Origin of the sequence: Pseudoxanthomonas sp. LH2527 (genome assembly GCF_022539275.1) — a bacterium.
GTDB lineage: Bacteria > Pseudomonadota > Gammaproteobacteria > Xanthomonadales > Xanthomonadaceae > Pseudoxanthomonas_A.
Map to the genome: position 1 here is coordinate 114,815 of NZ_JAKZBW010000002.1, position 55,386 is coordinate 170,200.

The 55,386-nt window shown below is 65.6% G+C and carries 55 protein-coding genes, 1 tRNA gene and 2 pseudogenes (2 of these 58 only partly in view); 25 read left to right on the top strand and 33 right to left on the bottom strand.

All coding sequences use genetic code 11. The features are described from left to right. Together MMG85_RS01980 and xerD are read right to left on the bottom strand one after the other, a co-directional pair. Positions 1–433 carry the 5' portion of a DsbC family protein gene (locus tag MMG85_RS01980; protein WP_241044442.1) on the bottom strand. 398 nt of this gene lie to the left of the window's left edge, so the window shows 433 of its 831 coding nt (coding positions 1–433); the start codon lies at positions 431–433; the stop codon falls past the left edge of the window. A gap of 107 nt (positions 434–540) precedes the next feature. Further along, a complete protein-coding gene (gene xerD, locus MMG85_RS01985; RefSeq protein ID WP_241044444.1) occupies positions 541–1,494 on the bottom strand; it encodes a site-specific tyrosine recombinase XerD in 954 nt (317 codons plus the stop codon). Positions 1,495–1,884: 390 nt separating this feature from the next. Here xerD and MMG85_RS01990 point away from each other — a divergent pair, with 390 nt between their 5' ends. Continuing rightward, complete coding sequence (locus tag MMG85_RS01990) at positions 1,885–2,355, top strand: RDD family protein (RefSeq protein WP_241044446.1); 471 nt, start codon at positions 1,885–1,887, stop codon at positions 2,353–2,355. 7 nt (positions 2,356–2,362) lie between these two features. On the opposite strand, the gene lptG is transcribed toward MMG85_RS01990, so the two are convergent. Both lptG and lptF read right to left on the bottom strand, forming a co-directional pair. Continuing rightward, positions 2,363–3,466: an LPS export ABC transporter permease LptG gene (lptG, locus tag MMG85_RS01995; protein ID WP_241044448.1), complete on the bottom strand. Its 1,104-nt coding sequence runs from the start codon at positions 3,464–3,466 to the stop codon at positions 2,363–2,365. Next, complete coding sequence (gene lptF / locus MMG85_RS02000) at positions 3,463–4,542, bottom strand: LPS export ABC transporter permease LptF (protein WP_241044450.1); 1,080 nt, start codon at positions 4,540–4,542, stop codon at positions 3,463–3,465. Before lptF ends, lptG begins: the two co-directional genes overlap by 4 nt. A 129-nt stretch (positions 4,543–4,671) precedes the next feature. Here lptF and MMG85_RS02005 point away from each other — a divergent pair, with 129 nt between their 5' ends. From MMG85_RS02005 to MMG85_RS02020, 4 genes are all read left to right on the top strand, one after another. Next, positions 4,672–6,147, top strand: coding sequence for a leucyl aminopeptidase (locus MMG85_RS02005; RefSeq protein WP_241044451.1), 1,476 nt, complete (start codon positions 4,672–4,674; stop codon positions 6,145–6,147). Between the two features lie 115 nt (positions 6,148–6,262). Beyond that, positions 6,263–6,682 carry a DNA polymerase III subunit chi gene (locus tag MMG85_RS02010; protein WP_241044452.1) on the top strand — a complete coding sequence of 140 codons (420 nt, stop codon included), beginning with the start codon at positions 6,263–6,265 and terminating at the stop codon, positions 6,680–6,682. 139 nt (positions 6,683–6,821) lie between these two features. Then, positions 6,822–9,659, top strand: a complete 2,838-nt coding sequence (locus MMG85_RS02015; RefSeq protein WP_241044453.1) for a valine--tRNA ligase — start codon at positions 6,822–6,824, stop codon at positions 9,657–9,659. Between the two features lie 35 nt (positions 9,660–9,694). Beyond that, complete coding sequence (locus MMG85_RS02020; RefSeq protein ID WP_241044614.1) at positions 9,695–10,123, top strand: isoprenylcysteine carboxylmethyltransferase family protein; 429 nt, start codon at positions 9,695–9,697, stop codon at positions 10,121–10,123. 317 nt (positions 10,124–10,440) lie between these two features. Here the strand turns inward: MMG85_RS02020 and rimI are convergent, their stop codons facing one another. From rimI to pssA, 3 genes are read right to left on the bottom strand one after another with little or no spacing between them, the layout of a single operon-like run. Further along, entirely contained in the window at positions 10,441–10,950 is a 510-nt protein-coding gene (gene rimI, locus MMG85_RS02025) for a ribosomal protein S18-alanine N-acetyltransferase (RefSeq protein WP_241044454.1), read from the bottom strand. Continuing rightward, positions 10,947–11,384, bottom strand: a complete 438-nt coding sequence (locus MMG85_RS02030) for an alanine acetyltransferase (RefSeq protein WP_241044455.1) — start codon at positions 11,382–11,384, stop codon at positions 10,947–10,949. Before MMG85_RS02030 ends, rimI begins: the two co-directional genes overlap by 4 nt. Then, positions 11,381–12,160: a CDP-diacylglycerol--serine O-phosphatidyltransferase gene (gene pssA, locus MMG85_RS02035; protein WP_055936795.1), complete on the bottom strand. Its 780-nt coding sequence runs from the start codon at positions 12,158–12,160 to the stop codon at positions 11,381–11,383. Before pssA ends, MMG85_RS02030 begins: the two co-directional genes overlap by 4 nt. Positions 12,161–12,251: 91 nt before the next feature. On the opposite strand from pssA, the gene MMG85_RS02040 reads away from it, so the two are divergent. From MMG85_RS02040 to MMG85_RS02055, 4 genes and pseudogenes are all read left to right on the top strand, one after another. Continuing rightward, positions 12,252–12,647, top strand: coding sequence for a DUF4124 domain-containing protein (locus tag MMG85_RS02040; RefSeq protein WP_241044456.1), 396 nt, complete (start codon positions 12,252–12,254; stop codon positions 12,645–12,647). A gap of 9 nt (positions 12,648–12,656) precedes the next feature. After that, entirely contained in the window at positions 12,657–12,944 is a 288-nt protein-coding gene (locus tag MMG85_RS02045; RefSeq protein WP_055936801.1) for a DUF4124 domain-containing protein, read from the top strand. A 70-nt stretch (positions 12,945–13,014) separates the two neighbouring features. Continuing rightward, positions 13,015–14,709, top strand: a complete 1,695-nt coding sequence (locus MMG85_RS02050; RefSeq protein WP_241044457.1) for a proline--tRNA ligase — start codon at positions 13,015–13,017, stop codon at positions 14,707–14,709. 128 nt (positions 14,710–14,837) lie between these two features. Beyond that, a pseudogene (locus tag MMG85_RS02055) lies at positions 14,838–15,200 on the top strand (H-NS histone family protein); the annotation flags it as partial. A gap of 79 nt (positions 15,201–15,279) precedes the next feature. On the opposite strand, the gene MMG85_RS02060 reads toward MMG85_RS02055, so the two are convergent. Further along, positions 15,280–16,527, bottom strand: coding sequence for a threonine/serine exporter family protein (locus MMG85_RS02060; protein WP_241044458.1), 1,248 nt, complete (start codon positions 16,525–16,527; stop codon positions 15,280–15,282). 103 nt (positions 16,528–16,630) lie between these two features. On the opposite strand from MMG85_RS02060, the gene MMG85_RS02065 reads away from it, so the two are divergent. From MMG85_RS02065 to MMG85_RS02085, 5 genes are read left to right on the top strand one after another with little or no spacing between them, the layout of a single operon-like run. Next, positions 16,631–17,503, top strand: coding sequence for a DMT family transporter (locus tag MMG85_RS02065; protein WP_241044459.1), 873 nt, complete (start codon positions 16,631–16,633; stop codon positions 17,501–17,503). Next, a complete protein-coding gene (locus tag MMG85_RS02070; protein WP_241044460.1) occupies positions 17,500–18,615 on the top strand; it encodes an MlaE family lipid ABC transporter permease subunit in 1,116 nt (371 codons plus the stop codon). Before MMG85_RS02065 ends, MMG85_RS02070 begins: the two co-directional genes overlap by 4 nt. Positions 18,616–18,621: 6 nt before the next feature. Then, the gene (locus MMG85_RS02075) at positions 18,622–19,431 is read left to right on the top strand and encodes an ABC transporter ATP-binding protein (protein ID WP_055936818.1); all 810 of its coding nucleotides are present in this window, start codon (positions 18,622–18,624) and stop codon (positions 19,429–19,431) included. A 3-nt stretch (positions 19,432–19,434) separates the two neighbouring features. After that, positions 19,435–20,361, top strand: a complete 927-nt coding sequence (locus tag MMG85_RS02080) for an MlaD family protein (RefSeq protein ID WP_055936820.1) — start codon at positions 19,435–19,437, stop codon at positions 20,359–20,361. Next, positions 20,358–20,987 carry an ABC-type transport auxiliary lipoprotein family protein gene (locus MMG85_RS02085; protein ID WP_241044461.1) on the top strand — a complete coding sequence of 210 codons (630 nt, stop codon included), beginning with the start codon at positions 20,358–20,360 and terminating at the stop codon, positions 20,985–20,987. Before MMG85_RS02080 ends, MMG85_RS02085 begins: the two co-directional genes overlap by 4 nt. Before the next feature lie 20 nt (positions 20,988–21,007). Here MMG85_RS02085 and MMG85_RS02090 read toward each other — a convergent pair whose 3' ends face one another. Then, on the bottom strand, positions 21,008–21,631 hold the full coding sequence (locus tag MMG85_RS02090; protein ID WP_241044462.1) for an alpha-ketoglutarate-dependent dioxygenase AlkB: 624 nt from the start codon (positions 21,629–21,631) through the stop codon (positions 21,008–21,010). A gap of 65 nt (positions 21,632–21,696) precedes the next feature. Between MMG85_RS02090 and MMG85_RS02095 the strand changes: the two genes are divergently transcribed. From MMG85_RS02095 to MMG85_RS02105, 3 genes and pseudogenes are all read left to right on the top strand, one after another. Further along, positions 21,697–23,325, top strand: coding sequence for an electron transfer flavoprotein-ubiquinone oxidoreductase (locus tag MMG85_RS02095; RefSeq protein WP_241044464.1), 1,629 nt, complete (start codon positions 21,697–21,699; stop codon positions 23,323–23,325). 7 nt (positions 23,326–23,332) lie between these two features. After that, positions 23,333–25,402 carry a glycoside hydrolase family 99-like domain-containing protein gene (locus MMG85_RS02100; RefSeq protein WP_241044465.1) on the top strand — a complete coding sequence of 690 codons (2,070 nt, stop codon included), beginning with the start codon at positions 23,333–23,335 and terminating at the stop codon, positions 25,400–25,402. 3 nt (positions 25,403–25,405) lie between these two features. Then, positions 25,406–25,772, top strand: a pseudogene (locus MMG85_RS02105) (integrase core domain-containing protein); the annotation flags it as partial. A gap of 115 nt (positions 25,773–25,887) precedes the next feature. Here the strand turns inward: MMG85_RS02105 and MMG85_RS02110 are convergent. From MMG85_RS02110 to MMG85_RS02120, 3 genes are all read right to left on the bottom strand, one after another. Continuing rightward, positions 25,888–28,245 (bottom strand): reprolysin-like metallopeptidase, encoded by a 2,358-nt coding sequence (locus MMG85_RS02110; RefSeq protein WP_241044466.1) that lies wholly within the window; start codon positions 28,243–28,245, stop codon positions 25,888–25,890. Positions 28,246–28,422: 177 nt separating this feature from the next. After that, a complete protein-coding gene (locus tag MMG85_RS02115; RefSeq protein ID WP_241044467.1) occupies positions 28,423–29,055 on the bottom strand; it encodes a CoA transferase subunit B in 633 nt (210 codons plus the stop codon). After that, positions 29,055–29,786: a CoA transferase subunit A gene (locus MMG85_RS02120; protein ID WP_055936841.1), complete on the bottom strand. Its 732-nt coding sequence runs from the start codon at positions 29,784–29,786 to the stop codon at positions 29,055–29,057. Before MMG85_RS02120 ends, MMG85_RS02115 begins: the two co-directional genes overlap by 1 nt. A gap of 115 nt (positions 29,787–29,901) precedes the next feature. Between MMG85_RS02120 and MMG85_RS02125 the strand changes: the two genes are divergently transcribed. The 5 genes from MMG85_RS02125 (at position 29,902) to MMG85_RS02145 (ending at position 35,342) form a co-directional block, all read left to right on the top strand. Continuing rightward, positions 29,902–30,834 (top strand): hypothetical protein, encoded by a 933-nt coding sequence (locus MMG85_RS02125; RefSeq protein WP_241044468.1) that lies wholly within the window; start codon positions 29,902–29,904, stop codon positions 30,832–30,834. A gap of 75 nt (positions 30,835–30,909) precedes the next feature. Beyond that, positions 30,910–31,656: an electron transfer flavoprotein subunit beta/FixA family protein gene (locus MMG85_RS02130; protein ID WP_055936847.1), complete on the top strand. Its 747-nt coding sequence runs from the start codon at positions 30,910–30,912 to the stop codon at positions 31,654–31,656. Further along, the gene (locus MMG85_RS02135; protein ID WP_241044469.1) at positions 31,656–32,600 is read left to right on the top strand and encodes an electron transfer flavoprotein subunit alpha/FixB family protein; all 945 of its coding nucleotides are present in this window, start codon (positions 31,656–31,658) and stop codon (positions 32,598–32,600) included. Before MMG85_RS02130 ends, MMG85_RS02135 begins: the two co-directional genes overlap by 1 nt. 210 nt (positions 32,601–32,810) lie before the next feature. After that, positions 32,811–34,190: a glycosyltransferase family 2 protein gene (locus tag MMG85_RS02140; RefSeq protein WP_241044470.1), complete on the top strand. Its 1,380-nt coding sequence runs from the start codon at positions 32,811–32,813 to the stop codon at positions 34,188–34,190. Positions 34,191–34,193: 3 nt separating this feature from the next. Continuing rightward, positions 34,194–35,342 carry a glycosyltransferase gene (locus MMG85_RS02145; RefSeq protein ID WP_241044472.1) on the top strand — a complete coding sequence of 383 codons (1,149 nt, stop codon included), beginning with the start codon at positions 34,194–34,196 and terminating at the stop codon, positions 35,340–35,342. A 21-nt stretch (positions 35,343–35,363) separates the two neighbouring features. Here MMG85_RS02145 and MMG85_RS02150 read toward each other — a convergent pair whose 3' ends face one another. The 12 genes from MMG85_RS02150 to MMG85_RS02200 form a co-directional block, all read right to left on the bottom strand. Next, on the bottom strand, positions 35,364–38,090 hold the full coding sequence (locus MMG85_RS02150; RefSeq protein WP_241044473.1) for a glycosyltransferase: 2,727 nt from the start codon (positions 38,088–38,090) through the stop codon (positions 35,364–35,366). 66 nt (positions 38,091–38,156) lie between these two features. Beyond that, the gene (locus tag MMG85_RS02155) at positions 38,157–38,756 is read right to left on the bottom strand and encodes a hypothetical protein (protein ID WP_241044474.1); all 600 of its coding nucleotides are present in this window, start codon (positions 38,754–38,756) and stop codon (positions 38,157–38,159) included. A 3-nt stretch (positions 38,757–38,759) separates the two neighbouring features. Next, the gene (locus MMG85_RS02160) at positions 38,760–39,479 is read right to left on the bottom strand and encodes an ABC transporter ATP-binding protein (protein WP_241044476.1); all 720 of its coding nucleotides are present in this window, start codon (positions 39,477–39,479) and stop codon (positions 38,760–38,762) included. After that, positions 39,476–40,273, bottom strand: a complete 798-nt coding sequence (locus tag MMG85_RS02165) for an ABC transporter permease (protein WP_241044478.1) — start codon at positions 40,271–40,273, stop codon at positions 39,476–39,478. Before MMG85_RS02165 ends, MMG85_RS02160 begins: the two co-directional genes overlap by 4 nt. Continuing rightward, positions 40,270–40,824, bottom strand: a complete 555-nt coding sequence (locus MMG85_RS02170) for a GNAT family N-acetyltransferase (protein ID WP_241044480.1) — start codon at positions 40,822–40,824, stop codon at positions 40,270–40,272. The genes MMG85_RS02165 and MMG85_RS02170 overlap by 4 nt, the downstream gene beginning before the upstream one ends. Beyond that, complete coding sequence (locus MMG85_RS02175; protein WP_241044482.1) at positions 40,821–41,948, bottom strand: DegT/DnrJ/EryC1/StrS family aminotransferase; 1,128 nt, start codon at positions 41,946–41,948, stop codon at positions 40,821–40,823. Before MMG85_RS02175 ends, MMG85_RS02170 begins: the two co-directional genes overlap by 4 nt. Before the next feature lie 119 nt (positions 41,949–42,067). After that, positions 42,068–43,261 (bottom strand): cystathionine gamma-synthase, encoded by a 1,194-nt coding sequence (locus MMG85_RS02180; protein WP_241044483.1) that lies wholly within the window; start codon positions 43,259–43,261, stop codon positions 42,068–42,070. A gap of 104 nt (positions 43,262–43,365) precedes the next feature. Continuing rightward, positions 43,366–44,736 carry a pyridoxal-phosphate dependent enzyme gene (locus MMG85_RS02185; protein WP_241044484.1) on the bottom strand — a complete coding sequence of 457 codons (1,371 nt, stop codon included), beginning with the start codon at positions 44,734–44,736 and terminating at the stop codon, positions 43,366–43,368. Between the two features lie 111 nt (positions 44,737–44,847). Beyond that, complete coding sequence (locus MMG85_RS02190; protein ID WP_055940917.1) at positions 44,848–45,066, bottom strand: YdcH family protein; 219 nt, start codon at positions 45,064–45,066, stop codon at positions 44,848–44,850. A gap of 41 nt (positions 45,067–45,107) precedes the next feature. Beyond that, positions 45,108–45,233 (bottom strand): hypothetical protein, encoded by a 126-nt coding sequence (locus tag MMG85_RS18400; RefSeq protein ID WP_277399694.1) that lies wholly within the window; start codon positions 45,231–45,233, stop codon positions 45,108–45,110. A gap of 189 nt (positions 45,234–45,422) precedes the next feature. Then, positions 45,423–46,265 (bottom strand): OmpA family protein, encoded by an 843-nt coding sequence (locus MMG85_RS02195; RefSeq protein WP_241044485.1) that lies wholly within the window; start codon positions 46,263–46,265, stop codon positions 45,423–45,425. Between the two features lie 50 nt (positions 46,266–46,315). Continuing rightward, positions 46,316–46,711 (bottom strand): DUF4398 domain-containing protein, encoded by a 396-nt coding sequence (locus tag MMG85_RS02200; RefSeq protein ID WP_241044486.1) that lies wholly within the window; start codon positions 46,709–46,711, stop codon positions 46,316–46,318. 95 nt (positions 46,712–46,806) lie between these two features. On the opposite strand from MMG85_RS02200, the gene MMG85_RS02205 reads away from it, so the two are divergent. Next, positions 46,807–47,943 (top strand): PilT/PilU family type 4a pilus ATPase, encoded by a 1,137-nt coding sequence (locus MMG85_RS02205; protein ID WP_055936900.1) that lies wholly within the window; start codon positions 46,807–46,809, stop codon positions 47,941–47,943. 69 nt (positions 47,944–48,012) lie between these two features. Here the strand turns inward: MMG85_RS02205 and maiA are convergent, their stop codons facing one another. The 6 genes from maiA to rplM form a co-directional block, all read right to left on the bottom strand. Next, on the bottom strand, positions 48,013–48,672 hold the full coding sequence (gene maiA, locus MMG85_RS02210; protein ID WP_241044487.1) for a maleylacetoacetate isomerase: 660 nt from the start codon (positions 48,670–48,672) through the stop codon (positions 48,013–48,015). Between the two features lie 97 nt (positions 48,673–48,769). Next, entirely contained in the window at positions 48,770–49,759 is a 990-nt protein-coding gene (locus MMG85_RS02215) for a fumarylacetoacetate hydrolase family protein (protein WP_241044488.1), read from the bottom strand. Between the two features lie 63 nt (positions 49,760–49,822). After that, positions 49,823–50,569: a 2OG-Fe dioxygenase family protein gene (locus MMG85_RS02220; RefSeq protein ID WP_241044490.1), complete on the bottom strand. Its 747-nt coding sequence runs from the start codon at positions 50,567–50,569 to the stop codon at positions 49,823–49,825. A 65-nt stretch (positions 50,570–50,634) separates the two neighbouring features. Further along, positions 50,635–50,709: transfer RNA gene (locus tag MMG85_RS02225), tRNA-Gln, on the bottom strand. Between the two features lie 33 nt (positions 50,710–50,742). Next, positions 50,743–51,135 carry a 30S ribosomal protein S9 gene (gene rpsI, locus MMG85_RS02230; protein WP_055936912.1) on the bottom strand — a complete coding sequence of 131 codons (393 nt, stop codon included), beginning with the start codon at positions 51,133–51,135 and terminating at the stop codon, positions 50,743–50,745. Between the two features lie 2 nt (positions 51,136–51,137). Next, positions 51,138–51,566, bottom strand: a complete 429-nt coding sequence (rplM, locus tag MMG85_RS02235; RefSeq protein WP_055936916.1) for a 50S ribosomal protein L13 — start codon at positions 51,564–51,566, stop codon at positions 51,138–51,140. Positions 51,567–51,753: 187 nt separating this feature from the next. Here rplM and coq7 point away from each other — a divergent pair, with 187 nt between their 5' ends. Then, the gene (gene coq7, locus MMG85_RS02240) at positions 51,754–52,395 is read left to right on the top strand and encodes a 2-polyprenyl-3-methyl-6-methoxy-1,4-benzoquinone monooxygenase (RefSeq protein WP_241044492.1); all 642 of its coding nucleotides are present in this window, start codon (positions 51,754–51,756) and stop codon (positions 52,393–52,395) included. Positions 52,396–52,593: 198 nt separating this feature from the next. Here the strand turns inward: coq7 and sugE are convergent, their stop codons facing one another. Both sugE and speD read right to left on the bottom strand, forming a co-directional pair. Then, a complete protein-coding gene (gene sugE, locus MMG85_RS02245; RefSeq protein ID WP_055936921.1) occupies positions 52,594–52,908 on the bottom strand; it encodes a quaternary ammonium compound efflux SMR transporter SugE in 315 nt (104 codons plus the stop codon). A 180-nt stretch (positions 52,909–53,088) separates the two neighbouring features. Further along, positions 53,089–53,883 (bottom strand): adenosylmethionine decarboxylase, encoded by a 795-nt coding sequence (gene speD, locus MMG85_RS02250; protein ID WP_055936923.1) that lies wholly within the window; start codon positions 53,881–53,883, stop codon positions 53,089–53,091. Positions 53,884–54,068: 185 nt separating this feature from the next. On the opposite strand from speD, the gene crp reads away from it, so the two are divergent. Beyond that, complete coding sequence (gene crp, locus MMG85_RS02255; protein WP_055936925.1) at positions 54,069–54,755, top strand: cAMP-activated global transcriptional regulator CRP; 687 nt, start codon at positions 54,069–54,071, stop codon at positions 54,753–54,755. A gap of 243 nt (positions 54,756–54,998) precedes the next feature. Here the strand turns inward: crp and MMG85_RS02260 are convergent, their stop codons facing one another. Next, positions 54,999–55,386: the 3' end of a lipase gene (locus tag MMG85_RS02260; RefSeq protein ID WP_241044493.1), read on the bottom strand. 836 nt of this gene lie beyond the right edge of the window; 388 of the gene's 1,224 nt are visible here — the last part of the coding sequence; its start codon lies beyond the right edge, outside the window — the gene reads right to left on this strand; it ends in the stop codon at positions 54,999–55,001.

Consider the following 55,386-nt stretch of genomic DNA (forward strand, 5'->3'; position numbering starts at 1 on the left):
CGGTGACCGTGTACTTGGCGTTCGGCGGCGCGAAGACGATCTTTTCGCTGTGCGGGATGGTGGCGATCAGCTGGGTGCGGTACTTCGCCAGCGCGGCGCTGTTCTGCATCACGTCTTCCTGCTGCTGCAGGTCGATCACCGCGCCCTGCATCAGGTAGCGGCCGTCATCGCTGATGTACAGCAGCTGCCCGCCGGCGATGACCTCGCGGAACCCCGGCAGCGGCGCGGCGCCCACGTAGTCGACCTTGGCCCGCGGGTTGAGCTGGGCCACGGCAGAGCGGGCGCGCTCGTCGGCGGTGGCCCCCTGCCCGGGCTTGAACTGGGGCGCCGGCGTGGCCGCGGCGGCCTCGCCCTTGGCCGGCGGTTGCGGGGCCTGGGCGCAGGCGGACAGGCTGAGGGCACCCAGCAGGGCGGCGGTGATCAGGCGGGGCATCAAGGGCATCCGGATAGGCCGCAGGGCGGCAGGCTGGCAGGAACAGGCGGGGATTCTGGCACAGGCCGGCGGGCAGGCGGCTTAACCGGCCTGCTGCGCGCGCCGGCTCATGCCCGCGGATGGTGGCGGCCGTGCAGCTGTTTCAGGTGCTCGCGCGCCACCAGCGTGTAGATCTGCGTCGTCGACAGCGAACTGTGGCCCAGCAGCAGTTGCAGCGCGCGCAGGTCGGCGCCGCGGTTGAGCAGGTGGGTGGCGAAGCTGTGCCGCAGCCCGTGCGGACTGATGCGGACCGGGTCGATGCCGGCCGCCGCGGCGTAGCGCTTCACCAGACCCCAGAACTGTTGTCGGGATGGGGGTTCGGCGGTGGTACCCAGGAACAGGAACGGCACGCTGCGCTTGCCGGCCAGCGCCGGCCGCGACTGCGCCAGGTAGGTTTCCAGCCAGTGCTGCGATTCCTCGCCCAGCGGCACCAGCCGGTCCTTGCTGCCCTTGCCGGTGACCCGCAGCACGCCCTGCCGCAGGTTGACCGCGGTGGCGGGCAACGTGACCAGTTCGCTGACCCGCAGGCCGGCGGCGTACATCAGTTCCAGCATGGCGCGGTCGCGCAGGCCCAGCGGCGTGGCGGTGTCGGGCGCGGCGAGCAGCGCATCGATCTCGGTTTCCGCCAGCGCCTTGGGCAACGATCGTGGCAGGCGCGGCGGATCGAGCAGCGCGGTGGGATCGTCGCGGCGCTGGCCACGGCGCAGGCGATGAGCGAAGAAGGCGCGCAGGGCCGACAGCAGGCGCGCATTGCTGCGCGGCGAGTAACCCTCGCGCGTGCGCCAGGCCAGGTAGTCGAACAGGGCCGGGCGATCCGCAGCGGCCAGGCCACCCTCGCGTCCGTTGCGCCAGCGGGCGAAGCCCTCCAGGTCGCGCCGGTAGCTGTCCAGCGATGGCCGCGCCAGCCCGCTTTCGGCCCAGATCGCATCCAGGAAGGCGGCGATGTCGGCGGCGTCCGCGTCCGGGACGGGCGGTAGGGCGCTCGCCTGCTGGCGGCGTTCGGCGGGCGTACGGGCAGTCATGCCGCAAGCTTAGGCGATGCACCCGCTGCTTGTGGGAACTAGGGCATGGCCCCGCTGCGTGTGGGAGCGACGTCACTGGCGAAGGGGTACAAGGGCGACCACACGATCCCGGGAATGAAAACAGGCAGCTTTTCCCGGCGTAGGCCGCGAGGGACGGCATCATGCCGTCAAGCAGGCGCCCCCTGATGTCGTTCGTGGTGAGCCTGTCGAACCACGCACTTTGCGCAGGATCGACAGGTCCCGACAGCTCTGCCGTGAAAAGCGTGGTTCGACAGGCTCACCACGAACGGGATCCTTGACCTGCGGCTGGGCCGAGGACTTTGGCCTTCGCGACTCACGTCGCTCCCACAGGTGTCCGGGGGTCCGGGGGTTAGCCGGTATCCTGTCGCGATGACGGATCCCGCTCCCACGCCCGAAAAACCCCGCGCCCTGATCGGCTGGCGCCTGCTGGCGCTGCTCTACGACGTCTGGCCCGTGATCGCACTGTGGATCGCGACGGCAGTCCCGTTCGTGATCATCGACGCCGTCGCCACCGACAACGTCCGCCACAACATCGAACCCTTCAGCCTGATGTGGTGGCTGCTGTGGTCCTGCTGCTGGGGCGTCGCAGGCCTGTACGCCACCTTCAGCTGGCTGCGTGGCGGGCAGACCCTGGGCATGCGGCCGTGGCGGCTGAAGGTGATCGCGCCCGACGGCAGCGCACCGACGCTGGCCGCGCTGTGGCGCCGCTACGCGCTGGCGACCGTGTCAACGCTCGCGGGTGGGCTCGGCTTCTGGTGGGCGTGGCTGGACCGCGAGCGGCTGACCTTCCACGACCGCTACAGCGGCACGCGGATGGTGCGGTTGCCGAAGCGCGCCTGACGGCGCGTCAGCGGCTCCGTCGCCGGAACATCAGCCAGGAAATACCCAGCAGGGCGAACGGCGGGATGGCGTAGGCGAGCCGGTAGTCGAGCCGGAACGCACCGGCCAACCGCACGAACATGGTCTGCAGCACGTAGAAGCCCACGGCGAACACGATGCCGAGGAACAGCCGCTTGCCCATGCCGCCGCTGCGCAGGCTGCCGAAGGCGAACGGGATGGCGGCGAGGCACAGCGCCAGCACGTTGAGCGGGTAGAACCAGCGCGCCCAGTACTGGTCTTCGTAATCGCGCGCGTCCAGGCCGTTGCGCTTGCGGTAGTCGATGTTCTGGCTGAGCTCGTGGGTGGGCATGTTGCGCGCACGCACCAGGCTGGACGACAGCACGGCCGCGTCCAGTTCCGACTCCCAGCGCTCGCCCAGCACCGTGGTCTGCACGGCCGAACGCTCCTTGAAGGTGGTCCGGCGGACGTTCTTCAGCAGCCAGTAGCCGTCCAGGTGTTCGGCGATGGCGGCGTGCGCGATGGACGCCAGGCGCCCGTCGTCGGCCAGTTCGTACATGCGCACGTCGCGCAGCTGCAGCGACACCTTGCCACCGCCCTGGTCCTTCTCTTCGCCACTCTGCGCGTACAGGAAGGTGTTGCCTTCGCGCGCCCACACGCCGGAATAGCGGTCCATTGCGACGTTGCCGGTGCGCGCGGCCATCTTCAGCACGTCGGCCTGGCGCTGGCCCCAGGGGCCCAGCGTCTCGCCGCTGAACATCATCAGCACGGTCAGGATGCCCAGCGCCGCGGCGACCGACACGCTCAGGCGCAGGCGCGACAGGCCCAGCGCACGCAGCGCGGTCAGCTCGGAGCTCGCCGCCAGTTGGCCCAGGCCCATCAGCGAACCGATCACCGCCGCCGTGGGGAACATGGTGTAGGCGCGGCGCGGCACGGTGTACAGCACCCACGCGACCGCGTGGCCGAAGGTGTAGTTGCCGGTGCCCAGGTCGCCGATCTCGCCGGACAGCGCCATCACCACGTCCAGGCCCACCAGCACGGCCCAGGTCAGCAGCACGGTGACCAGGACCACCTGGCCCACGTAGGTGTCATGCAGGCGCGGCAACAGCCTCATGCGTGCCTCCGCGGCCGCGACAGCCGTCCATCACGCAGGTAGAACCATAGGGCTCCCGCCAGCAGCGGCAGGGTCAGCCACCACAGACCGACCAGACCCGGCAGCTTGCCGTCGGCCAGCAGCTGGGTGCCGTTGAACATCAGGCTGATGCCCACCAGGTAGGCCAGGAACCCCAGCATCACCCGTCCATAGCGGGTCTGGCGCGGCGAACTGCGCGACAGCGGCAGGGTCAGCAGGGCGAAGGCCAGCGCCAGCAGTGGCGGAGTCAGGCGGGCGTGGATCTGGGCATTGGCCTGCGGACGGGCGTCGCCCAGCAGTTGGGGCGTCGGCAACAGCGCGGGATCGTCCTTGTCCAGGGTGTCGGCCCGGTCCGGCAGCGCCACTTCGTTGGACTTGTAGCGGATCAGCCGGTAATCCAGGCCCGCGCCATCCGGCCCTTCGACCCGGAATCCATCGTCCAGCCGCAGGTAACGGTTGCGCTCGCCTTCGAAGAACATCTGCCCGGACTTCGCCGTCACCACGTCGATGCGGCCCTCGTCCGCGCGGTGCATGAACACCTTGCTCAGCCCGGTGCCATCCGGCGACAGCGCGCTCACATAGACCACCGCACCGCTGGACAGCACGGTGAACTTGCCGGCATCCAAGCCGGAGACCACCAGGCTGCGGTTGGCGTGTTCCAGCATGTTCTGCGCCGTGCGCAGCGCCCACGGGCCCAGCCACAGCGAGCACAGGCCGACGATGACCACCACCGGCACCACCAGCATCAGCAGTGGCCGCAGCAGGCGGCGCGGACCGATGCCGGCCGCCGTCAGCACCGCCATCTCCGAATCCCGGTACAGCCGCGAAAACGCCAGCAGCAGGCCCAGCATCAGCGCCAGCGGGATGATGTAGGGCATGTAGTTGAGGAACTGCAGGCCCAGCTGGGACAGCAACAGCCGCGCCGGTACCTTGCCGTCGGCCACGTCGCCCAGCAGGTCCGCCATCACGCCGCCCACGCTGACCATCAGCAGGATGATCAGGGTGGCCAGGAAGCTCTGGGTGAATTCCCGGAAGAGGTAGCGGTCCAGCTTCGGCATCAGGAGGGCTTGATTTACAATCTCGGGCTTGTGCGCCGCGCCTGCGGCGGCGGTCTCTGCGGTCCGGGATGGCATCCGCCACCTTCATCCGGCCCGCGATTGTACGTAAATGAACCGGGAATCTGATCAATGACGCTGGAATTCACCCTGAACCACGAAGCCCCCGCCCAGGCCGGCGTCGATTGCATCGTGGTAGGCGCCTACGCCGACAAGAGCCTGACCGCCGCCGGCCAGGCCGTGGACGCGGCCAGTGGCGGCAAGCTGTCGGCGCTGGTGCAGCGGGGCGACATCGGCGGCAAGACCGGCAAGACCACCCTGCTGCACGACCTGCCCGGCGTGACCGCGCCGCGCGTGCTGGTGGTGGGCCTGGGCGAGACGGCCAAGTTCGGCGTGGCGCAGTATCTGAAGGCCGTGGGCGACGCCGCCCGCGCGCTCAAGCTCGGCCCGGTCCGCAGCGCGCTGTTCACCCTGTCCGACGTGCCGGTCAAGGACCGCGACGCGGCATGGAAGATCCGCCAGGCGGTGATCGCTGCCGACCACGCCTGCTACCGTTACACCGCCACGCTGGGCAAGAAGAAGAACGACGATCCGGGCCTGACGCAGTTCGCCATCACCGGCGACGATGCGGACGCACTGGCGCAGGGCATCGCCATCGCCGCCGGCGTGCAGGTCACCCGCGAACTGGGCAACCTGCCGCCGAACATCTGCACGCCGGCCTACCTGGCCGAACAGGCGCAACAGTACGCTGCGGAGAACGGCGCGGAAGCCGAGATCCTCGACGAAGCGCAGATGGAAGCGCTGGGCATGGGCTCGCTGCTGGCGGTCGCCCGCGGCTCGGTCAACCGCCCGCACCTGATCGTGCTGAAGTGGAACGGCGCAAGCGATGCCGACGCCAAGCCCTACGTGCTGGTCGGCAAGGGCATCACCTTCGACACCGGCGGCGTCAACCTGAAGACCCAGGGCGGCATCGAGGAAATGAAGTACGACATGCTGGGCGCCGGCAGCGTCCTCGGCACCTTCGTGGCCGCCGTGAAGATGAAGCTGCCGCTGAACCTGGTGGTGATCGTGCCGGCGGTGGAAAACGCCATCGACGGCAACGCCTATCGCCCGTCCGACGTCATCACCAGCATGTCCGGCAAGACCATCGAAGTCGGCAACACCGATGCCGAAGGCCGCCTGATCCTCTGCGACGCGCTGACCTACGCCGAGCGCTTCAAGCCGGCCGCCCTGGTCGACGTGGCCACGCTGACCGGCGCCTGCATCGTGGCGCTGGGCCGCTACGCCAGCGGCCTGATGAGCAAGCACGACGACCTGAGCAACGAACTGCTGGGCGCCGGCGAGACCGTCTTCGACCGCGCCTGGCGCCTGCCGCTGTGGGACGAGTACCAGACCCAGCTCGAATCCAGCTTCGCCGACGTCTACAACATCGGCGGCCGCTGGGCCGGCGCAATCACCGCCGGCTGCTTCCTGGCCCGCTTCACCGAAGGCCAGCGCTGGGCGCACCTGGACATCGCCGGCGTGGCCAACGACGAAGGCAAGCGCGGCATGGCCACCGGTCGCCCGGTCGGCCTGCTGAGCCAGTGGTTGCTGGACCGCGCGGGATGAGGCGGAACGCGGGAACGGGGAGCCGGGAAAGGGGAATGAGGGTTTCCCGTGACCCGATCGTCTCCGCCACGATCCATCGTCATTCCCTGTTCCCCGTTCCCGGTTCCCTGCACCCATGCGCGCCGACTTCTACCTGATCGCCAAGCCGCGCTTCCTCGAGGAGCCGCTCAAGCTGGTCTGCGAGCTGACCCGCAAGGCCTACGACAGCAACCAGTGGACGCTGATCCTGGCGCGTGATGCCGCGCAGGCGGAGGAACTGGACGAGTTGCTGTGGGAGTTCGATCCGGACGCCTACATCCCGCACCAGATCGCCGGTGACGAAGAGGACGAGCTGACGCCCGTGCTGATCGCCACGCCCGAGGTCGACGTCCCGGCGCGCGCGCTGGTGATCAACCTGCGCGACGACGCCTTCGCCGGCGCCTGCGAGCGCGTACTGGAAGTCGTACCCGCCGACCCGTCCGCGCGCGAGCCGCTGCGCGAACGCTGGAAGCAGTACAAGGCGCGTGGCTTTGACGTGAACAAGCACGACATGTAACACCCGTCATTCCAGCGCAAGCTGGAATCCATGTTGCCTTTGCCGTTGCCCTGGCGCTTCGCCAAATGGCGGGAAAGCACAAGATCAAGATGGATCCCGGCGTTCGCCGGGATGACGACCTCAGGAATCCCGGAATCCCATGACCGACCTCGCCTCCAGCTACGACCCCAAATCCTTCGAGTCCCGCCTGTACGCGCAGTGGGAAGCCGCCGGCTACTTCAAGCCCCGTGGCGAAGGCCAGCCGTACACCGTGCTGCTGCCGCCGCCCAACGTCACCGGCACGCTGCACATGGGTCATGCGTTCCAGCACACGCTGATGGATGCGCTGGTGCGCTACCACCGCATGCGCGGCTACGACACGCTGTGGCAGATGGGCACCGACCACGCGGGCATCGCGACGGAAATGGTGGTCAGCCGCAACCTGGCGCAGGAAGGCAAGGGCGAGACGCGCGATTCGCTGGGCCGCGACGGATTCATCGCCAAGGTGTGGGAGTGGAAGGCGCAGTCCGGCGACACCATCGAGCGGCAGATGCGCCGCATGGGCACCTCGGGCGACTGGTCGCGCAGCACGTTCACCATGGACGAGCAGGCATCGGCCGCGGTCATCGAAGCCTTCGTGCGCTGGCACGAGCAGGGCCTGATCTATCGCGGCCAGCGCCTGGTCAACTGGGACCCGGTGCTGAAGACCGCGATTTCCGACCTGGAAGTGGAGAACGTCGAGGAAGACGGCTTCCTGTGGTCGATCGAATACCCGCTTGCCGACGGCAGCGGTTCGCTGGTGGTCGCCACGACGCGTCCGGAAACCATGCTCGGCGACACTGCGGTGATGGTGCATCCGGAAGACGAGCGCTACGCGCACCTGATCGGCAAGACGGTGAAGCTGCCGCTGACCGAGCGCGAGATCCCGGTCATCGCCGACGAGTACGTCGACCGCGAGTTCGGCACGGGCGTGGTGAAGGTCACGCCGGCGCACGACTTCAACGACTACCAGGTGGGCCTGCGCCACGACCTGCCACTGATCAACCTGCTGACACCGACCGCGTCGATCAACGAAAACGCGCCGGAAAAGTATCGCGGCCTCGACCGCTACGAAGCACGCAAGGTCGTGCTTGCAGACCTGGAAGACCTCGGCCTGCTGGTCGAGACCAAGCCGCACAAGCTGCAGGTGCCGCGTGGCGACCGCACCGGCCAGGTCATCGAGCCCTATCTGACCGACCAGTGGTTCGTGAAGATGGACGGACTTGCGAAGCGCGGCCTCGAACTCGTCGAGTCCGGCGAGGTGAAGTTCGTCCCGCCGAACTGGATCAATACCTACCGCCACTGGATGGAAAACATCCAGGACTGGTGCATCAGCCGCCAGCTCTGGTGGGGCCACCGCATCCCGGCATGGTTCGACGAGGCGGGCACCTGCTACGTCGGTCGCGACGAGGCCGAGGCACGCGCGAAAGCCGGCCTGTCCGCCGATGTCGTGCTGACCCAGGACAGCGATGTGCTGGAAACCTGGTTCTCCTCGCAGCTGTGGCCGTTCAGCACGATGGGCTGGCCGGATGCGGACGCGATGAAGGCGCGCGGCTTCGACCGCTACCTGCCGTCGTCGGTGCTGGTCACCGGCTTCGACATCATCTTCTTCTGGGTGGCGCGCATGGTCATGGCCACCGACAGCTTCGTCGGCAAGGTGCCGTTCCGCGACGTCTACATGACCGGCCTGATCCGCGACAAGGACGGCCAGAAGATGTCCAAGTCGAAGGGCAACGTGCTGGACCCGCTCGACATCATCGACGGCATCTCGCTGGAAGACCTGGTGGCCAAGCGCACCGGCGGTCTGATGCAGCCGAAGATGGCCGAGAAGATCGAGAAGGCCACGCGCAAGGAATTCCCCGACGGCATCGTGCCGCACGGCGCCGACGCCCTGCGCTTCACCATCGCCGCGCTGGCGACGCACGGCCGCGACATCAAGTTCGACATGGGCCGCGCCGAGGGCTACAAGAATTTCTGCAACAAGCTGTGGAACGCCACCCGCTTCGTGCTGATGAATACCGACGGATTCTCCCTTCCCCCGCTTGCGGGGGAAGGTGCCCGAAGGGCGGATGGGGGCAACGCGATACCGACTCCGGTCACGGACGCCGAAAAGTGGATCCTGTCCCGCCTGGCCAAGGTCACCGCCGAGGTCGAGACGCAGTTCGCCGCCTACCGCTTCGACCTGCTGGCGCAGGCGCTGTACGAGTTCGCCTGGAACGAGTTCTGCGACTGGTTCGTCGAACTCGCCAAGCCTGCCCTGAGCAAGGTCGAAGGGCCGGCACTCAATGGCAGCGACACCGCGGCCGCCGACAGCACGCGCCACACCCTGCTGTACGTGCTGGAAGCGCTGCTGCGCCTGCTGCATCCGCTCACCCCGTTCGTCACCGAGGAACTGTGGCAGCAGGTCGCACCGAAACTCGGCATCGACGGCGGCACGGTCTCGCTGCGCCCCTACCCGACCGCCACCGAGTTCGCCGGCCAGGACTACGCGCAGGCCGATGCCGACGTGGAGTGGCTGAAGACGATGGTCTCCACGCTGCGCCGCGTGCGCAGCGAGCTCAACGTCTCGCCGGGCAAGACCATCCGCCTGCTGCTGCAGGATGGCCACGACAACGACCGCGCCCGCATCGCGCGCTTCGCGCCGTCGCTGTCGTTCCTGCTGAAGCTGGACGACATCGCGTGGCTCGACACCGCTGCCGATGCGCCCGCCTCCGCCGCGGCCATGGTGGGCGAACTGAAACTGCTGGTACCGCTGGAAGGCCTGGTCGACCTGGACGCCGAACGCGCCCGCCTGGACAAGGAAATCGCCCGCGTCGCCGGCGAGAAGGACAAGAGCGAAGCCAAGCTGGCCAAGTTCACCGACAAAGTCCCGCCGGCCGTGGTCGAGCAGGAGCGCCAGCGCCTGGTCGACTGGAGCCACCAGCTCACAGCCCTGCACGGGCAGCGCGCGAAGCTCTGAGCAGGCTGGACACCCGCGTTCCGCCTCCGCTGGTGATGGTGCTGTGTGGCGCCGTCGCCTGGGTGGTCGCGTACGCATTGCCTGCGGGGATCATCGCCCTGCCGCCATCGCTGCGCGTGATGCTGGTCGCGTCGCTCGCAGCACTCGGCCTGCTGTTCAACCTGTCGCCGAAGCTTGCTTTCGGCCGGGCCGGCACGACGGTGAACCCGCTTAGCCCGGCATCGTCTCGAGTACTGGTAATCACCGGACTGCATCGCCTCTCGCGCAATCCGATGTACCTGGGGCACGCGCTGTTGCTGGTCGCGTGGGCCTGCTGGCTGCAACATCCCGCCGCGCTGATTGGTGCGCCGTTGTACATGGCTTACGTCACCCGATACCAGATCCTGCCGGAAGAGCGCGCGCTTTCGGCGACGTTCGGAGCCGCTTACGAGGCATATCAGGCCCGCGTCCGACGCTGGCTTTGATGCACGGAGACCCGCGCTGCGTCACCGACCATTACCGTCATCCCAGCGCACGCTGGGATCCACGTTGACGTTGCCGTTGTCTCTTCAGCGCAGCCGGAATCAGAATGGATTCCCGCGTTCGCGGGAATGACGGAGAAGACGCCGGGCTGATGGCTCTTCCCCGTCATCCCGGCGAAAGCCGGGACCCAGCGACGTTGCTGCTGCAAAGCCAAGATGTTGGGCTGCTTCAAAGCGAAGACACTGGGTCCCGGCGTTCGCCGGGATGACGGCGGGAAGTTCACCGTCGGCGGCAACGCGACGGCGGGCCGGGGCCCGCCCTACAGCGGCGGCATCGTGGTGATGTCGTCGGCGACCAGTTCGATCGCCATCACCAGTGCGTCCTCGCGCCCGTCGCGGGCGGGGTAGTAGCGCGGGCGGCGGCCGATCTCGTTGAAGCCTTCGCTGTGGTACAGCGTGATGGCACCGGGATTGGACGGGCGCACTTCCAGGAAGACGCGCTGCACGCGCAGGTCGCGGGCGATCTTCACCAACGCCCGCAGAAGATACCGACCCAACCCGCGGCCTTGCCGCTCCGGCGCGATGCAGATGTTCAGTACATGCGCCTCGTCGGCGGCGATGCTCAGCAGGCCGTAGCCGATCACCAGCCCGTGCTCGGTCAGCACCCACGACGGGTAGCCGGCCTTCAGGCAGTCCTTGAAGATGCCGCGCGTCCACGGGAACGGGTAGGCGCGCTGTTCGATGGCCATCACCGCGTCGAGATCGCCCTCGCGCATCGGCCGCAGGCTGGACGTGGACACCGGTGAGGCCTCGACGCCCAGCGCGCTCATTCCGAAGCGCTCCGACGCAGCCGCCGCAGACTGGGCCACAGCGCGCGCTTGGCGGCCGGGTTGCCGCGCAATTCGGCCGACGAGGGCCACTGCGCGAACAACTCGGCCGCACCGGGCGCGTTCGGGTTGCAGCCGGACGCACGGATCAGCGCGAAGTGCAGGCGGTCAGGAAGGCGCGCGCCGGACGCACGGGGAGCGGGAGTCGGACGCGCAGCCGGTATGGCCTCGCCGGCCTCCCGTGCGGGCGGACGTGCGCGGGTGGGGACAGCGGGCACCGGAGACGGCGGCGCCTCGCGGTGGACGGCCGGCGCCTCCGCCACCACCGGCGCGCCGGCCTCGGTCGGCCAGTCCGCCGGCAGGTAGACGGCGTGGCCGAGCGCGCGCAACCAGCCCTGCTGCTCGGCCGACCACAGGCGGTCCGCCGCCAGCGTCACGCGGCGGCGTCCTTCTGCCGGCGCATGCGCTGCCACAGCCACAGGCCCGGCCCCGACACCGCGTACACCACGCCCACCGCCAGCAGGGTGCGCGGCAGGTCGATGAAGAGGATCGCCAGCACCAGCGGTACCAGCGCCAGCACCACGAACGGAATGCGGTCGGCCTTCGCCCCGCCCTCGCCCGTGCCCTTGAAACTCCAGAAGCGGATGCGGCTGACCATCAGCAGCGCGGCGACCAGGGTGACCGCCAGCGCCACATAGCGCAGTTCCTCGCCACTCCAGCCCAGTTCGCCGTCGGCGAACGCCCAGACGAAGGACATCATCAGGCCTGCCGCCGCCGGACTGGCCAGGCCGACGAACCAGCGCTTGTCCACCGTGCCCACCTGGGTGTTGAAGCGGGCCAGACGCAATGCCGCGCAGGCGGCGTACAGGAACGCCACCACCCAGCCCACGCGTCCCATCACGGTGCCATCGAACTTCAACGCCGACAGCGACCAGTGGTACATCACCAGCGACGGCGCCAGGCCGAAGCTGACCAGGTCGGCCAGCGAGTCGTACTGCACGCCGAATTCGCTGCTGGTGCCGGTCAGGCGCGCCACCCGCCCGTCGATGCCGTCCATCAGGCCCGCCACGAACACCGCGATGGCCGCATTGACGAACTGGCCGTTGGCCGCGGCGATGATCGCGAAGAACCCCGCGAACAGGCCAGCCGTGGTGAACAGGTTGGGCAACAGGTAGATCCCGCGGGAGCGCGGGGGCGGCTTGATTTCGTTCATGGGTCGCAGTTTAGCCCAGCGCTCCCCCGCCCGGCTTGCCTGCGCGGCCCGGGGGTGCTGCAATCAGGCCTCCCGCGATCCGGAGCTTCCCATGCGCCTCCTGTCCTGCCTGTCCGTGCTGGCGCTCTGCCTGGCGACCGCCACCACCGTGCAGGCCCAGCAGGTCTACCAGTGGAAGGACAAGAACGGGGTCACCCACTACTCCGACAGCCCACCGCCCAACCAGACCGTGCAGAACCGGCGCATCAACCAGTACGGCGCCCCGGCTGCCGAGATGGCGCAGCCGGCCGGCAAGCCGGTCGAGAATGCGCAATGCGCCGGTGCCCGCGCCAACCTGCAGATCCTCGCGTCCAGCAAGGGCCCGGTCCAGCAGGACACGGATGGCGACGGCAAGCCCGATACGGTCCTGGATGACAGCGGCCGCGAGAACCAGCGCAACCTGGCCGAAGCCGCGGTGAAGGCCTACTGCTCCCCCGCGGGCACCTGATTCCATCGGATGCGCGCGTGGGCGGCGATCGTCGCGGGCATTGCGCTGGGCGTCGGCGTCGCCTGGTGGCTGGCGCGCGAATCGCCTGAGACCACCTCACGCAAGCAGGCCCGCGCCGAACAGGCCGCGGCCGCCCAGGCCGACGATGCGCGGCCCTCGCTGTACCGCTGGCGCGACGATGCCGGCGTGCTGCAGATCACCGAGCAGCCACCGAAGGACCGCCGCTACGAACGCATCGATCGCGATACGCCGGCCGGCATCCGCGTGAGCGGCGACGCGGCGACCGACGCGGATTGACCCGCCGCCGCCCCGCCCGCGGCCAAGGCTGGCAAAATAGGCGATTCGCCCTTCCCGGATCCCCCTGCCGATGCGCCTGTCGCAGTTCCACCTCCGCACCACCAAGGAAACACCCGCCGACGCCGAACTGGTCAGCCACCAGCTGATGCTGCGCGCCGGCATGATCCGCAAGCTGGCCGCCGGCCTGTACACCTGGTCGCCGCTCGGTCTGCGCGTGCTGCGCAAGGTGGAAACCGTGGTGCGCGAGGAAATGGACCGCGCCGGCGCGATCGAGATGATCATGCCGACCATCCAGCCGCGCGAGCTGTGGGAAGAGACGGGACGCTGGGAGAAATTCGGCGGGCAGCTGCTGAAGATCACCGACCGCAAGGAACAGCAGTTCTGCTACAGCCCCACCGCCGAGGAGGCCGTCACCGATTTCGCGCGCCAGGAGCTGTCCAGCTACAAGCAGCTGCCGGTCAACTTCTACCAGATCCAGACCAAGTTCCGCGACGAGATCCGCCCGCGCTTCGGCGTGATGCGCGCGCGCGAGTTCGTGATGAAGGACGCCTACTCCTTCCACATCACCGACGAGGACCTGGTGCGCGAGTACCGCAACATGCATGCGGCCTACACGCGCATCTTCACCCGCCTGGGGCTGGACTTCCGCGCGGTGCAGGCCGACAGCGGCGCCATCGGCGGTGACGCCTCGCAGGAATTCCACGTGCTGGCCGACTCGGGCGAGGACGCCATCGCGTTCTCCACCGGTTCCGACTACGCGGCGAATGTCGAAGCCGCGCATGCGGCGGCACCGGGGCCGCGCGCCGCCGCCTCGGAAACGATGAACAAGGTCCCCACGCCCACGCAGAAGACCTGCGAGGACGTGGCCGCGCTGCTCGGCATCCCGCTGCAGCGGACGGTGAAGTCGGTCGCCGTGATGACCGACGCCGGCTTCGTGCTGGCGCTGGTGCGCGGCGACCATGCCGTCAACGAGATCAAGCTGGGCAAGGTCGCCGGCATGGCCGACTACCGGCTGGCGACCGAAGCGGAAATCCTAGCCCACCTGGGCAGCGAGCCCGGCTTCCTGGGCCCGGTCGGTGCGAAGCAGGCGATCCGCGTGGTCGCCGACCGCGACGTGGCGGCGATGGCCGACTTCGTGGTGGGCGCCAACGAGGCCGGCTTCCACCTGGCCGGCGTCAACTGGGGTCGCGACCTTCCCGAACCCGAGACCGTCGCCGACATCCGCAACGTGGTGGCCGGCGACAAGGCGGCCGACGGCGGCGAGATCCGCATCGTGCGCGGCATCGAGGTGGGCCACGTGTTCCAGCTCGGCCGCAAGTACAGCGAGGCGATGAAGTTCACCGTGCTGGACGAGACCGGCAAGGCCGCCACCCCGGCGATGGGCTGCTACGGCATCGGCGTGTCGCGCATCGTGGCGGCGGCCATCGAACAGAACCACGACGCCAACGGCATCATCTGGCCGGTGCCGATGGCGCCCTGGGCGGTGGCGGTGTGCATGATCAATCCGAAGAACGATGCGGCGGTGAACGCCGCTGCCGAGCAACTGCTGCAGGAACTGCAGGCCGCGGGCATCGAAGCGGTGCTGGATGATCGCGGACTGCGCCCCGGCGCGATGTTCGCCGACATCGAACTGATCGGCATCCCGCACCGCGTGGTGGTGTCCGAGCGCGGGCTGGCCGCCGGCACGTTCGAGTATCGCGCCCGTCGCGCCACCGACGCCGAAAACATCGGCCGCGACGAACTGCTGGCGCGCCTGCGCGGTTGAAGCCGTGCATCGATGCGCGGACGCCTTCACGCGTTCGCGCATGGCGCGGTTTGTGCCGCGATTAACTCGTCCATTATCATCGGGTCACCGCCAAGGATGGGGTGTCCCTTCCTGACTGGAGATAGTTGATGTCGATCGACCTGCGTAACCTGTCCGCCAAGGAACTTGGCGCCCTGATTGCCAAGGCCAAGGAACAGCAGACCAAGCTGTCCAAGCGCACGCCCATTGCCACGGTCCGCGGCAAGATCACCAAGTTCGCCAAGGCCGAGGGCTACACGCTGGAGGAACTGTTCGGCACGGCCGGCGCGCGTCCCGCGAAGGTCGCAGCCAAGCCCGGCCCCCGCGCGGGCAAGAAACTCGGCAAGGTCGCGCCGAAATATCGCAATCCGGCCAATCCGAAGGAAACCTGGACCGGCCGCGGCAAGCACCCGCGCTGGATGGCGGCATTGATCGCCAAGGGCAAGAAGGCCGAAGACTTCCTGATCAAGAAGAAGTAATCGCGACCGCAGAGCATCGAAAGAAAACGGGAGGCCAGGCCTCCCGTTTTCCGTTTCCGGCGCCCGTAATGCCTCAGAGATTCTTGCGCGAGGAAATCAGCAGGTTGCCGAACAGCAGGCCGGCGACCAGCGCCATCACCACGTTGGTGACCGCCAGCAGCGCGGACTGGCCCACGCCCACGTCCTGCTGCTGCACCAGCGTCAGCAGCCCGCGCAGGCTGGTGCTGCCGGGCACCAGCATCAGGATGCCCGGCACGCGGATCAGCGCGCCCGGCCGGTTGGCCCAGCGCGCGAACGCATTGCCGGCCGCGGTCAGCGTCAGCGCCGAAAGGAAGATGCCGACCGGACTGCCCCAGGTCTGCCCCGCATAGCGCGAGATGCTGTACCCGGCGATGGCCGCGGCCATCACCCAGAAATAGTCGCGCCGGTGCGCCTTGAACAGCACAGCGAACGCATAGGCGGCGAACACCATCGCGCCCCACTCCACCCATTCCGGTTGCGGCCGCGAGGCACGCACGTCCGGATACAGGCCCATCAGCTGCGCCAGCGTCACCGCGATCATGCTGCCGACGGTGAGCTTGAGCACGGTCGCCATCGCGCCGGCGAAACGCGCCACGCCCGACACCAGATGCTGGCTGGTCAGCTCGTTCACCGCATTGGTCAGCGCCATGCCGGGCAACAGCACGATCAGCGAGGCGATGATCACCGTGTTGAGGTTCAGCGGCGCGATGAAATTGGCGATCAGGATCGCCACGAAGCCGGCCACCAGCGCCGAAATCGCATCACTGGCTTCCTTCATCTTCGGCCGCCGCGCGATCAGTTCGCCCAGCACACCGATGATCACGCCGATCAGACCGGCCGTGGCGATGTCCAGCCACGGCAGCCGCCACAGGCCGGCGACGGCGGCCGCCGCCAGGCCCGAGGCGAAGATCTGCATCGCCCGCCAGCGCCAGCTCGGCGTGCGGTCGAGCGCCCGCAGCGCGGTATGGCCCTGGGCGATGCTCATTTCACCGGACGACACCGCATCGGCGATGCGGTCGGCTTCGCTGAGCTTGTGCAGGTCGGTTTCGCCCGGCGCCAGCCGGATCACCCGCGTGCTGTCGCTGGCACCGAGCGGGCGCGACGGATCGCTGAAGCTCAGGATCAGGCCGGTGGGGTTCGACCACGGTTCGCAGTCCAGACCGAGGCGCTGGGACAGGCCCACCACCGTGCCTTCCAGTCGCTGCGCCGTGGTGCCGTAACTGTGCAGGCGCCCGGCAATCTCGCAGACGAAGGCGATGCGCTGGGCATAGGTGGCGGTGGTCAGCATGTCGTCGGGCATCGGCACAGTATCGCCCAAGGCGCCGCACGGTGGCTTCATGCCGGGCCGCTTACACTGGGCGCGGACGACGCGGGCAGGGGGCAAGGTGGGAATCGGCGAAGCCATGGCACTGGGCAGCGCGGCCGCGTGGGCGGTCGGCGTGATCCTGGCGCGTCAGCTTGGCGCGCACCTGCCTCCGCTGACACTCAACCTGCTGAAGAACGGGCTGGTGCTGGCGGTGCTCGCACCGGTCGCGTGGCTGGTCTACGCCGGCGACTGGCCGGCCTTGCCGGCGCGCGACATCGCCGTCGTGCTGGCCAGCGGCGTCATCGGCATCGCCCTGGCGGACACGCTGTATTTCCGTGCGCTCAACGAGCTCGGCGCCGGGCGCATGGGCATCATCGGCAATCTCTACAGCCCGCTGGTGCTGCTGCTGGGATTCGTCTTCCTCGACGAGCGCCTCGGCGGCATGCAATGGCTGGGCTTCGGCCTGGTGGCGATGGGCGTGCTGCTGGTCAGCCGCCCGCCCGGCGAATGGCGCACGCACCCGGAGCACACCGCGCGCGGCGTGCTGCTGGGCCTGCTCGCCATCGCACTGATGGCCGTGGCCATCGTGATGGTGAAGCGCACGCTGGAAACCCAGCCGCTGCTCTGGGTGACCGTGCTGCGGCTGGTGGGTGCGGTCATCGGCCTGCTGCTGGTGGCGACCCTGCCGGCGATGCGCCGGCGCATGCGGTTCGTCGCCGGCGACGTGCCCTGGCACCGGCTGGTGCTGGCGGCGCTGATCGGCCAGGGCCTGTCGATGGTGATGTGGCTGGGCGGCTACAAGTACACCAGCGCCTCGGTGGCCGCGATCCTCAACGAAAGCGCGTCGGTGTTCCTGGTGGTGCTGGCGGCGCTCTGGCTGCGCGAGCCGCTGGGGCGCCGCGCCGGCGTCGGCGTACTCCTCACGTTCAGTGGGATAGCCTGTATGCTCCTCGGCCGAGCGACGCCATGACCCCCACCCTTGCCCGCCCGCAGTACGAAGCCGACCCCGGTGACCCCCAGCGCGTGAAGCTGGCGGGCGACTGGACGCTGGCCAGTGCGTTGACGGTGGCGGACCAGCTGAAGTCGCTTCCCGATGCCGTCAACCGGCTCGACGCCACGGCGATCAACCGCATCGACTCGGCCGGCGTGCTGCAGCTGCTGCGCTTCGCCAAGCGGCGTGGCATGGACCCGGCGGACATCGAATTCCGCCAGGACCACCAGGCGCTGGTCAGCACCATCGAGGACGTGGCCGACGACCGCCCGCCGCGCAAGCGCGACTACGGCTTCCTCGCCGCGTTGTCCCGCCTCGGCTACCGGGTGCACGAGAACAAGCAGGAGATCATCGCCCTGCTCAGCTTCACCGGCGAGAACCTGGTCAAACTGGTGCGCATGGTCAAGGAACCGCGCCGCTTCCGCCCCACCGCCACGGTGGCGCACATGGAAGCGGTGGGCCTGGATGCGGTGCCGCTGGTGATCCTGCTGTCGTACATGGTGGGCGCGGTGATCGCCTTCCTCGGCTCCACCGTGCTGCGCGATTTCGGCGCGGAAATCTATGTGGTGGAACTGGTCAGCATCGCCTTCCTGCGCGAATTCGCGGTGCTGATGACCGCCATCGTGCTCGCCGGCCGCACCGCCTCGGCGTTCACCGCGCAGATCGGCGCGATGAAGAGCCGCGAGGAGATCGACGCGATCCGCACGCTCGGTCTGGACCCGATCGACCTGCTGGTGATCCCCCGCCTGATCGCGCTGCTGGTGATGCTGCCGCTGCTGACCTTCATCTCGATGATGGCCGGCCTGGCCGGCGGCGTCACCGTCGGCGCCTTCGACCTGGGCATTCCGCCGCAGATGTACATCGCGCGCATGCACGACACCATCGAGGTGAAGCATTTCCTGGTGGGCCTGTCGAAGGCGCCGGTATTCGCGCTGGTGATCGGCCTGATCGGCTGCCTGGAAGGCCTGCGCGTGGAAGGTACCGCGCAGTCGGTCGGCGAGCGCACCACCTCCAGCGTGGTGCAGACGATCTCGCTGGTGATCATCATCGACGCGCTGGCCGCGTTGTGGTTCATGCACATGGATTGGTGACGGCGCATGACCGACGAATCCCCCATCATCCAGGTGCGCGGCCTGGTCAACCGCTTCGGCGAGCAGACCGTGCACGAAGCCCTCGACCTGGACGTGCGCCGCGGCGAGATCCTCGGCGTGGTCGGCGGCTCCGGTACCGGCAAGTCGGTGTTGATGCGCTCGATCCTGGGCCTGCGCCAGCCCGACGAAGGGCAGATCACCGTGCTCGGCGAGGATGCCCGCTCGGAGGATCCTGCCGCGCGCCAGCATATCGAGCGCAATACCGGCGTGCTGTTCCAGGATGGCGCGCTGTTCTCGTCGCTGACGGTCGGCGAGAACGTGCAGGTGCCGCTGAAGGAGCATCACCCGGAACTGCCGGACAGCTGGCGCTACGAACTCGCGCTGCTGAAGGTCAAGCTGGCGGGCCTGCCGGCCGATGCGCTCAACAAGCTGCCCTCGCAACTGTCCGGCGGCATGCGCAAGCGCGCCGGCCTGGCGCGTGCGCTGGCGCTGGACCCGCCGCTGCTGTTCCTCGATGAGCCTACGGCGGGCCTGGACCCGATCGGTGCGGCCGCGTTCGACCGGTTGATCAAGACGCTGCAGGAAGCGCTGGGCCTGACGGTCTTCCTGATCACCCACGACCTGGACACGCTGTACGCGATCTGCGACCGCGTGGCCGTACTGGCCGACCAGCGGGTGATCACGGTGGCGCCGCTGCAGGAGGTGGAGCGCTTCGACCATCCCTGGGTGCAGGAATACTTCCACGGTCCCCGTGCGCGCGCCGCGCGCGACGGACAGCAGGCCTCCGGGCCCCTCTTTTCGCAAACGGCGGTCTGATCCATGGAAACACGCGCCAATTACGTGCTCATCGGAGCCTTCACCCTCATCATCGCCGCCGCGCTATTGCTGTTCGGCCTGTGGGCGGCGAAATACTCCTCCGAGCGCACCTGGCAGGAATACCAGGTGGTGTTCCGCGAGGCGGTGACCGGCCTGACCGTCGGCAGCCCGGTGCAGTACAACGGCATCGCGGTCGGTTCGATCACCAAGTTGTCGCTGGCGCCGAACGACCCGCGCCAGGTGATCGCGCGCATCCGCGTAGAGTCGTACACGCCGGTGAAGACCGATACCCGCGCCAAGCTGGCGATCACCAGCCTGACCGGCCCGACCATCATCCAGCTCAGCGGCGGCACCCCTCAGGCGCCGTCGCTGACCAGCGTGGATTCGCGCGAGGCGCCGGTGATCCAGACCGCGCCGTCGGCGCTGCAGAACATCACCGACACTGCCAACCGCATCGTCGAACGCCTCGACCAGGCACTCAGTGACAAGAACGTCGCCAGCATCACCGCCACGCTGGAGAACCTGGAGACGATGAGCAACGCCTTGGCCAGCCGCGAGGATGGAATCGAAGCGTTGATCACCAGTGCGCGCGACGCCGCGCAGAACCTGGACAAGACCCTCACCACCACCAACGGCGCCATCGAGCGGCTGGACAAGAACCTGGTGCAGGAACTGCCGGGCATCCTGGACAAGCTGGAAACCACGCTGGGCAAGCTCGACTCGGCCGCCGGCAACGCGGACGCGATCCTGGGCGAGAACCGCGCCGCCATCAACAGCTTCGCCAGCGACGGCCTGGGCCAGCTGGGCCCCACCCTCACCGAACTGCGCGGCCTGGTGCGCGACCTGCGCCGCGTCAGCGACCGTCTCGAAGGCAATCCCGCGCGCTACCTGCTCGGCCGCGACGCACCCAAGGAGTTCGACCCGAAATGAAGCCGCAGCGCCTCACCTTCGCCCTCCCCTTCCTGCTGGTGCTTGCCGGCTGCTCGATCCTGGGCAGCGAGCAGCGCGACCCGGTCACCATCTACGCGCCGGATGTCAGGGTCGCGCCACAGGCCGGCTGGCCGCAGGTGGACTGGACCTTGATCATTGCCAAGCCGACGGCCGCGCGCGTGATCGACAGCCCCCGCATCAGCGTGCGGCCGATGCCCGGCGAACTGCAGGTCTATCGCGGCGTGTCGTGGGCGCTGCCCGCAACCGACATGCTGCAGGACGCGGTGCAGCGCACGCTGGAGGATTCGGGGCGCATTACTGCCGTGGCCAGCGCGGATGCCGGCATCCTCGGCGAGTACAAACTGGTCATGGACCTGCGTCGTTTCGAGGCCGACTACGCGGGCGGCACGCTCCCCTCAGCCGTGGTCGAAGTGAACGCCAAGCTGGTCAACAACCGCGGCCAGCGCGTCGTCGCGTCGCGCACGTTCCTGCAGCAGAAGCCCGCGAACAGTGTCGACGTCGCGCAGGTGGCGACGGCCTTCGAGGAGGCGCTGGAAGCCGCCACCGCCGATATCGCCGGCTGGGTGCTGGTCTCCGGCAACGGCGACCCGAATGCCGAGCGTTGATCGCTGATCGGTGCTGCAACTCAGCGACGGCGCGCCGGATCGATCCAGCGGAACGTCAGGTTGATGCGCGGCCCCACCGGCTTGGCCGTGCGCGGCAGTGCATGGCGGTAGTGCCGCTGCGTATCGCCCGCCATCACCAGCAGACTGCCGTGCGGCAAGTCGAACGCTGAACGCAGCGCCGGATCCTGCCGGTGCTTGAGCAGGAAGCGGCGCACGCCACCCAGGCTGACGGAGGCGATCACCGGCTGCGAGCCGAGTTCAGGCTCGTCGTCGCTATGCCAGCCCATCGCATCGCGCCCGTCGCGGTACAGGTTCGCCAGCACGCTGTTGAAGGGCACGCCGAGTTCGTCCTGCAGGCGCGAGCGCACGCCGGTCAGCGCCGCCGTCCACGGATGCGGCAGGAAGTCGGCACCCGAATAGCGGTACACCGCCTCCGCATCCCCGATCCAGGCACTCAGTCTGGGCGAATCGACGTGCCGCCCGAAGATCCGGATGCGGTGCACGCTCCACGGCAGCGACGGCCGCAATTGATCAAACAGCGCATCGGCCTCCGCGCCGGGCAGCCACGCGGGCCGATAAACGAGATGCGCGCCCGGCAGCGCCACATCGTGTCCATCCGCAGGGAGCGGCAGGGGTATGGTCATGCCCGCGATGCTCGCGGATTTGCCCCTTCCGGCGCAAACCCCGAAAATGCCGGGAGCCTAACGCCATGCTGGAGCCAAGTCCGATGTCCGATGTCGAACGCGATGTGATGGAGTACGACGTCGTCACCGTCGGCGCGGGGCCGTCTGGCCTGGCCTTCGCCATCCGGCTGAAGCAGCTGAACCCCGGGATCTCGGTCTGCGTGATCGAGAAGGCCAGCACCATCGGCGCCCACATCCTGTCCGGCGCGGTGATCGAGCCGCAGCCGCTCGACGCGCTGCTGCCGGGCTGGCGCGACAATCCGCCGCCCGTGTGCGTACCGGCCGCGGATGACGAGTTCTGGTACTTCAGCAAGGACGGCGGCCGCAAGTTCCCGATCGTGCCGCCCGGCATGCGCAACCACGGCAACTTCATCGTCTCGCTCGGCGCCATGTGCGCCTGGCTGGCGCCGCAGGCCGAAGCGCTGGGCGTGGAGATCTATCCGGGCTTCGCCGCCGCCGAAACGCTGAATGACGACGAGGGCAAGGTCATCGGCGTGCGCATAGGTGACATGGGCATCGCGAAGGACGGCAGCCACAAGCCGGGCTATACGCAGGGTATCGACATCCGCGCCAAGGTCACCGTACTGGCCGAGGGCGCGCGCGGCCACCTGACCAAGCGGCTGGTGAAGCGCTTCGCGCTGGACAAGGACAGCGACCCGCAGGCCTATTCCATCGGCATCAAGGAACTGTGGCAGGTGCCGGAAGGCCGCGTCACGCCCGGCAAGATTGTGCACACGCTCGGCTGGCCGGCCAGCAACGACATCTACGGCGGCAGCTTCCTGTATCACCTGGAGAACAACCAGATCGCGCTGGGCTACGTCAGCGGACTGGATTACAAGGACCCGGAATACAAACCGTGGGAGGCCTTCCAGCAATGGAAGAACCACCCGCTGATCAAACCGCTGCTCGAAGGCGGCAGCATCCTGTCCGCCGGCGCTCGCGCCATCGTCACCGGTGGCTGGCAGTCGCTGCCGAAGGTCGAGATGCCGGGCGCCCTGCTGATCGGCGACACTGCCGGCCTGCTCAATGTGCCGAAGATCAAGGGCACGCACCAGGCAATCCGCAGCGGCATGCTGGCCGCAGAGCACCTGGTCGCCTCGCAGCTCGCGCCGGAAGGCTTCGACGCCAAGCTGCGCGCTTCCGACGCGATGGCGGAGCTGAAGTCGGTGCGCAACATCAAGCCGGGTTTCAAGAAGGGCCTGTGGTTCGGCATGGCCAACGCTGCGTGGGAAACCCTCACCGGCGGCCTGTCGCCGTGGACGCTGGAGGTGAAGCCGGACTGGTCCTCACTCGACAAGGTCGGTGAGCACGAGGAACCCAAGCGCGACTACGTGGACCGCACCCTCGCCCCGCGCGACCGCCTGCAAGGCGTCTACTACGCCGCCACCGAACACGACGAAGACCAGCCCGTGCACCTGCGCGTGCACGACACCTCCGTCTGCGTTACCCGCTGCGCCGCCGAATACGACAACCCCTGCACCCGCTTCTGCCCGGCCGGTGTCTACGAGATCGTCGACGACGGCGATGGCAAACGCCTGCAGATCAACGCCGCCAACTGCGTCCACTGCAAGACCTGCGATATCAAGGACCCCTACCAGATCATCGACTGGGTGACGCCGGAAGGCGGGGCGGGGCCGAATTACCAGAAACTGTAGGAATTCCGTGGCAACGTCCCTGTCCCGTCGCGTTCGCACCGCGCTGTTCTATGCCCTGCGGACCGCCTTCCGCCTGACACCGATGCCGCAAGGCACCCGCGACAGGCTGCGCGAACGATTCCTCGACACGAAAGGCCACTGGGTGCCGGAAGGGCCGAAGGGCCAGGCGCCAATGGGAGAACTGCCACGCAGGCCTTATGTGCGTTCCGATGAACGCGCGATCGGCTACGTGCCCTACGAGAAGGGCGAACTTCCGGATCCGCTTCCCGCTACGCTCGTGGCTTTCTATCTGCCGCAGTTCCACACCATCCCCGAAAACGACGAATGGTGGGGCAAGGGCTTCACCGAGTGGCGCAACGTCACCCGCGCCCTGCCGCAGTTCGAAGGCCACTACCAACCCAAGCTACCCGGTGATCTCGGCTTCTATGACCTGCGCAACGTCGAGGTCATGCACGAGCAGGCACGCCTCGCCCGCGAGTACGGCATCAGCGCCTTCTGCTTCTACTTCTACTGGTTCGGCGGCAAGACCCTGCTGGAAACCCCGCTACGCAACTGGCTCAATGACAAGACCATCGATCTGAAGTTCTGCCTTTGCTGGGCAAACGAGAAATGGACCCGCACGTGGGATGGGCGTGGTGACGAGATACTGATCGACCAGAAGCACTCGCCTGAGGACGACATCGCGTTCATCGAGTATGTGGCGGAGTACATGCGGGACCCTCGTTATCTGCGAGTGGATGGGAAGCCGGTATTGCTTGTGTATCGCCCTGGACTGCTACCTAATGTGGCCGCCACGATGCTGCAATGGCGTGAGTGGTGCATTGAGAACGGCATCGGCCACGTCCACCTGGTGTATGTCCAGTCATTCGACCGAGCGCCACCCGAGGAGCTTGGATTCGATGCGGCCACACAGTTTCCGCCAAATTTCTTCAACTCTCCCGATATCTCCGGTCGTCAATATCTGATCAACCCTGACTACCGGGGAAGCGTGCTGGAATGGCATGGCCTGCAGAAGGCAGCCAATGAAGCGGTGGGAGAAAACATCTATCGCTGCGTTTCACCCGGGTGGGATAACGAGGCACGCAGACCGGGCCGAGGACGCGCGTTCATCCACGCAACGCCCACTACTTACCAAAGATGGCTTGAGCTCGCGATCCGATGCAGCGTCACCACTAGTAGCGCATCGCCGATTACGTTCATAAACGCTTGGAATGAGTGGGCTGAAGGGGCGTTCCTTGAACCCAGCGCGCGACACGGTTATGCGCTGCTCTCCGCCACGCGCAATGCATTGTTTGGCGTCACACGGGACGAACGAGGATGGGCGCACACCGTTGTCCATGCCTGGCACCTGGACATCCTTGAACAGATGCTTCCGCAGCTGCGTGTCGTCGCCTCTTTAATGGACATCACTTTCACCACCACAGCAGATAAAGCCGAAGCGGTGAAACGACTGGCCAGCTCATTACCATGCACGAACAGAATTGAAATTTTCGAGAATCGTGGCCGCGACATCTTGCCCTTCATTGCGGTGGCCAATCGACTGGCGCATGAAGGCATACGCTGGGTACTAAAGCTACACACAAAAAAATCGCCTCACTTGGCGAGCGGCGACACATGGCGCCACGAACTCCTACTCAGCATCGTCCCCCAAGACATCACGGGACTTCTTGAAAAGTTGAGATTCGACGAAAGTACGGGCATCGTCGCACCCACTGGACATCTACTACCTGTCGCCGACTACGTCGGAGCAAATAGTCACTGGTTGAAGCGAATCGGGGAGGGATCTCGCATTAACTACGAGGATTCAACCGCGCTCTTTCCTGCCGGGTCGATGTATTGGTGCCGGCTGAGCGCCATCAGCGACTTGCTGGAGACAGATCTTTTCGCAAGCGATTTCGAGCAAGAAGAAGGCCAAATCGATGGCACCTTGGCTCACGCATTGGAGCGGGTTGTAGGAATTCAGGCGGACTCCGCGGGATTCGCGGTTCTGTCCATTGCCCAGTTCATGCACGGCCGCGACGACGGGACCGCTTTCCACTATCCCTACGCCGCCAAAGCTTCTGGCAAGATCACCTAGACCCGCTCGCTCGACCGGTTGGCGCTGACTCGTGGTCTGCCACAGGTGATCCGGACCGACAACGGCAAGGAGTTTTGCGGCAAGACGATGGTGGCGTGGGCTCACGAGCGCGGTGCGCAGTTGCAGCTTCATCCAGCCGGGCAAGCCGAACCAGAACGCCTACATCGAGAGCTTCAACGGCCGCTTGCGCGACGAATGCCTCAACGAGCACCGGTCCCCGACGCTACTGCACGCTCGCTCCGAGAGCGAGACCTGGCGACGGGAGTACGTACGAGGAGCGACCGAAGAAGACCTTAGGCGGCCTGATCCCCCGGCCGCCTACGCCCAACAGCTGGCGGCCAAAGCCGCTACGGTGGAATGCGGACTCTAAAGAGCCGCGCTACTGAAGGGGGACGTCGCCTCTCTCTCACTTGGTAGAAGTACCAGAAAAAAGCCCTGCGTCACAAACGCAGGGCTTGTCTTGTCACTCGCCTTTGATGCGCGAGCTAGTTCGAGCCAGGCACCAATTCAAACTCGGATTCGAAGCCGGTACCGACTGCACCTACTGCCATTGACGCCTGCAACAAGAAGGTCTGGTAGGACGTCTGTCCAGAAAGGACATGGACATCAGTACGACCAGAACTGCTCCCCTTGTCGAGGGCATAGATATCCTGGATACCGTCTCGGTCATAGTCGCCGATCTTGAAGTCCCAACGATTGTCGGTACCCGTTGATCCAAGGGCCGTGGCGATATTGCGAAGATATGACTGGTACTGAGTCGCGCCATTGAGAATATGGACTTCTGTTCGACCGCCAGCACCATTCTTGCCTATCAGAAAAATGTCAGGCACAGCATCGCCATTGAAATCACCCACATCAACAACCCATTCGGTGCCCGTAGGCAATGTACCGGTGATGGTCGTGCGCGCGAGCAGTTCCGTCTGGAACGAAGTCGCTCCACTCAGGATGTATACGGAAACCCTGCCGCCGACACCTGCCTTGTCGATGAGGTAGAGATCAGGCTTGCTATCCCCGTTGTAATCCGCCAACCGGGAAATCCAGCGATTGTTGGAGCCGATGGCACCGTAGGGCGTCGCCGCATGCAGAGAGAACGAGCTGTACGACGGACCACTCAGCACATGGACTTCGGTTTTGTTGCTGGCGGTACCTGACTTCATCACGAAATAAAGATCGGAGACGCCGTCGCCGTTGTAATCGCCGAGCAGGTAATTGGCAGCCTTATCAGCCGTACCCATTGCTAAGCCCGTAGCGATATGACTCGAGAAGGTTTGGAAGACGCTGGAGGCTGTCAATGTGTGCAGCTCGACGCGACTGCTACCGCCACGCTTTGCAATGTAGACCAGGTTCATCGGGTTGCCGAACGGAACCACAGTCCCACGAAAGCCTGCCACCACAGGAATCACTTGGTTCAGGCTGCGCGCATTGTCCTCACTGTTCGCTACACCACAAGTAAGGTTGCCTGCAGCGCCACACGTGCTTTTGAGTGGCGTAGAGAAAATTCGGTGAGCGATCTGACCCGTATCACCATACGCCATCACCGTGTAGAAGTTGCCCGCCGCCGACGCTGTCTTGTATCCGAAAGAATACGGAAAGCGACCGTACTGTAGAGCACCTCCCGTGGTCGTGGAGTTGGAGCGGTCATGCGCCGAGCCCATCAGGTGCGCAGCTTCGTGCACCAGCGTTTCGTCGGCGCAGTAGTACGTCTTGCCATCGGTGCCGGTGTCATAGCCGTCACTGATAACGGCATAACCCCAAGCCGCATCGGCCGAGGTAATCGCCGTCTGGTTCGCACCGTTCAACCAGGCGATGCCGCAACCTTCGTTCTCTGGCGTGTTGAACTTGCGCACCAGTACCGCGATGTCCGCACCGTACTGATCACGCGCGGTACGCAGCGGCGCGAGACTGGCGGGAACGGTGACGGGAGAGTTGCCCGTGCTGCCGGTCAGTTCCTGCAGCGCCGTCTGATTGGTATTGGTATTGGTGTAGCTGACCTGCAGCGCGTGGACGATGCGCAGGTAGCCGTTGACGTCGCTGTTGGCGAAAGCCTGGTTGCCGATCTGCACCAGGAAGACCAGGCGCGTGGCGGCACCCGACGCGCCGCCGTTCGCAGCGGCGAACTCCGGGGTGTAGCCGATCGCTACGTCGATCGTGTTCGCAGCGGTCGGCGGTGCAGCCTGCGCAACAGCCGTCGCGCCCTGACTGACTTGCGCGGATTGGCTGACCGCCGCACCCATCGACGAGCGCAACGTGGCGGCCTCGGGAATCATCACGTCCTCATGCCCCTTCGTCGCGGACACTACCTTGGACGGATCGGTCTGGACGGCGAACACGGTACCGTTGCGGGTCTGCAGGCTCAGTGCCGGCTTGCCGTTGGCCTGGGGAATTGAACCGAACACCGCCTTCTCGCCGAAGGTGATGATGGCTTCCTGCATCGGGTCGCCGCCGACCACACGGCCGATCCAGGTCCAGTTGCCGTCGATCTCTTCAGCATGGCGCTCATAGCGCAGCTTGACCTGGCTACCGTCCGGCGACGGCACCGTCATTTCACCGGTCGCGACCGCCTTGAAGGCGTGCGCCTCGCTGATGGCGGTCGGGAACCACGTGTAAGCGCCTTCCTGCTTCGCAGGCGTCGCCTTGTTCGGGAATGAAAGCAGCGCGCCGCGATCGGGCGCATTCGCGATGGACGCCCCGATCGCGCGGGCCAACGGGAGCGACGTCGGCAGGCTGCCGGTCGCCTTGCTAGCGGCCACGCCGCGCATCCCTGCCATGCCCGATTCGGGGCTTTCTCCACTGCACCCGGCCAAAACCATCATCAAGGCGCAAGCGCCGACCCGGAGTTTCATACGTACGCCTCTGAGAAAAACGGATAGAGCCCCTGAACTAACACTATAGCCCAGCCGCTGGACCACAAATAGCCAACAGGTTCCCTTCTCCGCGTTATCGGCCGAAAAACGTACAGCTGAAAGTCAGACGTGCAGCGTGGCTCAAACCAACCGGACTTCGGTCACGACTTGGTGTGGTCAGACGGTCTTGAAGGGGACGCCCGTCTTGGTCGCCAGCTCCGCTTCGGTCACGCCCTCGGCCATTTCCACGAGCGCCAGCCCTTCGGGTGTGACATCGAAGACCGCCAGGTCCGTGATGATCCGGTCCACGACGCCCACGCCGGTCAGCGGCAGGTCGCACTGCGGCAGGATCTTGTGGCTGCCGTCCTTCGCCACGTGCTCCATCAGCACCACGATGCGCTTGACGCCGGCCACCAGGTCCATGGCGCCGCCCATGCCCTTGACCATCTTGCCGGGCACCATCCAGTTGGCCAGGTCGCCCTTGTCGGTGACCTGCATGGCGCCCAGGACGGCCAGGTCGATGTGGCCACCCCGGATCATCGCGAACGAATCGTGGCTGCCGAAATAGCTGGCACCGGCCCGGGCCGTGACGGTCTGCTTGCCGGCGTTGATCAGGTCGGCGTCGACCTCGTCCTCGGCCGGGAACGGCCCGATGCCGAGCAGGCCGTTCTCGGACTGAAGCCACACGTCCATGCCAGCCGGGATGTGGTTGGCGACCAGGGTCGGCAGGCCGATGCCGAGGTTGACGTAGGCACCGTCGGTCAGTTCGCGGGCGGCGCGCTGCGCCATTTCATCGCGGGTCCAGGGCATCACTTGTCTCCTTGGCGGACGGTGCGCTGCTCGATGCGCTTCTCGGGGCTCGGGTTGTGGACGATGCGGTCCACGTAGATGCCCGGCAGGTGGACGTGGTCGGGATCGATTTCGCCCACCTCCACGACCTCCTCGACTTCGGCAATGCACACCTTGCCCGCCATGGCGCAGGCCGGGTTGAAGTTGCGCGCCGTCTTGCGGAACACCAGGTTGCCGGACTTGTCGGCCTTCCACGCCTTGACCAGCGACACGTCGGCGCTGAGCGCCGTTTCCATGACATACCAGTGTTCGCCGAACTGGCGGGTCTCCTTGCCTTCGGCCACCACCGTGCCGTAGCCGGTGCGGGTGAAGAAGGCCGGGATGCCGGCACCGCCGGCGCGCAGGCGTTCGGCCAGCGTGCCCTGCGGGTTGAACTCCAGTTCCAGTTCGCCGGACAGGAACTGCCGCTCGAACTCCTTGTTCTCGCCCACGTAGGACGAAATCATCTTGCTGATCTGGCGGGTCTCCAGCAGCAGACCCAGGCCGAAGCCGTCCACACCGGCATTGTTGGAAATGGCCGTGAGCCCCTTCGCGCCGCTGTCGCGCAGGGCGGCGATCAGCGCTTCCGGAATGCCGCACAGGCCGAAGCCGCCCACGGCGAGTGTCTGGCCGTCGGCCACGACGCCCTGCAGTGCCGCTGCGGCACTGGGATAGAGCTTCTGCTTGCCTCCGGAACCGGGGTTACCCGTCATGGCGCGATCCAATCGATGAGGAAAGTCTGCATTCTACCCAGCGCTCCCGGCCCGACACAGGTACTTTTGGGCAATGGGAGTCCAGCGCAGGACGTGCGCGTACACTTGCCGACGTATGAAGACCCTCGCCCTCGTTACCGCCGTGGCCGCCTCCGGTCATGACGACGACCTCGCGCCCCTGCTGGATGCCTGCGCGGACGCCGGCCTGCACGCCCGAGCAGTGGCCTGGGACGACCCGACGGTGAGCTGGTCCCGCTTCGATTCGGCGCTGCTGCGCTCGCCGTGGGACTACACGGAACGGTTGCCCGAGTTCCTGGCCTGGTGCGAACACGCGGACCGGGTGACACACCTGATGAATCCCCTGAACGTGGTGCGCTGGAACACCGACAAGCACTACCTCGCCGATCTGGCGACCGTGGGCATTCCGGTTGTTCCCACCCGGTTCGTCGAGCCCGATGCCGAGCCGATGGACGCATTGGCTGCCTTCCTGGATGAGTTCGATGCCGGGGAGTTCGTCGTCAAGCCCACGGTCAGCGCCGGCGCCCGCGACACCCAGCGCTACGCCCGCGACCAGCAGTTCGTGGCCGGCAACCACATCGGCCGCCTGCTGGAGCAGGAGCGCAGCGTCATGCTGCAGCCCTACGTGGCCTCGGTCGACCAGCACGGCGAAACCGCGCTGCTCTATTTCAACGGCCGGTTCAGCCACGCCGCCCGCAAGGGTGCGCAACTGCCGCCCGGCGAAGGCGCGCGGCAGGCGCCCATGGCCCTGGGCGATATCGTCGCCACGACCGCCACGCCCGCAGAACAGGCGCTGGCCGAACGGATCCTTACCGCCGCCATGCGGCTGCGCCAGCTCGAAGACCCCCTCGCCTACGCGCGCATCGATCTGCTGACCGGTGCCGATGGCCTGCCGCAGTTGCTCGAACTGGAACTGACCGAGCCCTCGCTGTTCTTCGCCCAAGCCCCCGGCAGCGCCGCCCGTTTCGCGGCCGTGCTGGCGTCCCGGCTGGCGGACGGTACCGTACGGGCTCGCATGGCCACCGCCTGACGGCTAAAATCCGGGTCTGCCCTCGGCCAGCCGCCGCGGCCGGGCCTCACCGTCGCATACAGGAATTCCCGCAGGATGAAGATTCTCGTCGCCTACAAGCGCGTGGTGGACTACAACGTCCGCATCCAGGTCAAGCCGGACGGCTCCGGCGTGGTCACCGACGGCGTCAAGCTGTCCCCCAACCCCTTCGACGAGATCGCGCTGGAAGAAGCCCTGCGCCTGCGCGACAAGGGCATCGCCACCGACGTCGTGGTCGCCACCATCGCCCCCGCCGACGCCCAGGCCCACCTGCGCAACGGCCTGGCCATGGGTGCCAACCGCGCCATCCACGTGGTCACCGACCAAGCCATCCAGCCGCTGACCGCCGCCCGCACCCTGCTGAAGCTGGTCGAGAAGGAGGCGCCCGACCTGGTGATCCTCGGCAAGCAGGCCATCGACGACGACGCCAACCAGACCGGCCAGATGCTGGCCACGCTGTGGGGCCGCCCGCAGGCCACCTTCGCCGGCAAGCTCGACATCGCCGACGGCAAGGCTACGGTGGTGCGCGAAGTCGACGCCGGCCTGGAAACACTGGAAGTTGATCTGCCGGCCGTGGTCACCACCGACCTGCGCCTCAACGAGCCGCGCTTCATCAAGCTGCCGGACATCATGAAGGCCAAGAGCAAGCCGCTGGAGACCCTGCAGCTGGCCGACCTCGGCGTGGACGCCGCCGACACGCACAAGACCACCCACTACGCCCCGCCAGCCAAGCGCAGCAAGGGCGTGATGGTCAAGGACGCGGCCGAACTGGTCGCCGCACTCAAGCAGAAGGGGTTGCTGTAATGGCCAAGGTTCTCGTCATTGCCGAACACCTGGACGGCAAGCTCAACGCCTCCACCGCCAAGACCGTCAGCGCGGCGGCTGCCGTGAACGCCGACGCCATCGACGTGGTCGTGCTGGCCGCCGATCCGGTAGCCGTCGCCACCGAAGCTGCACAGATCGCCGGCGTCGCCAAGGTGCTGACCGTTGCCAACGCCGCCAACGCGAACGCCATCGCCCAGGTGCTGGCCCCGCAGATCGCCCAGCTCGCCACGGGTTACACGCACGTGTTCGCCCCGTCCACCACCTTCGGCAAGGACCTGATGCCCTGCGTGGCCGCCCTGCTCGGCGTCAACCAGGTCTCCGACCTGATGGCCGTGGAAGGCCCGCACACCTTCAAGCGCCCGATCTACGCCGGCAACGCGATCATCACCGTCGAAACCCCGGCCGACCAGACCGTGGTCGCCACCGTGCGCACCGCCTCCTGGCCCGAAGCCGCCAAGGGCGGCAGCGCGGCGGTCGAAGCCACCAGCGTGGACGCCCCCCTGCCGACGCATACCCGCTACCTCGGTCTGGCCGCCGGCAAATCCGACCGCCCCGACCTGCAGAGCGCCAAGCGCGTGGTCTCCGGCGGCCGCGGCGTCGGCTCGGCCGAGAACTTCAAGGTCATCTACGCCCTGGCCGACAAGCTCGGCGCCGCCGTCGGCGCCTCGCGTGCCGCCGTCGATGCCGGCTACGTCCCAAACGAACTGCAGGTCGGCCAGACCGGCAAGATCATCGCCCCCGAGCTGTACGTGGCGGTCGGCATTTCCGGTGCCATCCAGCACCTGACCGGCATCAAGGACGCCGGCACCATCGTGGCGATCAACAAGGACGGCGAAGCGCCGATCTTCGAGATCGCGGATATCGGGCTGGTGGGGGATCTGTTTCAACTACTGCCGGAACTGTCGGAGCAGCTCACTAGCTAGTGGGACGTCACAAACGGTTTCCATCCCCGCTTATATAGTCGTGCTACAGCACAGACGTGCGGGTGCACGGAACATCGGATCATTTGGAGTAGCCAAGCCCCAGAAGCCGCTTGGTTACTTGCTGAACCGTTGGCTCATGGAATCCCCAGGACCCGCTGTTGCCGGCGAGAGGAACGCGCCAAACTCCTCAAGGAACAGTGAGACCTCACATTGCACACCCCTAAAGTTTCGATTTTCCTGCCCACCTTCGCACGCTATCAAGACGGTTTCTTGCAGCGCGCGGTAGACAGTGCTTTGCGTCAAACATGGCGGGAGTTCGAGCTGCTAGTCATCGATGATGGATCCACCGATGGCACAGCGGACTACTTGGCGTCGCAAGCGGCCGCGGACCCGCGCGTCGTACACATTCGCCTCGAGAAGAACACAGGCCTTCCTGCCTATGCGCTGTCGCAGGCGTATCCGCACGCGACAGGCGAGTACTTCGCATGGCTTTTCGATGATTGCGAGCTTGAGCCAGACCATTTGGAGACGCTGGTGGGCCGGCTACGCGAAAGCCCCGCCCTCGGCATGGTGTACGCCCAAGCCCGAGCGCAACTGCAGGGTGACAGGAGCTTCGTGATAGGCGCTCCTCTGGACATCGGGGCCTTGTCGCAGGGCGCCAATTCGATCCCCAATACATGCGTGGTTCTGCCTCGAAGCACGATAGAAAGAATCGGCTGGTACGACCCCCATATCATCCTCAAGCGCCTTTGCGATTGGGACCTTTGGCTCAGGATCGCCTCCGAGTTCGAGATCGGCTACGTCGCCAGGATCCTGGCGACTGAATACGGTGTCGGTTTGCCGGGCTCGTTGGGTAGGCTCAACCGCGAGAATGGTGAGCTAGCCTTGAAGTATGCCCGCTTACCACGCAACCATCGTTTGGCGCCCGAAACCCTAAGCATGGATGACGCCTACCGCATGGACTTCGAGGCGGAGCTTGGCGCAGCCGATGCGGCTGCGCTGCAGACCGCGTTTCTCGAGCACCAGATCGTTACCATGGATATCGTCGGATCGATCAGGACGGCGGGGCAAATGAAGGAACGAGGCCTGTTGGTCGGCGCCATCGATCGTCTGCTCCGGCAGGGGAATGGAACGGGCGAAGGTAAGGTCGACATCCTGTTCGCGGCTATGGTCGGCTATTTCAGAACGCGCATCGAAGACGATGCGGCTTCGATGATTAGAATGGAAGTAGCTGCACGCGATGCACTGCGCGCCGCGGACCAGCGTATGGATGAAATGAATTCCGCGCTCGAGAGGCTCGCCGCGACTCAGGCGGAACGAGATAGTCTTTCCAACCGTCTTTCGGACATCGAGAGCCGCAGAGAGAAGACGTCCCCGGAGCGATTCAATGATGAGCTGGCACGCGAGCTCGCAGAAACCAAGTATTCGCTTTTTATTTTCCGCGACGCCGCAGATCGGCGGCTGGAGATGATCCGGGCCCTTGAAGAGCAGCTGGGGAATCTATCCGGATCGTCTGCGCCGCCAGCCGAAGAAAAAAAGGTACCGGCACCCGGGCCGGGCCGTACGGCAGCGAGACGGCGAAAGGCATAAGAGATGGCGGTCGGCATATTCGGCGAGGATCCGGTTGCTGCGACGCCGACCGAGTCGCCAATGGCGTTCCCCCACGGCCTCAATCTGTTCGTCGACAACGAGGGGCCGACCACGAGCCTTACCGCCAGCGTGCTCGACAGGCTTTGCGGCACCGACATGCTCAATCTCGAGCGGGTGAACGACGCGCATCGGAAAGAATACCTAGCCAAGCCCACCCTGTTTTCGCGTGTATGCGCTCCGGGTTTGCAGTGGTTGCCCAAGTTTCTCTCGCGGCATTCGGCTAGGTACGCCTATTATCTGGACGACAATCTCTGGGAGTACCGGCGCGATAGCGCGCTGGCTAGGTACTACGCGTCGGCTGCCGTGCGTCGTTCCCTAGAAAGCTTCATCCGCGGCTCCGCCGTGACGCTGGTGAATTCGCACCACCTCGCCAACTTCGTTCGCGACAGGATTCCGTCCACCAATATCGTGTGCGTCCCAGCGTCCTTCGACTTCCGAATGATTCCGAGCGATCAAGTCATCAGCGAGCGCTCGGGGCCCCTTCGCGTGGGATATGCCGGCAGCGAGCGCGGCGAAGCATTCAAGGCCGTCGCCACTGCTATCGAGCGCCTTCTCTCGGAGCGACCCGGCGAATTCCAGTTCGAGTTCATCGGTTACTTGCCGGATACGTTGAAAGGAAGGCAAGGGGTGCAGCATTTCGAAGCCGTTCCCGACTATCGAAGTTTCCTGGCGTTAAAACAGAGCAGAAAATGGGAAGTGGGGCTGGCGCCGCTGGAAGATGACCTCTTCTCGCGATGCAAGACGAACAACAAGTTTCGGGAGTACGGCGCACTAGGCATCGTGGGCCTCTACAGTGACGTAGTGCCGTACGCCGACAGCGTGAGTAACGGACGCACCGGCATGCTGGTCGGGCATGGCGCGGATGCTTGGACTTCGGCTCTGGAGTGGGCGCTTGCGCATCGCGCCGCGCTATCGGCCATCGGTGCGGAAGCCCGGAAAGAAGTATGGGCCCGTCACCGCCTCGATGTAGTAGCAGCCCAATGGGCCGCTGCCCTAGCGGATGCGGACCTGCGCGCGGCGCGAACTGCGCGGAGCGGACTTGAGTGGCATCTTCTCGGGCTCTTCGGCCGCCTCGCCGCCCGGTCCCCCTGACGCAGAAATGGGCGGCGATCGTTAACCTCCATCGTTGTCCGGCAGGAAGGCGTACAAAGCTTCGCGCGCCCCCGACGCCGACATATACTCCCGAACGAAAATAGGACTCTGCGAGTCGCGGACGAAGAACCTGACGCGCCAACCGGGCCCTACCTGGACCGGGGCCTTCATCGGGAACTCGACCAGCAGATCCGGATCCAGCTGCTCGATTGGCAGCACCACGTGATCATGGATCTCGTCCTCACGCGTGATGAGTTCCATGCCCAGCGATCCGCTGAGCGTGGGCACGGTGGCGGCGAAGGCCGCCCGCACACTCATCGCTGCTTGGGTCTGCTCTTCCTCCACGGGATACTCGATGAACGTCACCGTCTGTAGATTGGCGCTGATCTCATGAACCGATGTTGCCGACCCCTCACAGATCTCGCTCGCGAACGCAGCCGCTCTCGGACTGATCGGACCTATGGATGCCTGGATCGGCGATCGCCTCAGGTACATGGCGATCAATCGATTGAGGGCGCGGTGCACGATCGCACGGGATCGCGGTGTCCGATGCGGAGAGCGTCCTTCGAGCATCAGCAGCCTGCGTCCAGATTCCTTGAGCGCTTCCACTTGGTTCGCCAAGTGCTCGACGCGCCGTTCCAGAGTTTGCAGCTTGCGTCGGTGCTTGTCCGACAACACGTCGTTCCCCTGGGTGGTCGGCAGCAGGTCGGCGACAATGCCGCGCCAGGCTTCGACCGCCTTTTCCAGGCTCAGTTCGTTGCGCACATGCGCATGCGCGTTAGCCGCGATTTCACGCCTCAGCTCTTTGTCGTGGACAAGGCGCATGATGGCGTCGATCCACGCGTCCTTTTCGTTGTCGACCAGGAAACCCGTACTGCCATCGGAAACGACCGCCATGTAGGGATCGATTCGCGTGTAGACGCCAGCGACGTGGCAGGCGCCGTAGTCGCGGTACTTGGTCGGCAGCTTGGCGCGATTGAAGTCACTGACTTCCAGCGGCGCCAGACCGATATCCCACTGTCGGGTCGCTAACGTCCTCAGAGACTCTCGAGACGACGGACTGAAAGGAATAAACGTTGTCCGCGGAAGCGCTTCGAGTTTGGCCGTACGGGGGCCGAAGAACTCAAATCGTGTCTGCGGCGCGATGCGGGCTACTTCCGCCAAAGCATCCAGCAATGTTTCAAGCGCCTTCGAGTGATCAGCCGACCCGAAAAATCCTATTGTCACCGTATCGCCTTCACGCGATGCGGCATGCGGAACATCGTCCAACTGGGAGAAGTCGAATCCATAATGATGCTGCACCACCCTCGAACCGTAGGCGCGGGACCGCTCAGCGATTCGGGGGGTGGACGCCTTCACCAGATCCGCTGTGGACAGCAATTCCTCCAGTCCACGCAGAATCACCGGATCCTTGTGGTATCGCGCCACGGCACCGATTGAATCCGGGATCACGAAGAAGTCATCGTCCCAGGAAAAGACGACAGGTAAACCGTAGTCCTCTTTCGCCTGTCGCGCAGCAAGGACGGTCGGCGGATCGCTCATACGGCTTATGACCAGCATGTCGGCCCAAGCCAAGTCCTCGGGCGTCACTTCCGCTCCATCCTTCGTCCGCCATTCCAACCTGCCCTCGGACTGCAACCGCTCGAAAGGCAAGGCGATATCGATTACGGTGGTGGCGATTGGCGCGGCGATAACCAATACCTTCCGCCGCGGCTCGATTGCGGATCGCATGAGGTCCAAGTACTTCTTTGAGACGTTCTGCAAACTGTAGCGTTGCTGTACATCCGCCTCTGCGTTGGCAACGATACGCGCGGCCAACGTCCTGTCTTCGATGAGCCGTACCAGCCCTTCACGCCACCCGGCGTGAGAATTGGCCACCAATCCGTTGAATCCATCGATGACGGATCGCCAGTAGGGCGGCGCGTCTGCATAGACCGCTGGAATCCCCAGCGCGGCGTATTCCCGATACTTGTTGTCGGTCTTGGCGTCGTTGGCGGGCGAACGAAGCAATGGGGCTATGCCGACATCCCATTGCCTCGCCAGCACGAATTCGTAGTACTTGCGGATACCCGGTAGCGACGGGAAGTGTGTAACCCGGGAATGGCCGGCCAAGCTTTCGGAGCGGACACCGATGAGCTCCAAGTGAAGGTGGGGAAACTGCGCCAGCAGTTCGGTTAGCACTGGCGAGATATCTTCGATATCGCTGCTATGCAGTAGTGACGCCGCATAGCCGACGGTCACGCGCTCTGTCGAGCGGTCTTTTTCATTCGTACCCGATCGGATTTGGCTGATGCTCTCAAGACTCGCGATCGCCGGAGGCACAACAATATTCGGTTGCGCCGGCAGGATCTTTCTCTTGAGCACGTCCGAAAACGCCCATACCTGGTCCGCAAGTCCACAGATGCTCAGCAAACGCGGCCAAGCGCCCGACTCGCGGTAATGACGGCCGAGGGGCGAGGCCGGATCGAGGCTCTCGAAATCGTCATCGATAGCGTAAATGACAGGGGTCCCCGCCGCCTTCGCAGCTTCGACGAGGCTCAGTGCATTCGGCTGGCATGCGCGCATGACGATCAGCAGGTCACACCGATCGAGTTCGCGTGCGATGGGCTCCGCATCCTCGATCGCATACAAACCGAATTCCAGCTCGCCTTGCGCTGCAAGAAACGACAAAGGCCGTTCGAGCACAAGCTCCACCGACGGAATCATCCCGTCCGCTACCGCAAGAACTCTGAACTTCGCCCCTGTCATGACCTCACCCTTCCATGCTGCAGAATCTTGTCCCGACGGGCATGTACCCCCGCCCCCGCAAACGAGCTACTCAGCGACCTTCGCCGAGCGGCCCGTAGCACACAGCAGAATCTTGTCACCGATACGCTGTGCAACCTGTACGTTGTATTGGCCGGCCGGCACCTCGGCGAGCGCAGCGTTGACCGAGAACGCAGCCGAATCCAACGACGCCTCGCCCAGACGGATGCCGAGACCCGCGCGAGTGCCCATGGCCACTGGCACGAAATATGAGGCGTCTCCGCCAGACTCCAGCTTCAAGTACACCGAAGTGGGCGCAGTCTTGTCGGCGCGATCAAGTGCCCAACCTTCGATAAGCTGCGGCACCGAACGCGACAGCGACAGCTCGGCGCCCTGCGGCACCTCAGCGGTCGCTTCGATGCCACACTCACCACCGCTTTGTACAGGTCCCTGGAGATCCTGCGGCAGTGCCGGGCCAAACTGGCTGGCGGCGGCGACCTGCTGTACCGGCTCCGACGACGCCGGCTCGGTGACAGGAGTGGGCGCACTTTCTGGCGTGGACGCCGTGGGCGCGGCGTTCTGCGTGCACGCGGCAGCCAACGCAGCGGCGGCGATCGTCAGGGCGAGCGTCGAACGGCGAGCGGCGGTCGAACTGAATCCGATATTCATAGCTTAGGTCTCGTTGGAGAGGTAGTGAGGTATCACGGAATCGGCAGGACCGTCTTCGACGATCCTGCCTTTGTTTATCCAGATAATTCTATTGCACAGAGATCTGACCAAATCCAAGTTATGCGACGTGAACACCAGCACTCGCCCCTTGTCCATCAGCTCACGCATACGTTTGGCTGATTTGATCGAGAAGTGCTGATCACCGGCACCAAAAGCCTCGTCGATCAGCAGAATATCCGGATCGATCGAGGTCGCGGTGGAAAACGCAAGCCTGATGAACATGCCGCTGGAGTAGGTCCGCACCGGCTGGTCGAGCGCCCCCTCCAACTCCGAGAATGCGACTATCTCCGGCATCCGTTGATTGATCTGCTCCCAGTCCATGCCTTGCAGCAGCGAGCGGATGCGTACATTCTCGTAGCCGCTTAGCTCCATTTCGAAGCCGGTCGCGAACTCGAACAACGGCGCCACCGTGCCGGTGACTCGCAAGGCCCCTTCGGTCGGCGGGAGGATGCCGGCCAATACGCGCAACAGCGTACTCTTACCGGCCCCGTTGGGGCCGACGATACCGACGCGTTCTCCGTCGCGAATGGTCAGATCGACACCATCGAGCGCGCGCTTGGACGGCACTTCTCCACGTCTGAGCAACTTTCGCGCGATACCCAAGCTGTTCTCAAGCGGGTAGTCGACTACGACCTTTTCAACCCTGATGGCTTCGTTCGTCATAGCGCGTACACCAGACGTGAGTCCAAGCGTCGGCAGAAGGGCATCACTATCAGCGCAAGGACCGCAACATAGGCCACCGCTCCGCTCCACGTAGCGGCCGCAGGCGCGGATCCAGTCAAAAGCGGCTCGCGAACCACTTCAAGCAGATAATAGAACGGGTTGAACTGGTAGACCGCGCCGAGCCCACGCTCCTCAAGCATCTTTGCAGGAAAGATGATCGGCGTGACGAAGAAGATCACGTTCATCAGACTACTGACCGCGTGTGGAAAATCACGCAGATAGGGGGTGATATAGGCGCTGAGAAACGCATGGAAAACCGCCGCTACCATCAGCAGTCCGATGCCCGGCAATGCAAGCGCAAGTCCTGCGACGCTGAAGCTCCCAAAAATTGCGATCACTGCCAAGCAGACCAGAAGCGAAAAAGTCAGCGTGATCGTCTGTGCCAGGACTGATCTGTAGATATATACCTGCTTCGGCAGGTTGAACTGCTTCACATAGCCTGCCGATCCCAGGAAACTCCCACTGGACTCGACGAAACTCGATGTAATGAAGCCCCAAAGCGCGAAACCTACCGTCAGGAAAGGCACGAAAGTGCGCGTATCGAGTTGGAACAGGCGCGCGTAGATCAGGCCCACGCCACCTGCCCAGATAGCGAAGCTCACTACTATCCATGCAGCACCCAGACTGGACCTGGCGAACTTTCCACGCAGATCATTGATTGCCAGATAACCCCAGACTCGCCATAACTTGAGTCCATTGAGGACATCGCGATGAAAAACGCCCGTCTGCCTCATTGGATAACTCCCAGCCCTCCGCTGCCTCCTGCCCTCAAATAGTCTGCACGCGACAGGCGCATGGTTAGCATGCCCGCGCTAGCTCCCGATTCCGCGAACCCCGCAGACCGGTACAAACGGATCGCCCGATCGTTGTTCGCGAAAACCTCGAGGTGGAGTTCGTCCAGATCGAGGTTCTCGAAGGACCAATCCAGCGTCAACAGCATTGCTTCCCTGAATAATCCCTTGCCCCGCAGGTCAGGCGCAGAAAGGAAGCGACCCACCTCCGCACGCCTCGCGCCTGGCTCAAAATTGTAAACGGAGGTCTGGCCGACCGGCATGCCGTCGTGAGTCTCGGCAAAGAACATGCAATCTCTAGTATCGGCCGCGACATAGCGCTGAAACCAAGCTTCATGCGCCTCTGACTGCAAGGGCTCCTGGCTCTTGAACCACCGCAGCGAACGTTGGTCATTCCTCCATGACAGCGTGTACGGCAGATCATGGAAGGTGAGCGCACGCAAGCGGATCAGAGAACCGGTCATGCAGGTGCCCGCCGAGAGCAAAGGATTCATTTTGCGTACTGGGCAATCAGCGCCGCGATACGCTGCACTTCGGCATGAGTCACGCCCATATGCATCGGCAACGAAAGAATCTCCGAGCTCGCCTTCGCCGCGTTAGGGCACGTACCAGCACCGAACTTGTACATGGTGTACTCGGTGTTGTCGCGATAGTGCACACCCGGATAGATTTCGTTCTCGTTGAGAGCGAGCATCAACTCGTCGCGGTTCGATACGCGCACCTGAAACAGATGGGTGGCGCTTTCGATGCCAGGCTGCATGGGAATCAAGCGCACATGGCTCGCGCCAGCCAAGTATTGGCGATACCACTGCGCCAGCTGACGGCGATAGGCGTTGTCCTGATCGAGGTAGCGCAACTGAACCAAGCCGATAGCGGCCATAATCGAGTTGCCGTGAAACTTGTATCCGACGCGCTCTACATCGTACATCCACTTGTACGCGCCCTGCGAGGCAGTGCGCGCATATGTATCTTTATTGATTCCCAGCCAAGATAGCTTGCGAACTTCTTCATCATCCTGCGCATCAGCGAAACAGATCATGCCTGAATCAGCAGTAGGCAGATTCTTTACAGCCTGAAAACTAAAAACGGTCACGTCTGCGTCATGCCCAACCTGACGACCGCCAACGCGCGTGCCGGCCATATGTGCGGCATCCAGTATCAGCGCAATGCCTTTTTCCCTGCAAAGCTTCACCACTTCGGCGTACTTGCCCGTGTTTCCACCCAAGCCGACAAACATCACCGCACGAGTGCGGTCGGTGATCCGCTCACGGATGCTCTGCGGATCCAGGCATAGGGTGTCGTCAACATCTGCAAAAACCGGAGTCAACCCGTTGTAGACAATCGCGTGGTTCGAGGAAACGAACGTCAACGGCGTGGCAATCACTTCGTCGCCCGCCTCCCATCCGAGACGACGCCCCAAGATCTCCAGCGCAAGCTGCAGGCCCACCGTATTGGAGCTCAGGAAATGAGCGTACGGAAGGCTGGTATACGCCTTCCAGTCCTCTTCGAATGCCACTGTCTTGAAACCCAAGCCAGTCCAACCCTTCTCGAGGCACTCGCGTATCTCTGCGAGGCATTCATCAACGCGAAATTTCGGGACAAACAGTTGGATAGCCATTATCTACTCCAAGTTCTGGCATTTAGTTAGAGGATCGCAGCCCCATCCGAGAGACTGACTCCGACCCAAAAAGTGATGTGAAGCGGGATGCTTTTTCTGCCTACTGCCTAAGACATAGCTTACAAGGTTAAAGCCAGAGCACGATACAAGTCCTTTTCCAGATCCTCGACCGCTTCCACTCCAACACTCAATCGGATCAATCCTTCACCAATACCTAGTTTCATGCGGCGCTCCACCGGCACCGACGCATGCGTCATCACTGCCGGATGATTCACAAGGCTTTCCACGCCGCCGAGTGATTCCGCGAGCGTGAACAAGCGAGTGTTCTCGCAGAACTTCCTTGCCGCCTCGAAGCCACCCTTCAGCACGATGGAGATGATCCCGCCGTAGCCCTGCATCTGCCGGGTGGCAAGCGCATGCTGCGGATGCGAAGCAAGCCCCGGATAGATGACCTTCTCGATCGCCGGATGCGTTTCCAGCCACTCCGCCAACGCCATCGCATTCTCGCAATGCGTCTTCATCCGCAGATGCAGGGTCTTCAGGCCGCGCAGCGCGAGGAAGCTGTCGAACGGTCCCTGCACCGCGCCGATCGAGTTCTGCAGGAAGGCCATCTGCTCGGCCAGTTCCGCGTCGTCGCCCACCACCACCATGCCGCCGACCATGTCGGAGTGGCCGTTGAGGTACTTGGTGGCCGAGTGCATCACGATGTCGGCGCCGAGTTGCAGCGGGCGCTGCAGGATCGGGGAGGCGAAGGTGTTGTCGACCACCACGCGCAGGCCGTGCTTGTGTGCGATGTCGCAGATGGCGGCAATGTCGACGATCTTCAGCATGGGGTTGGTGGGCGTTTCCACCCACACCATTCGCGTTTCCGGCGTGATGGCGGACTCGAACGCCGCCAGGTCGGTCAGGTCGACGAAGCTGAAATCCAGCGCGGCGGTGCGCTTGCGCACGCGCTCGAACAGGCGGTAGCTGCCGCCGTACAAGTCGTCCATGGCGATGACATGACTGCCGCTATCCAGCAGTTCCAGCACGGTCGAGGTGGCGGCCATGCCTGAGGCGAAGGCGAAACCCCTGCTGCCGCCTTCCAGCGCGGCGACGCAGCGCTCGTAGGCGAACCGGGTGGGATTGTGGGTGCGGGAATACTCGAAGCCCTGGTGCACGCCCGGGCTGCTCTGCGCGTACGTGGACGTCGCGTAGATCGGCGGCATCACCGCGCCGGTGCTGGGGTCCGGGGACTGACCGCCATGGATGGCCAGCGTGCCCAGGGCAAGGTCGCCGGGCGCCCCGCTGGCGGGGTTGGAAGAGTGCGCCATGTTCATGTTCCTTCAAGCAGCCGGGCATTCTACCAGCCGGGCCTTAACGTGCCGTCCATGCCATGCGATGCCGTCACCCGCGCCGGTGGCGCGGGCGGACGGGCCTACTGTGCGCGGCGTCGCAGATAGTTGAGCAGGTCGATGCGGGTGATCAGGCCGAGGAAGGCGTCCCCGTCGGTGATGATGGCCACTTGGCCCCGGTCGAATACCGGCAGCAAGGCCTCGATGGGCGAGCGCACGTCCAGGCGGTCCAGTTTGCTGACCATGGCGGTGGAAACCGGGTCGCGGAAGCGGGCCTCGTCGCCGTAGACATGCAGCAGTACGTCGCTTTCGTCGACGATGCCGGCCAGCTTGTCGCCTTCCATCACCGGCAACTGTGAGACGTCATACAGCTTCATGCGCTGGTAGGCGGTGGTGAGCAGGTCGGCGGGACTGACCACGACCGTATCGCGCTGGCTGTACGGGCGCAGGATCAGGTCGCGCAGGTCGCCGTTCTGGGGACGCTCGATGAAGCCGTTGTCCAGCATCCAGTAGTCGTTGTACATCTTCGACAGGTACTTGTTGCCGGTGTCGCAGACGAAGACCAGCACCCTCTTCGGTTCGGTCTGCTCGCGGCAGTACTTCAGCGCCGCGGCCAACAGGGTGCCGGTGGACGAGCCGCCCAGGATGCCCTCCTTCGCCAGCAGGTCGCGCGCGGTGTGGAAGCTCTCCGCGTCGCTGATCGCGTAGGCCTTCTTCACCCGGCTGAAATCCGAGATCTGCGGCAGGAAGTCCTCGCCGATGCCCTCGACCAGCCAACTGCCGGATTTGGTGCTCAGCGTGCCTTCGTTGATGTACTGGGTCAGGATCGAGCCGACCGGATCGGCCAGCACCAGCTCGGTCTGTGGCGAATGCTCGGCGAAGCAGCGCGACAGGCCGGTCATGGTGCCGGAGCTGCCGCAGCCGAAGACGATGGCATCCAGCTGGCCGTCCATCTGCCGCAGGATCTCGGGACCGGTGCCGAATTCGTGTGCGGCCGGGTTGTCCGGGTTGCCGAACTGGTTTATGAAATAGGCGCCCGGCGTCTCGCGGGCGATCCGCTCGGCCAGGTCCTGGTAGTACTCGGGATGGCCCTTGGCCACATCGGAGCGGGTCAGGATCACCTCGGCGCCCATCGCCTTCAAGTTGAAGATCTTCTCCCGGCTCATCTTGTCCGGGACCACCAGCATCAGCTTGTAGCCCTTCTGCTGGGCCACCAGCGCCAGGCCGATGCCGGTGTTGCCGGCCGTGCCTTCCACCAGAGTCGCGCCGGGCTTGAGGTCGCCGCGCTTCTCGGCGGCCTCGATCATCGACATGCCGATGCGGTCCTTGATGGACCCGCCGGGGTTGGCGCTTTCGAGTTTCAGGTAGAGGGTGCAGAGCCCGGTGTCGAGGCGCCTGGCCTGGACGATCGGCGTGTCGCCGATCAGCTCGAGTACGGAAGAGTGGATCGCCATGCGGCCGTGCATCCGGTGCGGTACAGGCCGGGATTATCGCATTGGGTGACGCGGACGGCGACGGCCGACGAGGAGGCCGCCGCCGCCCGCGACAAGAAAGTCAGGGGAGGGTCAGTGGGGCTTGGCGTCGTAGATCCGGAGCAATCGCTCCTTGGCGTGCAGCTTTTCGCGCTTCATCTGGCCGAGCAGGGTGTCGTCGATGGGCAGCACGCCGAGTTCGGCGTCGGTGACCTTCTTGTCGAGCTCGCGATGGCGCTGGTACAGCTGCTTGAACTCCGGATCGGCCTTGATGAGTGCATCGATATCGGCCTGCGGTTGACCTTCGAACATGATCGTTACCTCCTTCAGCGGAAACACGAACGCCCCGGCCTTCACAGGCACGGGGCGTTGGCTTGGGAGCGGAGCACCTGGCCGGCGGCGGGTACACGTCCGGTCGGAATGTCCTCCGCAGGCGGCTTGCCGGCGGCGGTCTCCTGCGGGGTCGGTACGGGCGTCATCGGGTCGATTCTCCGGTGAGCCAAGCGGCGGGAGCCACTTGGGTATACGACCCTACTCCTCGACTTCCAGCCCGGCAAGGGCCGAGACAAGCGACTGATTTTCCGGGGAAAACCATCCTTGGCGGGCATTCAGGCAACCGGCCCGAGAACCGCCAGAATTCGTCCAAACCCTTGATTCACATGAGGAAATCAATGCGTGATGACGACTTCCAGCGCGCGCACCTTCGTTCCGGTGCCCTTGCCGGCGCTCTGCAGGCGCGACCGGGGGATGCCCGCCGCCGTCAGCGCATCACGCAGGGCGTCCGCACGGCGCTGGCCGGGCGTCTGCTTGTCGCCATAGCCGTCGATCCTCGCCCGGGCCTTGGGGTTGGCCTGCAGGTAGGCCGCGAGCGCGCTCGCGCTGGCGGCACCGCCGCTCGACAACTTGGCGGAATTGCCGGCGAACACGTCCGCTCCCAGGGTGAACACCTCGCCACGCGTCTCGAACTTCGAGGCGGGCAGCTTGGCGCCGGAGACCAGTTCGGCCTCCTCGCGCGCCAGCTTCAGCTCGCGCTGGCGCGCCGCGCTCAGCCGGTTGGCCTGCTGGCCGGCCACCGTGTCGAGCGTGGTTTCCGCTTCCTGCCGCGCCAGCGCTTCGGCTTCGGCGGCCAGGCGCAGGCGCTCGGTCTCCTCGGCCTGGATCTGCGCCTGCACGCGCAGGCGCTCGGCCTCGCGACGGGCGCTCTCGGCTTCGCGTCGGCTCGCCTCCACCAGCAGCTCGCTGCGGGTGCGATCCAGCCGTTCCGCATCACGACGGGCCGCCTGCGCGCGCGCAGCGGTCTCGGCGATCTCGACGCGACGCTCCGCCACGTACTGCGCGGTCTCGCGCTGGCTGCGGCGTGCCTTGTCGAACGCGGCGATCGCATGCTGGGCCTGCAGCTTCTCGTAGGCCGCCACGTCGGCCAGCACCGGATCCGCCTGCAGCGCAGCCAGGCGCTGGTTCCATTGCACGATGAGCGGGTTGTCGGCGGCACTGGCCGTCAACGACGCCATGGCCAAGACGAGACCCAGAGCGACCGGGAGGATCCGAGGGCAGGACGTACTCATCGGCCACCCTCCGCACCCAACTTCTGCTGCAGGTCAGCGACTTCCGCCTTGCGCTGCGCCACTTCCGCCAAGGCGACCGCCTCCAGGCTGCGTGCGCGGGCCAGATCGGCATCCACCGCTGCCCGCTGCGCGAGATCCAGTGCTTCCTTCTTGTCGCGTGCCGCATGCGCCGCCTGGGCCTGCGCCAGCGCCTGTCGTGCAGCGGCCAGCGGTTCGGGGGCGTACTGGTCGGCGTCGGCCTGGCCGGCACGCTGCACGGCCTGCACCGCCGCTTCCAGTTCCGGTGTCGGCGCACTCTGCGCAAAGGCGGGTGCACCCGACAGGGCCATTGCCGCTACTGCGGCGGCCATCACATGCAGGGGCCGTCGGAAGTGTGAGAAGCTAGCTGTCATTAGGGTGCCGTGTCGTTGAGGGGTGCGCGCGGCCATTGTCGGAAGCCTGTGGCGCCGTTGCAACGTGGCGCCGCGCATCTTGGGGAGCTTTGCACATGGACATCGGCTATTTCCTGAAGCTGATGACCGAGAAGAACGCCTCGGACATGTTTCTCACGACCGGGGCGCCGGTCTACATCAAGATCGAGGGCAAGCTCTACCCGCTGGGCAACACCGGGTTGCCGCCCGGCATGGTCAAGAAGATCGCCTATTCGCTGATGGACGAAGGCCAGGTGCCGGTGTTCGAGCGCGAACTCGAGCTCAACATGGCCATCGCCCTTCAGGATGCCGGCCGCTTCCGCGTCAACGTGTTCAAGCAGCGCGGCGAAGTGGGCATGGTCATCCGCGCCATCCGCAGCGTGATCCCGACCATCGAGGAACTGAACCTGCCGCCGGTGCTGAAGGACATCATCATGACCCCGCGCGGGCTGGTGCTGATCGTCGGCTCCACCGGGTCGGGCAAGTCGACCTCGCTGGCATCGATGATCGACTACCGCAACACCACCAGCACCGGCCACATCCTCACCATCGAGGATCCGATCGAGTACCTGCACAAGCACAAGCAGTCGATCGTCAACCAGCGCGAAGTGGGCCTGGACACCCATGCCTTCCACAATGCGCTGAAGAACGCGATGCGCGAGGCGCCGGACGTCATCCTGATCGGCGAAATCCTCGATGCCACCACGATGGAAGCCGCCATCGCCTTCGCCGAGACCGGCCACCTGTGCCTGGCCACGCTGCACTCGAACAATGCCGACCAGACCATCGAGCGCATCCTCAACTTCTTCCCCGAGAGCGCGCACAAGAACGTGCTGATGAACCTGGCGCTCAACCTGCGTGCAGTGGTGTCGCAGCGCCTGGTGAAGGGCACCGACGGGCGCCGCATGCCGGCCGCCGAAGTGCTGATCAACACGCCGATGATCCGCGACCTGCTGCGCCGCGGGCAGGTGCACGAGATCAAGGCGGCGATGGAGGAATCGCTGGAGGAAGGCATGGAGACCTTCGACCAGTGCCTGTTCCGCATGGTCAAGGAAGGCCAGATCGAGCAGGAGGAAGCGCTGCGCGCGGCCGACTCGCGCGATGGCCTGGCGCTGAAGTTCCGCCTGTCCGAGGGCAGCAAGGGCGAACACGATCCGTACGCGGACTACGACAGCGGCAGCAGTTCGCCGCGCATCACCCACGGCTTCGGCTGAGGGCCGGGCGCGGCATCGCGGGCTGGAACGGGCGGAGGAATCCGCCCGTTTTCATGTCGGCTGCGCCACTCAGGCGTTGGCGTCGGGCTGGTTCTCGGGCCGTGCCAGGTCGAACGCCGGCAGCGCCAGGCAAGCCTGTTCGATGCGCACGATGGTCGGGAACGCCGTCATGTCCACGCCGAACCGGCGCGCATTGAACACCTGCGGCACCAGGCAGCATTCGGCCAGGCCCGGTGTCTGGCCGTGGCAGAAGGCGCCCGTCGCGGCTTCGCCGGCAAGCAAAGCTTCCATCGGCGCGAAGCCTTCGACGATCCAGTGCTTCACCCAGTCGTCGCGCTCGGCCTGCGGCACGTTCCAGGTGCCCTCGAAGTGCTGCAGCACACGCAGGTTGTTGAGGGGATGGATGTCGCAGGCGACCATCAGCGCCAGCGCACGCACGCGGGCGCGGTCGCGGGCCGTCATCGGCAGCAGGCGCGGTGACGGCCAGGCCTCGTCGAGGTATTCCAGGATCGCCAGCGATTGCCGGATCACGCGCGCACCATGCTGCAGCGTGGGCACCATGTGCTGCGGATTCTTGGCGACGTACTCCGGCGCATGCTGCTGTCCGCCGTCGCGGACCAGATGCACGGGCACGGTCTCGTAGGCCAGGCCCTTGAGGTTCAGGCCGATGCGCACGCGGTACGCGGCGCTGGAGCGCCAGTAGGAATACAGCCTGAGTTGCTCAGCCATGCAAGCCGCTCCCCGCGGTTTGCGCCTTCGATTGCCCGGATTCCGCGTCCATGCCTGCCCCTTGCTTCCTGCGGCCACACTGGGCCCGGGCGCGCCTTCAAGGCAAGGGTTGCGGCTCGATCCGTTGCTCGATCGCACCAAAAATGGAACGGCCGTCACGGTCTGTCATTTCGATGCGCACCGTGTCGCCGAAGCTCATGAACGGCGTGGACGGCTTGCCGTCGCGCAGCGTCTCGACCGTGCGCTGCTCGGCGAAGCACGACGCGCCCAGGGAGGTGTCCTCGTTGGCGATGGTGCCTGAGCCGACGATGGTGCCGGCCGACAGCGGCCGCGTCCTGGCCGCGTGCGCGACCAGTTGGGCGAAGTCGAACTGCATGTCCACGCCCGCCTCCGGCGCGCCAAACCACGCGCCGTTGATGTGGGTCACCAGCGGCAGGTGCACCTTGTTGTCACGCCAGGCGTCGTCCAGCTCGTCCGGCGTCACGAACACCGGCGACAGTGCCGAGCGCGGCTTGGACTGCAGGAAGCCGAAGCCCTTGGCCAGCTCGCCCGGGATCAGGTTGCGCAGCGACACGTCGTTGACCAGGCCGATCAGCTGGATGTGGCCGGCGGCCTGCGCAGGCGTCACCGCCATCGGCACGTCATCGGTGATGACCACGATCTCGGCTTCCAGGTCGATGCCGTACTCCTCACTGACCACCTTCACCGGATCGCGCGGCCCGTAGAACGCGGCGCTGGTGGCCTGGTACATCAGCGGATCGGTGTAGAAACTCTCCGGCACTTCGGCCCCGCGTGCGCGGCGCACGCGCTCCACGTGCGGCAGATAGGCACTGCCGTCGACGAACTCGTAGGCGCGCGGCAGCGGTGCGGCGAGCGCCTGCATGTCGAGGTCGAATGCACCGTCGGCATCGCCGGCATTCAACGATTCGTACAGCGCGTTGAGGCGCGGCGCGGTGTTGCTCCAGTCCTCCAGCGCGCGCTGCAGCGTCGGCGCGATACCGGTGGCGCGCACGCCACGGGCCAGATCACGCGACACCACGATCAACGTGCCGTCGCGACCACCTTCCTTCAGGGAACCCAGCTTCATCGGAACTCCAGATGCCGGCGCCCACGCGCCATGGTTTCAATTGTAATCAAATCGTCGGCGCGATCAGCCCACCGTCGCATCGCCCTGGAACCCATCCCGCCGGAACGTCAGCACCAGCGTATCGCGGTGGCCATGTCCGTCCAGCGGCTGGATGGGGGTGGACTCGTGGATCACCCGCTCGTCATCCAGGAACAGCAGCGACCACGGCGCCTCCAGCGTAAAGCGTTGGCCATCCGGTCCGGCCGCCGCGAACACCCGCGTTTCGCCGCCCTTGATGCCCGCGCGGCCCAGCAGCAACACGGCGACGAAATCCACGCCATCGCGGTGCGCGCCTTCCGGCGTCGGCCGACCGATGCCGTCGGTGGTATCGATGCGGAACTGGTGCGCCTCGACGTACCAGGCCCGTTCGCCCTTCAGCACGGAGCACCAGCGCCCGAGTCCCTGCAGCAGGTGCCGCCACGCTGGGGCGCCGGCCACGCCGGCTTCGATCGGCTCGAACCAGCGCTGCATGCCGCCGTGCAGGGCGTTGTAGTCCAGCGACTGCCAGTGCGCGCGGTGCGGCGCCTGCTGCACGTGATCGGCCTCGACCACGAAGCAGGAATGCCGGCGTCGCCGGTAGCGTCCGCCGTCCTTCAGATAGCCGTCCACGTCCAGCCGGTCCCAACTCGGCAACAGGGCATCCAGCGCTTCGAGTTCCACCTCCACCGCCTCGGCCATGGCGCGCGGCTCGAGGACGACATAGCCCCGCTCCTGCATGCGGCGCAGCGCATCATCCGGGGGACAGAACGGCGGTTGGAACATTGCGACCATACAAACCCCTCAACGCAAAAACCCGCCAGAGGCGGGCTTTTGCGGATGTCCAATGGACCTCGAGTTGGCAGCCCCGGATGGATTCGAACCACCGAATGCCTGAGTCAGAGTCAGGTGCCTTACCGCTTGGCGACGGGGCTGTGTAACCAGTGACGCGTAGTGTAGCGCGTCTGTTAGCGCTTGGAGAACTGCGTGGCGCGACGCGCCTTGTGCAGACCGACCTTCTTGCGCTCGACCTCACGGGCATCGCGGGTCACGAAGCCGGCCTTGCGCAGTTCCGGCTTCAGCGTTTCATCGTATTCCACCAGCGCGCGGGCGATGCCCAGGCGGATGGCGCCGGCCTGGCCGGTGATGCCGCCACCGGTGGTGGTCACGGTGATGTCGAAGGTCTCGGTGTTCTTGGTCAGCTCCAGCGGCTGGCGCACGATCATGCGGCCGGTTTCGCGGCCGAAGAACTCGTCCAGCGGACGACCATTGACCGTGATGTTGCCGGAGCCCTTGCGCAGGAACACGCGGGCGGTGGAGGACTTGCGACGGCCGGTGCCGTAGTTCTGAGTGATAGCCATGATTAGATGTCCAGGACCTGCGGCTGCTGTGCGGCGTGCGGATGATTCGGGCCGGCGTAAACCTTGAGCTTGCGATACATGTCGCGGCCCAGCGGGCCCTTCGGCAGCATGCCCTTCACGGCGGTTTCGATGACGCGTTCCGGGTGGCGCTCCAGCGCCTGCGCCAGGGTCTCGGTCTTCAGGTTGCCGATATAGCCCGTGAAGCGGTGGTACTTCTTGTCGGCCAGCTTGTTGCCGGTGACGTGGATCTTCTCGGCGTTGATCACGACCAGATAGTCGCCGGTGTCAACGTGAGGGGTATAGACGGGCTTGTGCTTGCCGCGGAGGCGGCGGGCCAGCTCGGTGGACAGGCGACCCAGGGTCTTGCCTGCTGCGTCGACGACGTACCAGTCACGCTGGACGGTCTCGGACTTGGCGGTAAAGGTGCTCATGTGAATCTCATTGTCTGGTCGGGCGGATTCCGCGGTTTCCCGGGCGGAACTTTGCCACGCGTTGTGAAGGGTGAAACGGAAGACGCGGGATTGTACGGGGCCTCGCCCCGGTGCGCAAGCCTGACCAGACAGCACCGGGAGGAGCCCGCGGGAAGACGGGGGCCCGGCCAGGCGGCACAATGGCGGCATGAACACACGGACCTTCTCGCCCCTCGATCACTGGCTGGTGGAGGCCCAGCGCGGCCTGGACACCGTCTTCGGCAACCCGCCCGCCCAGCGCGCCAACCCGGCCGGGGACACCCCCGAAGTCGCCCTCGACCCCGCCGAGCAACGCCATGCCGCCGGCCTGATGCGCATCAACCACGTGGGCGAGGTCTGCGCCCAGGGCCTCTACTTCGGACAGGCCGCGGTGGCCCGCGACGCCGCCACCCGCGCGCACCTGCTCGACGCCGCCCAGGAGGAAACCGACCACCTTGCATGGTGCGCGGATCGCCTGCGCGAGCTGGACAGCCGGCCCAGCTTGTTCAATCCGCTGTGGTACGCCGGCAGCTACGCGCTCGGCGCCCTCGCCGGCCTGCGCGGGGACGGCTGGAGCCTGGGCTTCGTGGTGGAAACCGAGCGCCAGGTCGAAGCCCACCTGGACGAACATCTGGAAACCCTGCCGCCGGCCGACCTGCGCAGCCGCGAAATCCTGACCGTGATGAAGGCCGACGAAGCCCGCCACGCCGAGCATGCCGAAGAAGCGGGCGCCCGCCTTCTGCCCGCACCGATCCCAATGCTGATGGCCGGCGCCTCCAAGCTGATGAAGGCGGTCGCCTACCGGCTGTGATCCGGTAGAGCGGAGCTTGCTCCACTGCTTCCGGGGTTGGGCCTCGCACGCCATACCCTGCGGAGCCGAGCCAGCTCGGCGCTACATGCTGGATGCCCTGGAGACCAGGGGCGGTGATGGGCTCATGCGGTCGTGCGCATGGCGCACGCTACGACGCGGCGATGGATTGGATTCATGCGGTCGCGCGCATGGCGCACGCTACGAGGCGAGCTTCAGGCCGATGATGCCGGCCACGATCAGCCCGATGCAGACAAGGCGCGCCGCCGTGGCTGGCTCGTGGAACAGCCACATGCCGACGAAGGCGGTGCCGACGGCCCCGATCCCCACCCAGATGACATAGCCCGTGCCCAACGGGATGTGCTTGAGCGCCACCGCCAGCAACCAGAAGCTGGCCGCGGCCGCCACGGCCGTGATCAGGCTGGGCCACAGGCGAGTGAAGCCTTCCGAGTACTTCAGGCCGACGGCCCACACCACTTCCAGCAACCCTGCCAACACCAGATAGACCCACGCCATACGTCACCTCCTCAGGTTGATTGCCCGGGCCAAAAAGCGAAACGGCCCGGAACTCGCGTTCCGGACCGCCGTCGGTCGTGGTGCGCGGCTTGCGCCGCGGGCGGGTCGTCCCGCCATGTGTGTGGACAGACTAGCGCAGGCCTTCCGAACCGGATGTAACCCGCGCGCGCCGCCAACCCGTCATTCCGGCAGGTTGCGCCCGTGGTACAGCTCCTCGATCTCCCGCTTCAGGCGCGCCTCGATCTTCATGCGCTCCTTGAACGACAGGTTCTTGGCCTTCTCCTCGAACAGGTAGTTGTCCAGGTCGAACTCCTTCAGGTGCATCTTCGTATGGAAGATGTTCTCCTGGTAGACGTTCACGTCGAGCATCTCGTAGCGCGACTTGATGTTCTTGGCCAGGAAGTCCTGGATCGAATTGATCTTGTGGTCGATGTAGTGCTTCTTGCCCTTCACGTCGCGGGTGAAGCCGCGCACGCGGTAATCCATGATGACGATGTCGGATTCCAGGCTCTCGATCAGGTAGTTCAGCGCCTTCAGCGGCGAAATCACGCCGCAGGTGGCCACGTCGATGTCGGCGCGGAAGGTCGCGATGCCGTTGTCCGGATGGGTTTCGGGGTACGTGTGCACCGTGATGTGCGACTTGTCCATGTGCGCCACCACCGCGTCGGAGATGATCTCCTTGCCCGCATCCTTCTTGTCGATCACCGGCTCCTCGGAAATGAGGATCGTCACCGACGCGCCCTGCGGGTCGTAGTCCTGGCGGGCCACGTTCAGGATGTTGGCGCCGATGATCTCCGCCACATCCGTCAGGATCTGGGTCAGGCGATCGGCGTTGTATTCCTCGTCGATGTACTCGATGTAGCGGCGGCGCTCGTCCTCGGACGAGGCGTAGCACACGTCGTAGATGTTGAAGCTCAGCGCCTTGGTCAGGTTGTTGAAGCCCTGCAGACGCAGGCGAGGCAGGGGTTTTACCACGGCGGTGGTCCCTCTTGGGGGAGGCGGATGAGGGGGCGGATTATGCGCCATACGGGGTGACAGTGAAATGTCCGCCACCCGCCCGTCGGTACCCTGTCACATACTGGCCCAGCGCTTGCATGGCCTGCGTTTGCCGTCGGCTACGTATTCGGACTAAGCTTCCTGAATTACACGCCGTGACCACCATGAGCCCAGGCATCCCCCTAGTAGCCCCCGCTCGCACCGCCGCCAGCCCGCTGACGCCGGACAACGCCACGCTTGAGCGCTTCCTGGCCCACAGCCATCGGCGCCGATATCCGGCACGCGCCGATGTGTTCCGGCCAGGCGACCCGGCGGGCACGCTCTATTACGTCGTCAGCGGCTCGGTCAGCATCATCACCGAGGAAGACGACGACCGCGAACTGGTCCTCGGCTACTTCGGTTCCGGCGAGTTCGTCGGCGAAATGGGCCTTTTCATCGAATCCGACCGCCGCGAGGTCATCCTGCGTACCCGCACCCAGTGCGAGCTCGCGGAAGTCAGCTACGAGCGCCTGCACCAGCTGTTCCTGGGCACGCTGTCCGCCGATGCCCCGAAGCTGCTGTACGCCATCGGCGCCCAGCTCTCCCGGCGCCTGCTGGACACCAGCCGCAAGGCCAGCCGGCTGGCCTTCCTGGATGTGACCGACCGCATCATCCGTACCCTGCACGACCTGGCCCGCGAGCCCGAGGCGATGAGCCACCCGCAGGGCACCCAGCTGCGCGTATCCCGCCAGGAGCTGGCGCGTCTGGTCGGCTGTTCGCGTGAAATGGCCGGTCGTGTGCTGAAGAAGCTGCAGGCCGACGGCGCCCTGCACGCACGCGGCAAGACCGTCGTCCTTTACGGCACCCGCTGACCGCATCCAACGAGGCAGGCCACCGATTGGTCGCCTGCCCACGGACCGCCGCGCCGGGTATGCCGGCCGCTTCGTACATCCATCCACCTGACGCGGAACCTCCTCCACGCACACCCTCTGAGCGTGAGGCGTGGCGGCAGGCCGCATTCGCATGTGCCCTACCCGTCCGGAATGCAACCCGTGGACGGGCTCGCGCGGCGACGACCCACGCTCACCCAGCCCACTGCTCCCTTCCGAGAACTCTCAGCGCGCGATATCGAGCGGCGCCTGCATCCGTTGCTCCACGGCCGGACCTGCGATGCGTTGCTGCGCGTCCAGTGCCTGCCGGTACGCATCGACGCGGGCATGCCATGCCTGACCGAGCGCAGATGCCTGCAGGTCCTGCTGGGCCGTCTTCAACGCGACCGGGCTGCCATCGCGTGCTGCGGCCAGCAGACGTTCAATCTCTGGGCTTGCTTGCCACGCTGCAGGGCCGGTTGACGTGATCGAATACACCGGCATCGCCTGCGGCGAGCCGGTCGCACGGTCGCGTGCTTCCTGCACCGCCGGCGCGCCCGGGGCCAGCGGTCCGCGAACGCGATCGATGCCATCGAGCACCAGGCCCAGCGGACCGCGCGCCGCCACCGTGACG

Bases quoted from the DNA above. Each gene is read 5' to 3' on its own strand.
- xerD (WP_241044444.1), bottom strand. From the start codon at position 1,494: ATGACTGCCCGTACGCCCGCCGAACGCCGCCAGCAGGCGAGCGCCCTA.
- MMG85_RS01990 (WP_241044446.1), top strand. From the start codon at position 1,885: ATGACGGATCCCGCTCCCACGCCCGAAAAACCCCGCGCCCTGATCGGC.
- lptG (WP_241044448.1), bottom strand. From the start codon at position 3,466: ATGAGGCTGTTGCCGCGCCTGCATGACACCTACGTGGGCCAGGTGGTC.
- lptF (WP_241044450.1), bottom strand. From the start codon at position 4,542: ATGCCGAAGCTGGACCGCTACCTCTTCCGGGAATTCACCCAGAGCTTC.
- MMG85_RS02005 (WP_241044451.1), top strand. From the start codon at position 4,672: ATGACGCTGGAATTCACCCTGAACCACGAAGCCCCCGCCCAGGCCGGC.
- MMG85_RS02010 (WP_241044452.1), top strand. From the start codon at position 6,263: ATGCGCGCCGACTTCTACCTGATCGCCAAGCCGCGCTTCCTCGAGGAG.
- MMG85_RS02015 (WP_241044453.1), top strand. From the start codon at position 6,822: ATGACCGACCTCGCCTCCAGCTACGACCCCAAATCCTTCGAGTCCCGC.
- MMG85_RS02020 (WP_241044614.1), top strand. From the start codon at position 9,695: ATGGTGCTGTGTGGCGCCGTCGCCTGGGTGGTCGCGTACGCATTGCCT.
- rimI (WP_241044454.1), bottom strand. From the start codon at position 10,950: ATGAGCGCGCTGGGCGTCGAGGCCTCACCGGTGTCCACGTCCAGCCTG.
- pssA (WP_055936795.1), bottom strand. From the start codon at position 12,160: ATGAACGAAATCAAGCCGCCCCCGCGCTCCCGCGGGATCTACCTGTTG.
- MMG85_RS02040 (WP_241044456.1), top strand. From the start codon at position 12,252: ATGCGCCTCCTGTCCTGCCTGTCCGTGCTGGCGCTCTGCCTGGCGACC.
- MMG85_RS02045 (WP_055936801.1), top strand. From the start codon at position 12,657: ATGCGCGCGTGGGCGGCGATCGTCGCGGGCATTGCGCTGGGCGTCGGC.
- MMG85_RS02050 (WP_241044457.1), top strand. From the start codon at position 13,015: ATGCGCCTGTCGCAGTTCCACCTCCGCACCACCAAGGAAACACCCGCC.
- MMG85_RS02060 (WP_241044458.1), bottom strand. From the start codon at position 16,527: ATGCCCGACGACATGCTGACCACCGCCACCTATGCCCAGCGCATCGCC.
- MMG85_RS02065 (WP_241044459.1), top strand. From the start codon at position 16,631: ATGGCACTGGGCAGCGCGGCCGCGTGGGCGGTCGGCGTGATCCTGGCG.
- MMG85_RS02070 (WP_241044460.1), top strand. From the start codon at position 17,500: ATGACCCCCACCCTTGCCCGCCCGCAGTACGAAGCCGACCCCGGTGAC.
- MMG85_RS02075 (WP_055936818.1), top strand. From the start codon at position 18,622: ATGACCGACGAATCCCCCATCATCCAGGTGCGCGGCCTGGTCAACCGC.
- MMG85_RS02080 (WP_055936820.1), top strand. From the start codon at position 19,435: ATGGAAACACGCGCCAATTACGTGCTCATCGGAGCCTTCACCCTCATC.
- MMG85_RS02085 (WP_241044461.1), top strand. From the start codon at position 20,358: ATGAAGCCGCAGCGCCTCACCTTCGCCCTCCCCTTCCTGCTGGTGCTT.
- MMG85_RS02090 (WP_241044462.1), bottom strand. From the start codon at position 21,631: ATGACCATACCCCTGCCGCTCCCTGCGGATGGACACGATGTGGCGCTG.
- MMG85_RS02095 (WP_241044464.1), top strand. From the start codon at position 21,697: ATGCTGGAGCCAAGTCCGATGTCCGATGTCGAACGCGATGTGATGGAG.
- MMG85_RS02110 (WP_241044466.1), bottom strand. From the start codon at position 28,245: ATGAAACTCCGGGTCGGCGCTTGCGCCTTGATGATGGTTTTGGCCGGG.
- MMG85_RS02115 (WP_241044467.1), bottom strand. From the start codon at position 29,055: ATGCCCTGGACCCGCGATGAAATGGCGCAGCGCGCCGCCCGCGAACTG.
- MMG85_RS02120 (WP_055936841.1), bottom strand. From the start codon at position 29,786: ATGACGGGTAACCCCGGTTCCGGAGGCAAGCAGAAGCTCTATCCCAGT.
- MMG85_RS02125 (WP_241044468.1), top strand. From the start codon at position 29,902: ATGAAGACCCTCGCCCTCGTTACCGCCGTGGCCGCCTCCGGTCATGAC.
- MMG85_RS02130 (WP_055936847.1), top strand. From the start codon at position 30,910: ATGAAGATTCTCGTCGCCTACAAGCGCGTGGTGGACTACAACGTCCGC.
- MMG85_RS02135 (WP_241044469.1), top strand. From the start codon at position 31,656: ATGGCCAAGGTTCTCGTCATTGCCGAACACCTGGACGGCAAGCTCAAC.
- MMG85_RS02145 (WP_241044472.1), top strand. From the start codon at position 34,194: ATGGCGGTCGGCATATTCGGCGAGGATCCGGTTGCTGCGACGCCGACC.
- MMG85_RS02150 (WP_241044473.1), bottom strand. From the start codon at position 38,090: ATGACAGGGGCGAAGTTCAGAGTTCTTGCGGTAGCGGACGGGATGATT.
- MMG85_RS02155 (WP_241044474.1), bottom strand. From the start codon at position 38,756: ATGAATATCGGATTCAGTTCGACCGCCGCTCGCCGTTCGACGCTCGCC.
- MMG85_RS02160 (WP_241044476.1), bottom strand. From the start codon at position 39,479: ATGACGAACGAAGCCATCAGGGTTGAAAAGGTCGTAGTCGACTACCCG.
- MMG85_RS02165 (WP_241044478.1), bottom strand. From the start codon at position 40,273: ATGAGGCAGACGGGCGTTTTTCATCGCGATGTCCTCAATGGACTCAAG.
- MMG85_RS02170 (WP_241044480.1), bottom strand. From the start codon at position 40,824: ATGAATCCTTTGCTCTCGGCGGGCACCTGCATGACCGGTTCTCTGATC.
- MMG85_RS02175 (WP_241044482.1), bottom strand. From the start codon at position 41,948: ATGGCTATCCAACTGTTTGTCCCGAAATTTCGCGTTGATGAATGCCTC.
- MMG85_RS02180 (WP_241044483.1), bottom strand. From the start codon at position 43,261: ATGGCGCACTCTTCCAACCCCGCCAGCGGGGCGCCCGGCGACCTTGCC.
- MMG85_RS02185 (WP_241044484.1), bottom strand. From the start codon at position 44,736: ATGGCGATCCACTCTTCCGTACTCGAGCTGATCGGCGACACGCCGATC.
- MMG85_RS02190 (WP_055940917.1), bottom strand. From the start codon at position 45,066: ATGTTCGAAGGTCAACCGCAGGCCGATATCGATGCACTCATCAAGGCC.
- MMG85_RS18400 (WP_277399694.1), bottom strand. From the start codon at position 45,233: ATGACGCCCGTACCGACCCCGCAGGAGACCGCCGCCGGCAAGCCGCCT.
- MMG85_RS02195 (WP_241044485.1), bottom strand. From the start codon at position 46,265: ATGGCGTCGTTGACGGCCAGTGCCGCCGACAACCCGCTCATCGTGCAA.
- MMG85_RS02200 (WP_241044486.1), bottom strand. From the start codon at position 46,711: ATGACAGCTAGCTTCTCACACTTCCGACGGCCCCTGCATGTGATGGCC.
- MMG85_RS02205 (WP_055936900.1), top strand. From the start codon at position 46,807: ATGGACATCGGCTATTTCCTGAAGCTGATGACCGAGAAGAACGCCTCG.
- maiA (WP_241044487.1), bottom strand. From the start codon at position 48,672: ATGGCTGAGCAACTCAGGCTGTATTCCTACTGGCGCTCCAGCGCCGCG.
- MMG85_RS02215 (WP_241044488.1), bottom strand. From the start codon at position 49,759: ATGAAGCTGGGTTCCCTGAAGGAAGGTGGTCGCGACGGCACGTTGATC.
- MMG85_RS02220 (WP_241044490.1), bottom strand. From the start codon at position 50,569: ATGGTCGCAATGTTCCAACCGCCGTTCTGTCCCCCGGATGATGCGCTG.
- rpsI (WP_055936912.1), bottom strand. From the start codon at position 51,135: ATGGCTATCACTCAGAACTACGGCACCGGCCGTCGCAAGTCCTCCACC.
- rplM (WP_055936916.1), bottom strand. From the start codon at position 51,566: ATGAGCACCTTTACCGCCAAGTCCGAGACCGTCCAGCGTGACTGGTAC.
- coq7 (WP_241044492.1), top strand. From the start codon at position 51,754: ATGAACACACGGACCTTCTCGCCCCTCGATCACTGGCTGGTGGAGGCC.
- sugE (WP_055936921.1), bottom strand. From the start codon at position 52,908: ATGGCGTGGGTCTATCTGGTGTTGGCAGGGTTGCTGGAAGTGGTGTGG.
- crp (WP_055936925.1), top strand. From the start codon at position 54,069: ATGAGCCCAGGCATCCCCCTAGTAGCCCCCGCTCGCACCGCCGCCAGC.